Origin of the sequence: Vibrio algicola (assembly GCF_009601765.2) — a bacterium.
In the GTDB taxonomy this organism is placed as follows: Bacteria; Pseudomonadota; Gammaproteobacteria; order Enterobacterales; family Vibrionaceae; genus Vibrio; species Vibrio algicola.
Genome location: NZ_CP045699.1, coordinates 2,018,502 through 2,076,172, shown reverse-complemented (window position 1 = coordinate 2,076,172; position 57,671 = coordinate 2,018,502). Strand labels below are relative to the sequence as shown.

General features: G+C 43.3%; 39 protein-coding genes and 1 pseudogene (1 of these 40 only partly in view). 16 read left to right on the top strand and 24 right to left on the bottom strand.

The features are described from left to right. The 5 genes and pseudogenes from GFB47_RS09415 to GFB47_RS16485 all read left to right on the top strand — a co-directional run. A protein-coding gene (locus tag GFB47_RS09415) for a zinc-dependent alcohol dehydrogenase family protein (protein ID WP_153447756.1) crosses the window boundary here: on the top strand, nt 1-957 show its 3' portion. It extends 30 nt beyond the left edge of the window; 957 of the gene's 987 nt are visible here — the last part of the coding sequence; the start codon falls outside the window, past its left edge; its stop codon occupies nt 955-957. 86 nt (nt 958-1,043) lie between these two features. Further along, on the top strand, nt 1,044-2,393 hold the full coding sequence (locus GFB47_RS09410; RefSeq protein WP_153447755.1) for an MATE family efflux transporter: 1,350 nt from the start codon (nt 1,044-1,046) through the stop codon (nt 2,391-2,393). 12 nt (nt 2,394-2,405) lie between these two features. Beyond that, complete coding sequence (locus tag GFB47_RS09405) at nt 2,406-3,296, top strand: LysR family transcriptional regulator (RefSeq protein ID WP_153447754.1); 891 nt, start codon at nt 2,406-2,408, stop codon at nt 3,294-3,296. A gap of 58 nt (nt 3,297-3,354) precedes the next feature. Continuing rightward, nucleotides 3,355-3,897, top strand: a complete 543-nt coding sequence (locus tag GFB47_RS16490; RefSeq protein ID WP_218619086.1) for an AAA family ATPase — start codon at nt 3,355-3,357, stop codon at nt 3,895-3,897. Then, nucleotides 3,898-4,659 (top strand): annotated as a pseudogene (locus GFB47_RS16485) (AAA family ATPase). Nucleotides 4,660-5,628: 969 nt separating this feature from the next. On the opposite strand, the gene aphA reads toward GFB47_RS16485, so the two are convergent. Continuing rightward, nucleotides 5,629-6,345, bottom strand: coding sequence for an acid phosphatase AphA (gene aphA / locus GFB47_RS09395; RefSeq protein WP_153447753.1), 717 nt, complete (start codon nt 6,343-6,345; stop codon nt 5,629-5,631). Nucleotides 6,346-6,488: 143 nt separating this feature from the next. On the opposite strand from aphA, the gene GFB47_RS09390 reads away from it, so the two are divergent. The 7 genes from GFB47_RS09390 (at nt 6,489) to GFB47_RS09360 (ending at nt 13,328) form a co-directional block, all read left to right on the top strand. Beyond that, nucleotides 6,489-6,860, top strand: coding sequence for a YacL family protein (locus tag GFB47_RS09390; RefSeq protein WP_153447752.1), 372 nt, complete (start codon nt 6,489-6,491; stop codon nt 6,858-6,860). A gap of 225 nt (nt 6,861-7,085) precedes the next feature. Next, nucleotides 7,086-7,424, top strand: coding sequence for a P-II family nitrogen regulator (glnK, locus tag GFB47_RS09385; RefSeq protein ID WP_153447751.1), 339 nt, complete (start codon nt 7,086-7,088; stop codon nt 7,422-7,424). Between the two features lie 112 nt (nt 7,425-7,536). Continuing rightward, the gene (locus GFB47_RS09380; RefSeq protein ID WP_153447750.1) at nt 7,537-8,766 is read left to right on the top strand and encodes an ammonium transporter; all 1,230 of its coding nucleotides are present in this window, start codon (nt 7,537-7,539) and stop codon (nt 8,764-8,766) included. A gap of 256 nt (nt 8,767-9,022) precedes the next feature. Continuing rightward, on the top strand, nt 9,023-10,036 hold the full coding sequence (locus GFB47_RS09375) for a Fe(3+) ABC transporter substrate-binding protein (RefSeq protein ID WP_153447749.1): 1,014 nt from the start codon (nt 9,023-9,025) through the stop codon (nt 10,034-10,036). A 119-nt stretch (nt 10,037-10,155) separates the two neighbouring features. Beyond that, complete coding sequence (locus GFB47_RS09370; RefSeq protein ID WP_153447748.1) at nt 10,156-11,799, top strand: ABC transporter permease; 1,644 nt, start codon at nt 10,156-10,158, stop codon at nt 11,797-11,799. 2 nt (nt 11,800-11,801) lie between these two features. Then, on the top strand, nt 11,802-12,887 hold the full coding sequence (locus tag GFB47_RS09365) for an ABC transporter ATP-binding protein (RefSeq protein WP_153447747.1): 1,086 nt from the start codon (nt 11,802-11,804) through the stop codon (nt 12,885-12,887). A gap of 102 nt (nt 12,888-12,989) precedes the next feature. Beyond that, entirely contained in the window at nt 12,990-13,328 is a 339-nt protein-coding gene (locus GFB47_RS09360; RefSeq protein ID WP_153447746.1) for a HopJ type III effector protein, read from the top strand. Nucleotides 13,329-13,508: 180 nt separating this feature from the next. Here GFB47_RS09360 and emrD read toward each other — a convergent pair whose 3' ends face one another. The 15 genes from emrD to hemL form a co-directional block, all read right to left on the bottom strand. Then, complete coding sequence (gene emrD, locus GFB47_RS09355; RefSeq protein WP_153447745.1) at nt 13,509-14,714, bottom strand: multidrug efflux MFS transporter EmrD; 1,206 nt, start codon at nt 14,712-14,714, stop codon at nt 13,509-13,511. 736 nt (nt 14,715-15,450) lie between these two features. Continuing rightward, entirely contained in the window at nt 15,451-16,863 is a 1,413-nt protein-coding gene (locus GFB47_RS09350; protein WP_153447744.1) for a phosphoglucomutase/phosphomannomutase family protein, read from the bottom strand. A gap of 76 nt (nt 16,864-16,939) precedes the next feature. Continuing rightward, nucleotides 16,940-19,345 carry a GH36-type glycosyl hydrolase domain-containing protein gene (locus GFB47_RS09345; protein WP_153447743.1) on the bottom strand — a complete coding sequence of 802 codons (2,406 nt, stop codon included), beginning with the start codon at nt 19,343-19,345 and terminating at the stop codon, nt 16,940-16,942. 74 nt (nt 19,346-19,419) lie between these two features. Continuing rightward, nucleotides 19,420-21,339: a beta-N-acetylhexosaminidase gene (locus GFB47_RS09340; RefSeq protein WP_153447742.1), complete on the bottom strand. Its 1,920-nt coding sequence runs from the start codon at nt 21,337-21,339 to the stop codon at nt 19,420-19,422. 129 nt (nt 21,340-21,468) lie between these two features. Beyond that, a complete protein-coding gene (locus GFB47_RS09335) occupies nt 21,469-22,347 on the bottom strand; it encodes an N-acetylglucosamine kinase (RefSeq protein ID WP_153447741.1) in 879 nt (292 codons plus the stop codon). After that, on the bottom strand, nt 22,344-24,068 hold the full coding sequence (locus GFB47_RS09330) for a glycoside hydrolase family 9 protein (protein WP_153447740.1): 1,725 nt from the start codon (nt 24,066-24,068) through the stop codon (nt 22,344-22,346). Before GFB47_RS09330 ends, GFB47_RS09335 begins: the two co-directional genes overlap by 4 nt. 115 nt (nt 24,069-24,183) lie before the next feature. After that, on the bottom strand, nt 24,184-25,185 hold the full coding sequence (locus tag GFB47_RS09325) for an ABC transporter ATP-binding protein (protein ID WP_153447739.1): 1,002 nt from the start codon (nt 25,183-25,185) through the stop codon (nt 24,184-24,186). A gap of 71 nt (nt 25,186-25,256) precedes the next feature. Beyond that, on the bottom strand, nt 25,257-26,255 hold the full coding sequence (locus GFB47_RS09320) for an ABC transporter ATP-binding protein (protein WP_153447738.1): 999 nt from the start codon (nt 26,253-26,255) through the stop codon (nt 25,257-25,259). A gap of 1 nt (nt 26,256) precedes the next feature. After that, nucleotides 26,257-27,282, bottom strand: coding sequence for an ABC transporter permease (locus GFB47_RS09315; protein ID WP_153447737.1), 1,026 nt, complete (start codon nt 27,280-27,282; stop codon nt 26,257-26,259). Nucleotides 27,283-27,284: 2 nt separating this feature from the next. Beyond that, entirely contained in the window at nt 27,285-28,271 is a 987-nt protein-coding gene (locus GFB47_RS09310; RefSeq protein ID WP_153447736.1) for an ABC transporter permease, read from the bottom strand. Between the two features lie 163 nt (nt 28,272-28,434). Next, nucleotides 28,435-30,117, bottom strand: coding sequence for an ABC transporter substrate-binding protein (locus GFB47_RS09305; protein ID WP_153447735.1), 1,683 nt, complete (start codon nt 30,115-30,117; stop codon nt 28,435-28,437). Nucleotides 30,118-31,179: 1,062 nt separating this feature from the next. Beyond that, on the bottom strand, nt 31,180-34,572 hold the full coding sequence (locus GFB47_RS09300; protein WP_153447734.1) for a response regulator: 3,393 nt from the start codon (nt 34,570-34,572) through the stop codon (nt 31,180-31,182). A 338-nt stretch (nt 34,573-34,910) separates the two neighbouring features. Further along, nucleotides 34,911-35,942, bottom strand: a complete 1,032-nt coding sequence (rsmC, locus tag GFB47_RS09295) for a 16S rRNA (guanine(1207)-N(2))-methyltransferase RsmC (protein ID WP_153447733.1) — start codon at nt 35,940-35,942, stop codon at nt 34,911-34,913. Between the two features lie 164 nt (nt 35,943-36,106). Beyond that, nucleotides 36,107-37,192 carry an AI-2E family transporter gene (locus GFB47_RS09290; protein ID WP_153447732.1) on the bottom strand — a complete coding sequence of 362 codons (1,086 nt, stop codon included), beginning with the start codon at nt 37,190-37,192 and terminating at the stop codon, nt 36,107-36,109. A gap of 505 nt (nt 37,193-37,697) precedes the next feature. After that, on the bottom strand, nt 37,698-38,993 hold the full coding sequence (gene hemL / locus GFB47_RS09285; RefSeq protein WP_153447731.1) for a glutamate-1-semialdehyde 2,1-aminomutase: 1,296 nt from the start codon (nt 38,991-38,993) through the stop codon (nt 37,698-37,700). Nucleotides 38,994-39,385: 392 nt separating this feature from the next. Here hemL and erpA point away from each other — a divergent pair, with 392 nt between their 5' ends. After that, nucleotides 39,386-39,727 (top strand): iron-sulfur cluster insertion protein ErpA, encoded by a 342-nt coding sequence (gene erpA, locus GFB47_RS09280; protein ID WP_153447730.1) that lies wholly within the window; start codon nt 39,386-39,388, stop codon nt 39,725-39,727. Nucleotides 39,728-39,917: 190 nt separating this feature from the next. Here the strand turns inward: erpA and GFB47_RS09275 are convergent, their stop codons facing one another. After that, on the bottom strand, nt 39,918-41,210 hold the full coding sequence (locus GFB47_RS09275) for a peptidoglycan DD-metalloendopeptidase family protein (RefSeq protein ID WP_407701677.1): 1,293 nt from the start codon (nt 41,208-41,210) through the stop codon (nt 39,918-39,920). Between the two features lie 123 nt (nt 41,211-41,333). Between GFB47_RS09275 and tyrS the strand changes: the two genes are divergently transcribed. Next, a complete protein-coding gene (gene tyrS, locus GFB47_RS09270) occupies nt 41,334-42,521 on the top strand; it encodes a tyrosine--tRNA ligase (protein WP_153447729.1) in 1,188 nt (395 codons plus the stop codon). 197 nt (nt 42,522-42,718) lie between these two features. Here the strand turns inward: tyrS and GFB47_RS09265 are convergent, their stop codons facing one another. The 6 genes from GFB47_RS09265 to gltB form a co-directional block, all read right to left on the bottom strand. Further along, nucleotides 42,719-43,339: a TRIC cation channel family protein gene (locus tag GFB47_RS09265; protein ID WP_153447728.1), complete on the bottom strand. Its 621-nt coding sequence runs from the start codon at nt 43,337-43,339 to the stop codon at nt 42,719-42,721. Between the two features lie 59 nt (nt 43,340-43,398). Continuing rightward, nucleotides 43,399-44,286, bottom strand: a complete 888-nt coding sequence (btuF, locus tag GFB47_RS09260) for a vitamin B12 ABC transporter substrate-binding protein BtuF (RefSeq protein WP_153447727.1) — start codon at nt 44,284-44,286, stop codon at nt 43,399-43,401. A gap of 202 nt (nt 44,287-44,488) precedes the next feature. Further along, nucleotides 44,489-45,187 (bottom strand): 5'-methylthioadenosine/S-adenosylhomocysteine nucleosidase, encoded by a 699-nt coding sequence (gene mtnN / locus GFB47_RS09255; protein WP_153447726.1) that lies wholly within the window; start codon nt 45,185-45,187, stop codon nt 44,489-44,491. Nucleotides 45,188-45,248: 61 nt separating this feature from the next. Continuing rightward, the gene (locus tag GFB47_RS09250) at nt 45,249-45,629 is read right to left on the bottom strand and encodes a DUF1499 domain-containing protein (protein WP_225874263.1); all 381 of its coding nucleotides are present in this window, start codon (nt 45,627-45,629) and stop codon (nt 45,249-45,251) included. A gap of 229 nt (nt 45,630-45,858) precedes the next feature. Then, nucleotides 45,859-47,328, bottom strand: coding sequence for a glutamate synthase subunit beta (locus tag GFB47_RS09245; RefSeq protein WP_153447724.1), 1,470 nt, complete (start codon nt 47,326-47,328; stop codon nt 45,859-45,861). Between the two features lies 1 nt (nt 47,329). After that, nucleotides 47,330-51,871 (bottom strand): glutamate synthase large subunit, encoded by a 4,542-nt coding sequence (gltB, locus tag GFB47_RS09240; protein WP_153447723.1) that lies wholly within the window; start codon nt 51,869-51,871, stop codon nt 47,330-47,332. Nucleotides 51,872-52,587: 716 nt separating this feature from the next. Between gltB and GFB47_RS09235 the strand changes: the two genes are divergently transcribed. Both GFB47_RS09235 and arcB read left to right on the top strand, forming a co-directional pair. Then, nucleotides 52,588-54,000: a sensor domain-containing diguanylate cyclase gene (locus tag GFB47_RS09235; protein WP_153447722.1), complete on the top strand. Its 1,413-nt coding sequence runs from the start codon at nt 52,588-52,590 to the stop codon at nt 53,998-54,000. Further along, on the top strand, nt 53,987-56,380 hold the full coding sequence (gene arcB, locus GFB47_RS09230) for an aerobic respiration two-component sensor histidine kinase ArcB (RefSeq protein WP_153447721.1): 2,394 nt from the start codon (nt 53,987-53,989) through the stop codon (nt 56,378-56,380). Before GFB47_RS09235 ends, arcB begins: the two co-directional genes overlap by 14 nt. 225 nt (nt 56,381-56,605) lie before the next feature. Here the strand turns inward: arcB and arcA are convergent, their stop codons facing one another. Then, nucleotides 56,606-57,322 carry a two-component system response regulator ArcA gene (arcA, locus tag GFB47_RS09225; RefSeq protein ID WP_153447720.1) on the bottom strand — a complete coding sequence of 239 codons (717 nt, stop codon included), beginning with the start codon at nt 57,320-57,322 and terminating at the stop codon, nt 56,606-56,608. Between the last annotated feature and the right edge of the window lie 349 nt (nt 57,323-57,671).

Sequence of the window (57,671 nt, the reverse complement as noted above, 5' to 3'; positions counted from 1 at the left end):
AAGACAGACGTATTTAAAACAGTAGAACTTTCCAAGCCCGAAGTAAAGGCAGGTCATGTTGTTGTTAAAGTCGCTGCATCAAGCGTCAACACTATTGATATGATGATCCGTGACATGGGAGAAGCTTTGCCATTCCACCCACAATTGCCAGGCATTTTGGGTATGGATTTCGCAGGTATCGTTGACGCTGTTGGTGAGGGTGTGACTGATTATACTGTAGGCGATGAAGTGTATGGTTGTGCAGGTGGACTTGGTGATTTACAAGGCTCATTGGCTGAGTACATGCTGGCTGATATTAACTTAATCGCACATAAGCCCGATAATATTTCTATGCGAGAAGCGGCTGCTCTGCCTTTAGTCGGTATTACCGCTTATGAAGGTTTAGTGCGCGCTGGTATTACTGCTGGTCAAAAAGTACTCGTGCACGGCGGTGCTGGCGGTGTCGGGCATGTTGCTATACAACTGGCTCGCCATTTTGGTTCAGAGGTATTCGCAACCGGCGCTGCAGGTGAACAAACTGACTTAATCAGCAAACTCGGCGCAACTGCGATTGATTTTAAATCTGAATCTGTTGCTGACTATGTTGAAAAATACACGTCAGGTGCAGGTTTTGATGTCATTTTTGATTCTGTTGGTGGTACAAACCTAAACAATTCAATCGAAGCTGCAAAACTCAATGGTCAAATTGCCACAACACTTTCAATGCACGAACAGGACTTAACCATGTTGCACATGAAAGGTTTATCACTTCACGTTGTGTTTATGCTATTGCCGATGATTTACAACGTTGGCCGAGCAGAGCACGGTAAGATTCTAAAAGCGATGGCAAAAATTGTTGAAGCTGGTGAATTGCAACCTGTTCTAGATGCAAAAGAGTTCGCCCTTGCTGATGCGGGTAAAGCTCATGACCGACTCGCTAGCGGTCAGGCAATAGGTAAAGTCGTCGTTAGCATCTAATTTTAATACGACTCTCCCCTAGGGCCCGCTTTAAGCGGGCCTTTTTGTTGATCTATTTCCCTTAAGATAATTGTGCTGAGGTATTAATGTCTGTGGTCTCACCTACACTAAAACTCATTATTGAACGAACGTTGCCACTAACCATTGGTATGTTCGCTATTATGCTCGTTCAACTGGTGGATTCTATTTTTATTGGGATGCTAGGGCTCGATGAGCTTGCTGTACATGGCATGACCTTACCTTTTCAAGCCGCTATTATTGGTGTGCAGGTTGGTATTGGTGTCGCGGCAACCTCGATTATCTCTCACGCGTGTGGCGCACAAGATACGATGCGATCAAACGCTACCGCCACTATCACAGTGTTGCTTGGTACAATTTTTATCTCACTTATCTGTTTGGGCTTATGGCTATTTAAAACCCCCATATTCAATACCTTTGCGTCACCAGATACGACCACTGAACAATTAGGGGTACTTGCAGCCATTTTCTATGCCTATTGGCCATTTTGGTTATTAAGTGCAGTCGCGGTCGCAGCTCTCTATCTATTAACGTGTATTTACCGTGCCAACGAAGACACCAAAACGGCTGGACGGATGTTTTTGCTCGCCAGCATCATCAACCTTGTTCTAGATCCGGTTCTTATTTTTGTGCTCGACATGGGGATTATTGGTGCGGCCGTTGCTTCAACGATTGGCTATGTCTTTTGTGCAGTTTATATGTTGTTCAAAGCTACTCGTAACGGCTGGCTAAGCTCTCTATCTGTTTGCTTTAAAGCGCGTCAATGTTTAGTCAAATTAGCCCGACTAAGCTCAGCGACCATTGCCAACCAGCTGTTACCGTCAGTGAGCGCCTTTATTAGTATGGTATTCATTGCACGCATCAGTACCAGCTCCATAGCGTTTTGGAGCTTATTAGCACGATTGGAAAGCTTTTTATTGGTGTTTACCTTGGCGTTAACTATGTCTGTCCCACCCATGATTGGTCGTTACTTTGGCGAGAAAAAAGAGCATGAGATTAGTGATTTACTCGTCTGTGCAAGCAAACTTCTCGTCTTATTCAATCTTGTTATGGCGCTAGTGCTAGCACTGAACGCTTCGTGGATTATACCGCTGCTAAGCAATGAGACTGTGATTCAGAACTGGTTTACCCATGCTATGTGGATCATCCCATTTAGTTATGCACCACTTGGTTTATGTATGCTTGTCGTCTCGATATTTAACACGCTTGGTAAACCCAAAACCGCATTAAGAGTCTCTATGGCAAGATTATTTGTGTTCTATGTACCCGCAGTTTGGTTTGGGGCTTCAACAGGCGATATCATCAATGTGATTTATTCAGCATCTATTGCCAATACTCTGGCTGGCGCTTATGCTTGGTTCAAGCTTAGTAAAACCATCATAACACCAACTTCAACAGCACAATCGATTGAAGCATAAGGACGCTTGTTGATGAATATCGAACACCTTCGACTATTTGTACGTATTGCGACGACACACAACATCAGTCAGGCGGGTAAAGAGTTAGGCTTGTCTGCTCCGGTAGCTAGTATGCATATCAATAAGCTTGAAGAAAGCATTGGTGCAAGGCTGATTCATCGCACGACACGAAAAGTATCACTTACAGAGGAAGGCGAAACGCTGCTCCCCTATGCTGAAGAAATAATCAGCAGTGTCGATGCTGCTCAAGCAACCGTGGGGACTGGAAAAGCGTGCCCAAAAGGGACATTACGCATTACCGCTCCCGCCTCGTTTGGTCGCATGCACCTAATGCCCGCATTAAAAGGTTTTCTCGCCCAATACCCTGATCTTTACGTTGATATTCGATTAACCGACTCTATGGTGGATTTGGTCGAGGGGGGCTTTGATGTTGCGATTCGCAATGCTGAGTTAAAAGATTCAACACTCATTGCAAAAAAACTGGCGACCGATAAACGTATTATGGTGGCGTCAGCAGACTACATTGCCGCACACGGCATGCCGAACCATCCATCGGAGCTAAAAAAACACGCATGTATTAACCAAGCAGGCCTTGATTCTTGGGTATTTAGTACCCTTGAAGGTGTTCAACATATTAAAGTAAAAGGCAAAATTAAAGTCGATCACGGTGAAGCGGTGCGAGATGCTGCTGTTGATGGCTTGGGAATTGCCATGTGCGCCACTTGGATTGCCTATCAACACTTACGTGATGGTACCCTTGTTCAAGTGCTTGAAGATTATGACTTGATTGACCACTCGGCAATTTGGGCGGTTTACCCAAGTTCAAGATTGCTTGCGCCTAAAGTTCGCGCGTTTGTTGATTATTTTTCAGAATACTACGGTACGCCACCTTATTGGGATTAAATATTACCCACTTGGAAAGTGATGGCGAAACAAGTAAAAGACTCGCTAAAGGAAAGTTATGGACTTATTTGCAGTATCTGATTTCAGTAAGCCACTGACAGAGCGGATGAGGCCTCAACAGCTTGAAAATATTATTGGTCAAGAGCATATCCTTGCAAAAGGCAAGTTACTCTATCGAGCGGTACAAGCTGACAAACTGGGGTCGACGATTCTATGGGGGCCGCCAGGGACAGGAAAAACGACCCTTGCTCATGTGATTGCTAATGTCACCAAAGCGCACTTTGAAGAGCTAAACGCCACTGAATCAGGCAAAAGCGAAATAGCCCGTGTGGTGCGCTCAGCCAAAGATAGGCTGATGATGCATGGTCAAAAAACGATTCTGTTTATTGATGAAATACATCGGTTCAATAAAGCTCAGCAAGACACATTACTACCGCATGTTGAGCAAGGTATCATCGTCCTTATTGGTGCAACGACACAGAATCCGTACTATGAAATCAACGATGCGCTTATCTCCCGTTCACGTGTTTTTAAGCTCAATTCAATCAATGATTATCATATCCGGACACTATTACTGCGTGCCCTTGAACAAGATAGTTAGTTGAAAAGCCAGCCAATCAAACTCACCGATGACGCCCTCAAGCACTTTGCTCATGCGGCTAATGGCGATGCCCGTAATGCTCTCAATGCGCTTGAACTGGCCTATTTAACGACAGACAAAACCGACGGGAGCATCAATATTACTCTTGAGATTGCAGAAGAGAGTATTCAACAAAAAGCATTAAAGTACGATAAAGATGGCGACAATCATTACGATACCATCAGTGCTTATATTCTTAGTGTCAGAGGTAGCGATGTTGACGCGGCACTTTACTACATGGTGCAAATGCTTGAAGCAGCTGAAGACCCGAAGTATATTGCTCGCCGATTGATCGTCTGCGCTAGCGAGGAAGTTGGAATGGCCGATCCACAAGCGTTAGTGATAGCTTCACATGCTGCTCAAATAGTAGATTTTGTTGGAATGCCAGAGTGTATTTACGCCTTAGCTGAAGCAACAATTTATGTGACAAGCGTGCCTAAAAGCAACTCAGTATTTAAAGCAGTGCAATGAGTAAAAGCAGACATCCACAGTAAAAATGTCAAAGAGATACCATTGCATATCCGTGATTTCCTAAACAGTCATACGGAAAAAACTGGCAATGGTAAGGGCTACAAAAATGCCCATCATTACCCAAATCATTTTGTTGATCAGCAGCATCTTCCTGATGAACTGGTTGGTCAAGTGTACTATCAGCCAAACCAGCTAGGTAAAGAAAAGTACTTTGCACAGTGGTTAGAATATCTTAATAGAGAAAATTCCTAGCGCTTAACAATGATGAGTAAAGCTAAAGGCTTTCCATCATTAGGTTTAAAAGTAGCCTGTAGATATCAATTCAAAGCGTAAAGCAGAGCTCGTTAAGGAAATCATCGTAAGCAATGGTATGGACACCATCTCACCCTGCATATTTCGGAGCATTCCGATCGGCCATTTCCCCGCCAGAACGGAATCAGCAAAATAGGAAAAAGTACTATTTTGAGCTATCTAATGCGAGTGATTTTGCAAGAATTGAAGAGCTATTTGACGATCATTCAACGTTTTGCACGCACAATTTGGATTACTTTATTGGTGCTAAAAATATTATGTGATGCAAAGGGCGCATCATGGTTTATATCAAAAGCTTTACTGGGAAATTACAGCCGTTGAAGAGATAAAAGCGGGGCTAATGTGTATTGAGTTTGATTTTTCTGCCTTGAATAAGGCAAGTGAATCTGTTCGATTTTTAGGCATAGAGTATATCTTAATTCGTGAGGGGATTATTGGACATATTGAAGTTGCTTAGCTTAGCCGTTTGGAACCAATATACATAAATGGCATAGCGTTGTAGTGGCCAAATTAACTATGCCACTTCAGAGGTTGTAACTGATACTGAGTAATCTGCAGCTAGCTATCATTATTACCCTTGTAAATTATTGTATGAAATGAGTTAATTCTGCGTTAAAAGCTTCAATGTGGCTCGTTGTCAATGTCTTTAAGTGACACTCTTTGTTAGATTCCATTATGGTTCGCGAAAACACAAATAGATCAATCTTTATTGTTATATCAATAGATTTATCACTCGATGTGAACTTATAAAATGATCAAACTTTAGTTTTTTTATTAACAATAGTTGTGTTAGGAAAGTACATTTCCGATCAAATTTCATTGTAAGTAGATGAGTTAATTTATTGATGATAGTGAACAAAGGCAGTGAAGTCGTCGGGCTCACTGCCTTTTTTATCGGGGTAGGTAAGGTTAGTAGTTTGAGTTTTCTAGCACTTTTTCACCAAATTTTCCCGCATGTGGCATCGGGATGTTGGTGGTTTGTGCGCCTCTTAAGAAGCGGATCCCTTCAATTCCAATATGTTGCGCGGAAGTGATGTCTTGATCCGCATCACCATAAAATAATTGGATTTTAGCTTGTTTCAGTTGGGTCTCTTTTTCGAGTCCGTTCGCAAAGATCACCGGTTGGATCTGCGCTCTATATTGTTTAGGGAAAATAGAACGAATGGTGTCGGTGACGGTTTCATGTCCTTTAGTGACTGCGTTTCTGCCAGTCACAAAATAGACTGTATCACCATGTTGTAAGTGCATCGTCACTAAAGCAACCGCGCTTTTTTTCGGAATAGAAAAACGATCCAGCCCAGTACTGGCTTCATTCCAAAAATCTTGATTGTTTAAATAATCATTGCTACCTGGTGAGTATTTTTGTTGGCCGTAATAGAAAACTGGCGAAGAAAATAACATGGTATCGTCGATATCTAGGCCAATATTAATCGGATGATTGGGTAGGCTTTGTTTGATATCGGTAACACTGACCCAGTTGAGATCGGGGTAATTGCTTTGTGCTTGTTGAGTGTAACTATGAATATCAAAGCTTGGGTGTACTTCGGTACTGGCAAAAGAAGGTTGCATCGCGGATAGCGCTAATATACCCGTGATCAGGCTAGCTTTTAATTTGAAAAAAGACATATTCCACCATTATTGGACTTTAAAAATTGCATTTTGAAGCAAAGCATTACATATTTATGTGATAAGGCGCATGATTATTGTGGTTATATCCAAGTTGTTGAGGGTATATCTGCTAATAACCCATTTGATTAGTAGAGGCAATTTTGGATTTCGAATTTAAGAAAAATACCTTAGACGGCAGTTATCGGGTGGTGTTTTCATCTGGGCACGAAGCCATTGGACATTGGTTAATTGAAGAGATCGGCACCGATGTCGATAAACTCGATGCTATCGTGCAACAACTTGGTGCACAAAAAAACATCAATCAAGAATGGCGACAATTAGGCAAGGATTGGACGCTATCGATTGAACAAAATGAAATTCATATCAGTGCTAACCATTTGTTAAATATGGACTCTGATGAAGAAGAAGAGTTCGATGATTCACTTTCGGCTTACGATGAAGAAAGTGTTTCTTGGTGCGGTATTGAAGATTTTGAACAAGTTTTGCAATCTTGGCGTGCATTTGTAAGCTAATAAACCACTAAATTAATAAACCCTCTTTTCCTATCTTGCCTCCGATCGTGAGGCGCTCGCACTATCATGGTGCATTCATTATTGAGTACTTCTCCCTCTGCGCTATCATTTTCTTATTTAACAGTGACTTAAAAAGTTGGCATGTAACTTGATTATGTTTTAAGCATTAACAGCCTATACCCAGATTAAGATGGGTGTAAATGCAGAACATGACGAGGGAATGCAATGAAACAGATTAACGCAATTATCAAACCATTTAAATTAGACGATGTCCGTGAAGCGCTAGCCGATGTGGGTATTGAAGGCATGACAGTGTCTGAAGTGAAAGGTTTCGGGCGTCAAAAAGGCCACACTGAATTATATCGTGGTGCGGAATACCAAGTGGACTTCCTACCTAAAGTGAAAATCGAAATCGCAACCCAAGCAGACAATGTGGATCGCGTGATTGAAGCCATCACTAAAGCGGCGCAAACCGGAAAAATTGGTGACGGTAAAATCTTTGTTTACGACCTAACTCATGCGGTACGTATTCGTACTGGTGAGACGGATGATGAAGCACTATAAGCCTTGTTACTCGTCTTGCTTGACGTTGTAGCTTTATTGAAACGCTCGCTACAAACATCAATGACTTGAGTATAAATTGCTAGCTTAAAATAGAACGATTGGAGAATTTAAAATGGAACTTTCAACCACAGTAGTAGAACTACGATACGCACTCGATACCTTTTTCTTCCTTATTTCAGGGGCGTTGGTGATGTGGATGGCAGCCGGTTTTGCCATGTTAGAAGCGGGGTTGGTTCGCTCTAAAAATACCACCGAAATCTTAACTAAAAACTTTGTGCTTTATGCTATTGCTTGTACGGTATTCCTATTAGTGGGTTACAACATAATGTACGTCGGCAATGATGAAGGCGGCTTTATTCCTTCTATTGGCGCATTAATTGGTACTCAAGCAGAAGGTGCAGACCATTCACTCGGATCGGATTTCTTCTTCCAAGTTGTGTTTGTTGCTACCGCAATGTCGGTGGTCTCTGGTGCGGTTGCTGAGCGTATGAAACTTTTCTCTTTCTTAGTCTTTGCGGTGGTTCTTACTGGCTTTATTTACCCAATGGAAGGTTACTGGACATGGGGTGGTGGTTTCCTAGCAGAAGCAGGATTTAGTGACTTTGCGGGTTCTGGTATTGTTCACTTAGCCGGCGCGGCTGCTGCACTAGCAGGTGTGTTACTACTTGGTGCTCGTAAAGGCAAATACGGTAAAAATGGCGACATTCATCCAATTCCAGGTTCAAGCATGCCGCTTGCAACATTAGGTACGTTTATCTTATGGATGGGTTGGTTTGGTTTTAACGGTGGCTCGCAACTTGCGCTTTCTAACTTTGAAAATGCCACTGCGGTAGGTCAAATTTTCTTAAACACCAATGCGGCTGCAGCAGCTGGTGCGATTGCTGCGCTGATTGTAGTTAAATCAATCTGGGGTAAAGCGGACCTTTCGATGATTCTTAACGGTGCATTAGCTGGCTTAGTCGCTATTACTGCCGACCCTCTTTCACCATCACCAGTCGCTGCCGTTCTGGTTGGTGGTGTCGCGGGTATCTTAGTGGTATTTAGTATTCTAGCGTTTGATAAAGTGAAGATTGATGATCCAGTAGGTGCACTATCGGTACACGGTGTCTGTGGTGTCTTCGGCCTAATGGTTGTGCCAATCAGTAACGCTGATGCAAGCTTTGGCGCTCAGTTGTTCGGCGCAGTGGTTATCTTTGCTTGGGTATTTGGTGCTAGCCTTGTGGTTTGGGGTATCATCAAAGCAACAATGGGTATCCGAGTATCAGAAGAAGAAGAAGTTGAAGGTATGGACATTCACGATTGTGGTGTCGTGGCTTACCCTGAGTTTTCTTCATCTAAATAAGTAATACTCGTCGTAATTGAAGCCGCAGCTTTGTTGGTCACTATGTCAACTATGTGATTAGGGTGAATAAACGTAGCCAACAACTCTGTAGCGCCAAGGATGAAAGATATTTACATTTAATTACAAAGCCCTGCTCGTTTGAGTGGGGCTTTTTGACATTTATCTATCCTGAGATATTGAGTTATTTAACAAACTCTATACAATAATCGCATTGATAACTATTATCACTTGCGTTTAACTTATTAAAGGATTGAATATGAAAAAGCTGTTTCTTGCTTCTGCCATTGCGGTCAGTGCGTTCTCACCCAGTGTTATGGCGGCAGACGAAGTAAATGTTTACTCTTATCGTCAGCCATTTCTTGTTGAACCAATGCTGAAGGAATTCACCAAAGAAACCGGCATTAAAGTGAATGTTAAGTTTGCCAAAGAAGGTTTAGCGGAAAAACTTAAGCAAGAAGGTGAATACAGCCCCGCAGATGTCGTGCTTACCGTTGATATTAGTCGTCTGGCTGAATTAACTAAAATGGATGTAGTGCAACCGGTGGATAGCAAGATCATTAATACCAATATCCCATCTCAATACCGTGATAAAGAAGGCGAATGGTTTGGCGTAACCACTCGTGCTCGCGCGGTTTATTCATCAAAAGATCGCATTGGTAAACTACCGGCTTCATTTGATTATTTGGATCTAGCTAAGCCTGAATTTAAAGGCAAGATTTGTACTCGTTCTGGTAAACATCCTTACAATGTTTCACTTGTTTCCGCCATGATTGCTCATTATGGTGAAGCGGAAACCAAAACTTGGTTAGAAGGTGTGAAATCTAACCTTGCTCGTAAGCCCCAAGGTAGCGATCGTGCTCAAGTTCAAGCGATCAAAGAAGGTCTATGTGATGTGTCTCTCGGCAACAGTTACTACCTAGGTAAAATGCTGAACGATAAAGATCAAAAAGCTTGGGCTGATGCAGTTTACATCAACTTCCCAGGTCAAGAAGCCAAAGGTACTCATGTGAATATCAGTGGTATGGCGATGGCGAAATACGCACCCAATAAAGACAATGCCGTTAAGTTAATGGAGTTTTTGTCGGGTGATGTGGCGCAAGGTATGTATGCACAAGACAACTTTGAATCACCAGTAAAATCGGGCGTGAAACGTTCAGATTTAGTGGCGTCATGGGGGGATTATAAAGCCGATACTTTATCTCTCGATGAGATTGCAGCGCATCATGCCGCGGCAATTAAACTGCTTGATGAAGTGAAGTTTGATCTTTAATCAGTGATTGCCCCCTTGAACTCGAGTTGCAGTGGACGTAAACCATTAAATGGTTAGCCAAGCTGCAGCTTGTAATGACATCGGGATCCTATTGACTTTCGACCTTTGAGTGGTAGGGAATGAAAGAACGATTTTTATTATGGAAAACCAGCAGTTGGGGCTTAACCTTGCTGCTGGTTTTGCCGATCCTGGCGATCTTCTATACCGCGCTATTTAATACTTCGCTGGGCAAAACCGACGATTTGTTTGCTCATCTATTTGCCACTGTTCTGCCGACCTACACTTATAATACCGTGGTTTTAGTGGCTGGCACTATGTTGCTGAGTGCAATATTTGGCGTGCCTGCCGCTTGGTTTATGGCGATGTGCAAAGTACCAGGTGAAAAGGTGCTGCAATGGGCATTAGTATTACCGTTGGCGATGCCAGGTTACATCGTGGGTTATATTTATACCGATTGGTTTGATGTGGCAGGGCCGATACAAATTCTATTACGAGATCTGACCGGTTGGCAGGTTCGCGCTTATTGGTTCCCCGATTTACGCACGCTTGCTGGCGCGATCACCATTTTAGCTTTAGTGCTTTATCCTTATGTTTACCTATTGGCTCGCGCGGCGTTTATGGAACAAAGTTCATCGCTGCTTCATTCTGCTCGCCTGTTAAAATGTACCCCTTGGCAAAGTTTCCGTCGAGTCTCATTACCTCTTGCTCGCCCAGCGATTGCGGTTGGTTTATCTTTAGTGGCGATGGAAGCGCTGGGCGATTATGGAACCATGAATTACTTTGCGGTGCGCACCTTAACCACCGCCGTTTATGATACTTGGCTCGGTTATTCTAACTTGACGGCAGCCGCCAAAATCTCCGCCATTATGTTGTTGGTGGTGGTGTTGCTATTAAGCCTAGAGCGTTACAGTCGTCGCAAGCAAAAACGTTTTCAAACTCAATTTTCTAGCCATGAAGATAATCGTTATACATTAACTGGAGGCAAAAAATGGCTGGTTTCATTTTGGTGCTGGGGGTTAGTGTGTGCAGGTTTCTTATTTCCGATCATTCAATTAGGCGATTATGCCAAACGCTATTTTAGTCGCAGTTGGTCCACTGAATTCACCACTTACGCCATCAATAGCTTATATGTTTCCTTTAGCGTTGCGATAACCGCTGTGTGCGTAGCTTTGGTGGTTAATTTTTATCGCCGCTTATCCAATGATTCGAATAACAGCGCTTTGCCGATGCGATTAGCCTCACTGGGTTATGCGGTTCCGGGCACGGTGCTGGCGATTGGTATTATGGTGGCAGTATTAACCTTAGATCATAGCGTGAATGATATTGCAAAATTGATGGACTGGAGACGACCTGGCTTGATTTTCTCCGGCACTATGTTCGCGTTAGTATTTGCATTAACCGTGCGTTTTTCGGCGGTGGCGATTGGCAGTATTGAAAGCGGATTAAGCAAAGTATCACCAAGCTTGGATATGGCGGCGCGCACTATGGGATGCAACACCAATCAAATGTTACGCCGAGTTCATCTGCCGTTGGTGTCGCGCGGCGCACTGATCGCCGGTTTACTGGTATTTATTGAGTCGATGAAAGAGCTCAACGCCTCTTTGCTGTTACGGCCTTTTAATTTTGAAACTTTAGCCACTTATGTTTATAACTTTGCTTCTGATGAGCAATTAGAAATGGCGGCACTGCCTGCTATTTTATTGATCTTAGTGGGATTGATCCCGTTAATCTTAGTTAACCGTTCATTGGAAAAGGCGCATTAATAATGTCAGGTAATGCTCAATACTCAAACCAAAACCAACACACAGCCTCTCAAGCGGCATTAACCATTCGCAATCTTACTTGCTGTTACGATGATCAATCAAGTACTCAAGCGGTACTTGAAGATCTCAACTTAACGGTAGAAAAAGGCGAGATCGTCTGTCTCCTTGGTGCTAGCGGTTGTGGCAAAACCACGCTACTAAAAGCGATTGCCGGATTGCTGCCATTATCAAAAGGCAACATGACCTTGGCCAATACCGTGATCGACAATGGTGACACTTGGTTGCCGCCAGAGTCTCGTAATATCGGCTTGATCTTCCAAGACTATGCGCTGTTTCCACATTTAACCGTGAGTGAAAATGTGGCGTTTGGCTTAACCGATTTGAATAAAATAGAGCAAGCTGAGGTGGTAGAAAGCATGCTCGAATTGGTGCATTTATCCGGTTTAAATGATCGCTATCCGCATCAATTATCCGGTGGACAGCAACAACGTGTCGCCATCGCTCGCTCGCTGGCTTATAAACCGGATTTATTATTATTGGATGAGCCGTTCTCCAATATCGATACTCAAGTTCGCCATGATCTTATTCGTGATATTCGCTCGATTTTTAAGAAGCAGGGCGTGACCGCAATTTTTGTGACTCACAGTCGTGAAGAGGCGTTTGCCTTTTCCGATAAAATGGCGGTCATGAATCACGGCGTGATCGAGCAATTTGGTAGCGCGGCGCAGCTTTACTACCAACCGTCGAGTCAGTTTGTGGCTAATTTCTTAGGTGGCGGTGCTTATTTACCCGCAATCAAAGGAGTCGAAAACCGTTTTGATAGCGTATTAGGCATACTTGAAGTTATGGGTTCTAATGTGCGAGAAGGACAGGCCTGTGAGATTTTATTGCGCCCACAACAAGTGATGATCCACGCTGATGCCGAGGGGGATATTCAAGTGATTGAGCAACAATTTATGGGTGATCATTGCCGCTATATGATCGATGTGCAAGGGGTGAAATTACTCGCTCAAGCCAATCAACTACTCGATGTTGGCCAAAGTGTCAGTGTGGCGGTTGATACTAGCTCCGCAGTGGTGTTTGGCTAGTTCTTTATTTGAAATGATGAGTTACAGTGATTTCTCGAACTCTGTTTTATCTAATGTTAAGCTTGAGATATTAATTCAATGCTTATAAAAGGAATGCAGTAGATGGAATTAACCGAATTTGTACACCAAGTAACGACCGAACCTTTATCGGTTGAATTTGAACAGACCATTAGTGTGATTGATGGAAACTTTACCTTTACGCCAACGGCATTTAAAAATGGTGAAGTGGAGAATGATGCGGGGCAGAATAATGGCTCTTGCAAGATCTTTGCTTTTGCGCAAATGCATAACCTGACTGAAGCGCAAACCTTGGCATGTTTTGGCAAGTTTTATCGTCAAGATGTATTGGAACATCCAGAAAATGAAGATCATCAAAATATTCGTAATTTCATCACACATGGTTGGGCGGGGATCGAGTTTGCAGCGCCGGCTTTAAAGTAGATTTGAATTTTGGGCGATAAATAATACCCATTCCATTTAATTTTTGATCAATTTGAATACGCCGAAAAGACGCGGCTCCATCCTTGGTCGCTGATTAAATTGTTGGAATTGACATAACAAAGCCACACTCGATTGCTCGAGTGCGGCTTTGTTGTTTGAATGGATATACTCAAATCACGATTAAACCGCAGATCCCAAAGAATCGGGTGAGATTGGGGTTTTGTTGACTCGATGCAAACCAATCACAGCTAATAAAGACATGGTTAACATCAATGCCCCTAATGGCAGTTGATTTTGCGCCGGGATCATCGCGGCAACCAATGTGGCAAGCCCCGCGCCAAAATTTTGAAAACCGCCTAATATCGCACCAGCAGTACCCGCGTGATGTGGAAATGGAGAGATAGCACCAGTGGTCGCCGCCGGGAATAACACCCCAGCGCCTAAGAAATAAATGGTTGCGCCGCCAACTAGCGTTAATGCATTGGTGTAACCAAATACGCCTGGAATAAAGATCACCAAAGAACCAATCGCAATGGCGACTAAGCCAAAATTAAGCGCTCGTTTTTCTGAATGACGAGAGGCAACCCAACTCGACATTGCCGCGCCTAATAAATAACCAGGGATCGGCACAATAAATAATAAACTCACTGTGGTGGCGGCAAGTTTCAATTTGCCCGCTAATAGTACGCCCGCCGCCGCTTCAAATAATGCTACACCAGCAAAGGTTGCGACTAAACATAACAGGTAACCTTGAAACTGACGACTACTGAGCACATAACGATAGCTTGTGCTAACCGAATCATAACGACGAGATTCTTTTGGTAGCGTTTCTTTCATGTGAGTAAACATGATGATAGTCACGCCAATACTAAATAGAGCTAAGAATAAGTAACTACCACGCCAGTTAAACGCTTCGGTTAAGTAGCCACCTAATAAAGGCGCAACTAAAGGCGAGAACATTAAACACATGCTAATTAAGCTGTTAACCTTATGCAGTTGCGCACCAGAAAAACAATCACGGGTTAAGGTGCGAGCCATTGCGCCGCCACAACCAATTCCCATGCCTTGGATAAAGCTGCCAACTAGAAATAAACTAAAGTTATGCGAAAAAAGGGCAATAACTGAGCCGGTAATATAAATGCTCAGGCCGACTAAAATAATCGGGCGACGACCAAAGCGATCAGATAATGGGCCGTAGATAAATTGTGATAAGCCATAAGGGATCAAGTAACACGCCATAACCGCTTGCATTGAGGCTGCCGATACATGGAATTCATGCGCCATATAGCCCATTGATGGGACATACATGGTTTGCGTCATTTGTCCGACCGCCGCTAAAATGGCGATCAAAAAGGTTAGTTTGATAAAACTAAGCGGCGCAGACATGCAATCTCTCCTGGGTTAATAACAATAATTTAAGCAAAATAGGGTGAAATAAAGCCGGTTGAAAAGTGACCTTATTGATGGCGAGAATAGTAGTGTTAATACACAATTTCGGCAATCTAAATGTGACTAAGTTTGCAAGATCAAAATCGAGGTAATGGATTAGTTATTCTAATGCCTTATTCCCTTCCTTTAGCCAATATATTGATGTTTAGTGTCGAGCTCACCGCTAAGGGAGGGTTGTTGTATTGATAATACTCGTTTCGGAGTCATCTTCTTATTACATTTAACCTCACTTTGTTTGTTCATCGGCTAGCCTTCGGCGACCAACCTTTTTTCAACAGCCAAAAAAGGTGGCAAAAAGGCCGCCGCTAAAAATTTTGTTATCTTGGATGGACTTGGTCTTTTTGTTAACGGCTTCAAGAGGACATCCATGCCCTCAAGAAGCCTAATCGTCATCCATGACGATTTACACAAAAAAACCAGCGCCCAACCAAGCAAAATTTAGGCGGAATTATCCCAATCCTAATTAATTTTAATACGCTGAAAAAATGCGGTCCCATCCTTGGTCGCTTGAGAAAAGGCCGTCCATTGCCTTTTACACTTCTATCTGTATTCAATTTTGATCGGTAAGTAAATTGTTAAAATGGGGGTAAACTCGCTTTCTGTTAGTTAAAACAAAAAAAAGAGATCGCAGCTTTCACTGTGATCTTTTTTAGAAGTAAGTTTGCTGGCTATTTTATAGCGCTAAAAATGCTTTCATCTGGGCGACGATTTTTTCTGCGGTTGGCTTGTCTTCCATTTCCGAGAAAATACGCAGTAGTGGTTCAGTGCCAGAGAAGCGGGCAATGACCCAGCCGCCATTTTTGAAGTAGACTTTAGCGCCATCTTCATAACTGACTTTCTCTACTTCATATTCAAATTCAGGTAGAATTTTTTCCACATAAATTTTGTTGTATAACGTGTCTTTTTGCGCAGGCTTAAAGGTGCAATCGCCTTCCGCTGTGTAGGCATAACCATAACGAGCGTAAATCTCATCCAGCATCTCAGATAACTTCTTGCCAGTTACACTGATAAGCTCGACCAATAAGCTAGAGGCAAATACGCCATCTTTGCCTTTAATGTGGCCGCGAATGGTTAAGCCGCCCGAGCTTTCACCACCAATCAGTGAATCGTCGGCTTCCATTTGGCTACTGATGTGCTTAAAGCCTACTGGAACCTCAAAGCTCTTTTCGCCATGATCGGCTGCGATTTTATCCAACAGGTGGGTGGTAGCAATGTTCCGTACTACCGAGCCTTTCCAGCCTTTGTACTCAAGTAAGTAGTAATACAGCAGCATTAGCACTTCATTTGGGTGGATAAAGTTGCCTTTCTCATCGATGATGCCTAAGCGATCCGCATCGCCATCGGTACCAATACCAATGTCATAACCTTCCGCTGCCACTAAGTGCTTTAAACGGTATAAGGTTGCAGCATTGGGTGATGGCATTAAACCGCCGAAAGAAGGGTTTTCGCCATCGTTGATCACATCCACATCACAACGACCATTGATCAATACCGTTTGCAGCGCATTTTTCGCCACCCCAAACATAGGATCAATCAGTACGCGTAAGTTGGCTTTTTTAATCGCTTCAATATCAATAAAGTTGATCACTGAATCAACAAAATCGTTCATTGGATTAATGATGACCACTTTGCCTGTTCCGATCGCGTCTTCAAATTCGACCCGTTTGACATCGCTTGCGGTTAAGCCAGCAATTTGAGTTTCAATTTTTTCGGTGATGATTTCATCGGCATCACGCCCGCCTTCGATAAACACTTTAATGCCGTTATAGTCGGCTGGGTTATGGGACGCGGTAATACAAGCTGAATAAATACAGCCCATTTTGTTGCATTGAAACATCACAATCGGGGTTGGGACAAAGCGATTAATAAAGCTCACCGTAATGCCATTAGCGGCTAATACTTCGGCGAACCATGTTGCAGCTTTATCGGATAAAAAGCGGCGGTCATAGCCAATAACAAAGCCTTTATCGACCGCATTTTCATTGATCATGATGTTGGCAACAGCTTGAGCGACGAGGCGAACATTGGCTTGGGTAAATTCTTCCCCAATAAATGAGCGCCAGCCGCCAGTTCCAAATTTGATCATAACGATATCCTTAAAATGTAATTGTTCAGCGTCATCCCAAAAATGCTAATGATCGGGATGACGATGTTTTTTAGCTCTAGCCCATTACCACCACAACGTCATGCACGCTGCCATCCGCTTGAGTTGGGATCGCGCCTTCGATTGCTACGCCATTCAAAGTGATGGATTTCACCCCTTTGCTGACATTATCTGGGTTTTGTACTGTGATGTTGAAAGTCGCACCACGCCATTGACGAGTCACTTCAAATCCAGGCCAATCGGTTGGAATACATGGGTCAATGTTTAAGCCTTCAAAACCTAAGCTCACGCCTAAGATAAAGTTGGTTACCGCAAAGTAAGCCCAGCCAGAAGTACCGGTTAACCACGGGTGGTTTGCTCGGCCATGATCTTGATGATCGCGTCCCATCACGAATTGAACGTATGAATACGGTTCAGCAATGCGTTTTTCGATCATTTCATTTTGGTTGTAAGGATTAAGCGCGTCGTAGAACTTCATCGCTTTATCGCCACGGCCTAATTTGGCTTCTGCTACCCATGCCCAAGGGTTTGGATGAGAGAAGATCGCGCCGTTTTCTTTTACGCCCTGATACACACGAGTGACAAAACCAATGTCATCATTTGGAGTAGAGAAAGACGGAGAGTTTAAGTGCAAGCCGTAAGGAGAGTATAAGTGCTCATCGACCGAATCCATCGCACGCTCGCCACGTTCTTGCGATACGGCGCCCGACAAGACAGCGAGCGTGTTTGACTCTAAGTGAATACGACCTTCGGTTTGTTGCGCCGTGCCGATTTTGTCGCCATCTTTGGTTAGGCCGCGAATGTACCAACCACCTTCGTCATCCCACAGGTGAGTTTCACATGCTTGGCGTACGCCTTCTGCCATGGTGGTGTAAGTATCGACATCGTCGTTTTTGCCTAGGTATTTAGCGAGGTCGATGAATTCTTGTAGCGCCCAGTAATGCAGGAAAGACACCATAGAAGACTCGCCGCCACCTAAGTTTAAGCAGTCGTTCCAATCGGCGCGTAGGCCTTTACAAATACCGGTGTTGCCGACATATTGAGCCGAGAAATCCAGCGCCGCTTTCATGTGATCGTAAACGCTAGCGTTGCCACCATCCGCGTAAGGAATTTGCTCATCAAAGAATGACTCTTCGCCGGTTTCCATCACATATTTACAGATGGTTGGGACGATCCATAAATGATCATCTGAACAAGTATCTTCAATGCCGTGGATCTTATCTTCATCACTTGGGGTCGGAACCACAGTTGGAGATTTAGACGGTTTAACATCAGCTTTTTCCGGATCAAACCAATCAGGATCAAATAAGTGCAGACCATAACCAGCTTTCACTTGGCCGCGCAGTAAGTCAACCAAACGCTTACGAGTCATTTCAGGATTGGAATGCGGAACTGAAATTGCATCTTGGGCGGTATCACGGTAACCCAGACCAGTACGACCACCGACTTCGATAAAGGAAGCAAAACGCGACCACACCACACAAGTTTCTGCTTGGTATAGAGTCCAAGTGTTGATCATGGTATCTAAGCCTTGGTTTGGCGATTTCACTTGGAACTTGTTACAACGCTCATCCCAGTGGGCTTTAATGCCAGCGAAAGCCGCATCGACATTTGCCAGATCTTGGTATTTAGTACGCAATTTCTCGCCGTTACCTTTACCAATACCTAAGATATACGCAAAGCGAACTTCTTCATCCGGTTGGATAACAAATTGCTTATGCAACGAGCCACAATGGTTGTAACAGGTTTGGGCTGAATTTGAACACTTGCCTTGTTCTACCGCGATTGGGTTGGCTTCATCGCGGTATAAACCTAAGAAATTATCACGTTGACCATCGTATGAATCTGGGTCGAACGTAGAAGCGAGGTAGTAAAAACCTTCCTGCTCATTGGTGTTGTAATAAAGGTCATATTCCAACACGCCGTCTTTGTATTCAGTACCGGCTGAGTACAATGACATTTGATGGTTTTGGTTGTCGGATTGAATGTGGCTAAAGGAGAATTCAACAAACGAGAACGTACTGATGGTGCGTGGTTTGTCGCTGGTGTTTTTGATCACCACATCCCACACTTCTGCGTCTTCACCTTTTGGTACAAACAAGGTTTTAGTGGCGGTGATGCCGTTGTACTCACACTTAAATTTAGAGTAAGACAAGCCGTGACGCACTTCGTAGCTTGCTTCATCGAGGCTTTTTGCTACTGGCTGCCATGAGATTGACCAGTAATCTCCGGTTTCATCATCGCGTAAATAGACATAATGTCCAGGGCGATCAAATGACGCGTTAGGGCGAAACTTAGTGACACGATTATGCTCTGGTGAGTTATAGAAAGAGTAACCACCTGCATTGTGAGAAATAACCGTACAGAACTTTTCTGTGCCTAAATAATTGGTCCATGGTGCAGGCACGTCTGGACGAGTGATGACATATTCACGATTGTCATTGTCGAAAAAGCCGTATTTCATTTTCTCTTCCTTAATCAAAATTCTTACTTAAAATTAAAAATATCCCCCGTATTACCTAGGGGATAAACAGCTGATCAGTTTAGTGATTTAAATTTTACCCCTTGGCGCGATAACGTTGGTGTATGGCCATGTAAACGCGCTAAAAAGTCTTGCCAATTACGGTTTTGTTTTTCGGTCCAACACGCTTCCGCTATGGCCAGAAGTCGTGGGAAAAGCATGTACTCCATGCGCTCTGGGGTGTCGATGATCTCGCACCATAAACCGCATTGAATACCGAAAATGTGTTGGCGGACAGGGTCATGACTGTCTAGCTGAGATAAAGGCTCATAGCTGTATGATTTCTCAAGCGGTGTCACCCCAGCCCAATCGACGCCCATTTCTTCTGCGCCATGGTCTTGTACGATGTCGAGGTAGGTAAATTGCGCGGGTTGCAAAATGACATCGAAGCCATTGCTGGCACAATGCAAACCGGCGTCTTCACTTAACCAAGAGCAAATAATGGTGTCTTTGCTAACTTTATCGCCATGCTGAACTTCTTCCCAACCGAGCATGCGCTTGCCTAGTGATTTGAGTTTATTTTCCGCGTGGCGTAATAAGTGTCCTTGCAACTCTTTAGGGTCGGTATAGCCTTGCGAAGCCATTAACGCTTGGCATTTCGGGCTTTGAGTCCATACCCCTTCTGGTACTTCATCGCCACCAATGTGAACCAAAGGCGATGGGAATAAATCGGCGATCTCTTCTAATACGGTGTCGATAAAGGTGTAGGTGCCTTGTAGGGCAGGGGATAACACGTTATCGGTGTAGTATTGAATGCTGCGATATTGCGATTGATCTTCGGCATCAACTAATAAATGCGGCAATGATTTAATCGCGGCGCGGCAGTGACCTGGAATGTCGATCTCAGGGATCACTGTGATATTGCGCTCAGCGGCATAACGGATAACCTCGCGGATTTGGTCTTGGCTGTAAAAGCCGCCATAGGTCTCGCTTAAGTGAGAATACTGCGGCTCGATTGGCGTTTTTAGTCCGCGCCATGCCCCAATGTCGGTGAGCTGTGGCAACGCTTTGATCTCCACTCGCCAACCTTCATCATCGGTTAAGTGCCAATGAAAGGCGTTAAACTTGTATTTGGCCAATTGATTGATCAAGCGCTTAACTTGCTCGACGGTGTGGAAATGACGAGCACAGTCGAGCATCATGCCTCGGTGCTCAAAGCGCGGTTTATCTTGAATTAAAGTGCAAGGCAATTGCTGGCTGTTGGCATCAAATTGGTTGCTGATCAATTGCAGTAAGCTGGTGGCAGCATACATAAAACCACTGCTTGAGTTGGCTTCAAGTAATATTTGCTGAGCTTGAATTTCTAATTTGTATTCACCTTCGGCAAGGGTTGGCGTAGTCACAAAACAGACGTTGCCTTGGCTGCTTTTTTTTATCGGAAAGTCAGTAACTTGGCTGAGTTCATCGGCGAGCCATACCAAAGCGGACTGAGCGTAACTGCTGTGTGCTTGAAAGGTGATTGGCGTTTCTAAATTAAAGTATCCGGTTTGCGCTTCAATAAACTGAGGGGCTGGGATCACGCCATTTAAGTTGGCAGTAACCACAGGAAGCGAAATGCGTCTCTTTGGACTGGATGAAAGGGCGATCGGGGTGACCACCACATTAAGTGTTTGGGTGATGCCATCTTTGACCATTTGAATAAAGGCATCATCAAACCCGTCATCAAGTAATTGGAAAGGCGCAGTATTGGTACCAAATTCAACATAATACGAATTATTAGCTTGTAAGGTTACGCCTTGTGGTGGGGTAAAAACACAATAACCTCCCACTTGCTTAATCTGACCTTGAGTTAACGTTTGTGGCTGAATATAGCGTCGAAAACTGACATGAATACTCCAATCATGTAGATCATGATCACTTAGATTATGCAGCGTTAAACCAAAACGAGAGTAGTTGGTTTGTTGTTCGATAACAGCAAGATCAATTCGGTAATTCATATTCCCACCTTTTGCGGTGTTATTTTTAGTTATATTCGCCATCGCGTAAAAATCAACGCTTTAAAGCAAGTGCTTTTCAATAAGCATTGTAAATAACGGTTTTAAAGCAATGTCCTTAAAACAAAGACCTTAAAATAAATTGTGCTCTGGTTTACTGGCCATCATTAGCCCACCATCAATGGCATCTTTTTGCGGCTTGACTAACCATTGCTGGCTTTGCGGTTTGAGCCAAGGCCCGATACGCACCCCAATGCCACCCATTAAGGCAATCTTGCTAGCGCCTCGTTGATGAAGTGCCTCTAGATACATATCAAGATCGGCCGCAGTTTGTTGTAAAAGATTGTTGGCAACCTCATCCCCATTGGCGGCACATTGAAATATTTGTGGCGAAAATTGGCCGTAATCACAAGGGCGCGCTCTTTTCGACCATTCAACAATGGCATCAACATCTTGATTAAAATGCTGCATCACAATTTGCGTAATATCGGAATGGGGTTTGATGCCATCTTGAGCGAGTAAAGTGTATTGGATTAAATGCAAACCCATGATCGCGCCACTGCCTTGATCGGAAATCGGGAATTCACGACCACCAACCACATGTTGCTGACCTTGTTTGATCAATAGCCCGCACGATCCTGTTCCTGCGATCATGATTGCGCCATCTTGACCATTGTGTGCGCCCAAACACGCGCCATAAGCATCGGTATTTAATACGATGCTGGCAAAAGGGTGATCCAGTTGCATAAAGCCTTGCCACGTTTTTCTTTGTTCCGCTGCCGCTAATGCCAAGCCTAAGTGCATCGAATGAAAATCGGCTTCGCTGAGACCGGCTTGTTTAGCGGCTTTTCTTACGGCATGAATAATTGAAGCCATTGCGACTTCCACGCCTAATAAAATATTGGCGCTGCCGCTTTTTCCTTCGCCTAAAATGTTGCCTTGCGGATCGGTTAAACGAGCACGGCAAGAGGTTCCGCCACCATCAATACCGACTAAATAATATGAGTTCATAATGACTCCTTCATGGCGTAATCAAGATGATGTTGTTGGGCAATGATTGCCAATAAATACCAACCACCATGTGGGATCCATTGCTCACCCCAACGCCAGTTTTGCAGCATGTCATCTTTTTGCCCATCGGGATTAAACGCAATATCTTGCTCATCTTCAAAGCCGGCCGTCACGCCATTACATACGCCGCCTTTAGCATTAAAAAAGCCAAGCTCGGGTAGATAGTCTGGGTTGTTGTGACCATGGCCATCGAGCATGCACATGTCATACGGATTCAAGCCGACAATCCAATCTAACGCCGATTGTGAAAAACGCTGTAAATCGCAGATAAGGGCGGCATCTTGTAGGTGAGTTTGCGCAATATTGGCCATGCAGGATAACGAGGCTAAACGGGCATTTTCACCTTGCCACCAGTAACCAGACTCATTGTTGTGAGCGACAAAAAAGGCTTCTCGTTTGGCTTCATCGACCCCTTTAACGTATTGACGCGGGTAACCAAATGGGTTGTTGACTTTACCTGTGATGATTAATTCAAAACGAAGCGCATTTTCAATCACTTGTCGCGTAACTTGTTTGGCATTAGGGTCGGTTTCAATTGCTAAATATTCACATAGTGCGATCACGGGCAAACCGGCTTCTGCGGCATGGAAATAAGGACGAGAACCATCATCATTAGCCGACCAAAAGTGAGTCATATTCTCATCACTCATTTGGCGTTGAGCTAAACGTTGTGCCCAGATCTGTGCTTGATTGGCAAATTCTTGTTCTTGAGTGCAGTGGAAAAGTTCGACTGCCGCTAATAACGCGCAGTATTCATCAATGATGTTTTCAGTGCTGTCATTGAGGTATTGAGTATTGTGCTCAACCAAATGTTGATAAGCCTTGATCGCCGCTTCTAAATATTGATTTGAATTAAATTCACCGTGTTCTTCTAAGCGAGAAGCGCGGGCGAGGGCGGCGATGGCAATGCCGCCACCTTGACGAAATCCAGCTTGATAATCTTCGCCTTTATGCCCATCTTGAGTTTCATAAGCGCAGATCTCGCGCTGATTAATATCTTTACTCCACTTATCAAAAACAGTGGTGTAGAAATAGCCTTCAGGTGACAACATACGCACTAAAAAGTCAGCGCCAAATAAGGCTTCTTCGGTTAATCGAACCGTCGAAAAACGGGCAAAACTGTTCATCTCGGCTGTCAGTTCTAAACCTTTCAACATATTCCACACAACCATTGGAATTTGTTGTGGGTTGAGGAAATTGGCATAAGAAAGGTGACTGAGGTATTTACTCACATCCCCAGAGGCATCATACCAACCGCCATGCACATCGACGGTATTTTCACTATTAAGAACAGGGGTTTTGCGGTCGCGTTGATCGAAGATCCCGCCACAACGTTGAGATTTTAAATAGTGCAAACAATCGGAAAAAGTGCGCTTCATTAGCACATTTTGACCGATCTCAAAAGCATGAGAATGATCGCTGCCAATCGCAAGGTAATAGTGGCCGGCTTGGGTGAAGTCTGAAAAGTCGATTTGATAGAAGTCGCCAAAATGCCAGTTATCGACTGATTTTTTGCCAGAGATGAGGAGATTTTTCACCACTTGATGAGTATTCGCATCGACCAATTTAGCGGTCAGATGTTGGTCCAGTGTTGAGGCAAGTACCACAGCATTTTTGCTACTAAAGCAAGGGTAACCAATATGGTTAGTAAAAATTTGCATCGAATGCTCCTAGCCTCTTTTAAAATAGGCTCTGACACCGATTAAGAGTCAGAGCCAATCTGTTGTAACTTGAAGCGACAAGCTTGCCGCTTCAATGTTCTTAGGTAATGCGTGTTTATTTTTCAAATAAGTAACAGCGAACAAAATGGTTAGTCGAAAGTTGCGTTACTTCCGGCATTTTTTCGCGGCACTTATCTGACACATGCAGACAACGACCGGCAAATGGACAACCGACAGACTCTGGCGTCCAAAGTGGAATATCACCTTTATTGCCTTTTAGCTTTTCGTGGATCGATTTCTTAGGATCCGGAACCGCTGATACCAATAATTGAGTGTATGGGTGCTGAGGATCATGAATGATCTCATCGGTGTCGCCCCATTCCACCATGTGTCCGACGTACATGACTGAAAGGTCTTCAGCAATATAACGAGCGGTAGCGATATCATGGGTGATATAAAGTAGAGACATTTTCTTTTCAAACTTCATCTCTTCCATTAGGTTCAAAACACCGGCGCGAATCGAAACATCCAACATTGATGTTGGTTCATCGGCAAGTACCACTTCAGCGCCGACTGCAATGTTACGCGCCAAGTTGACACGTTGACGTTGACCGCCAGATAACTGATGCGGGAATTTCACTGAGGTTTCTTTGGCTGGGTTTAGGCCCACTTGCTCAAGCAGTTCATAAACACGCTCTTGTAGCTCTTTTTTATTGCTGCTTTTTACTTTGTTATGAATGATCAAAGGGCGAGCAATGTGGTGAAAAATGTTATGGGTTGGATTTAACGACCCAAACGGGTCTTGCCATACCATTTGCACCCCTTCACGATATTGCATTAGATCGTGTTTCTTTTTGATCTCTTGAATATCACGACCTTTGTACTCAATGTGGCCACCGCTTGGAGCGTACATTTTGGCGATCATTTTGGCGGTGGTCGATTTACCTGAACCCGATTCACCGACCACAGCAAGACCACGGCTTTTGTACATCTTAAATGACACGTCATTGATAGCGCGCATTTTGGTTTGCTTCATTGAATTGCTGTTAAGCGGGAAATCTTTAATCAGATTCTTCCCTTCAATCAACAATTTTCCATATACTTCTGATGAGCTCATAATTGTCTCCAGCTTTACGCTAATTCTTTGTTAACTGGCTGTTATCGCCGTTTTTTCTATGCGTTGGTTCGCTATACTGTCGCGACTGAAATTGGCTCGCCATATAAATGACAGTTAGACAATCGACCCGGCTCAATTTGACGCAATTGGGTTGGAACTTGGCGACAAGTGTCATGAACACGTTCACAACGAGCTTGGAAACGACAGCCTTGTGGGATGTCTAGCAAGTTCAAAGGGTTACCCGGAATACCCGTTAGCTTGGTTTTTGGCCCAGTTAACGGTGGGAAAGAAGACCCCAGCCCTTTGGTGTACGGATGGTAAGGCGACTCTAAAATTTCTTTTGAAGGTGCGACTTCAATTAATTCACCTGAGTACATGATGCCGATGCGGTCAGAGAACTCGACCATCAGTGACAAATCATGGGTAATGAATAAAATTGAGAAACCAAACTCTTCTTTTAGCGCATAAATCTTTTGCAGAATTTCACGTTGTACCACTACATCGAGTGCGGTGGTTGGCTCATCCATAATGATCATTTTAGGATTAAGCGCTAACGCAATTGCAATAACTAAACGTTGACGCATACCACCAGAGAACTGGTGCGGGTAATCGTTTAAGCGATCGGGGTGAATATCCACGATTTCCAATAGACCTTGAGCGCGAATCACCGCTTGATCACGAGTCATATTGGTATGACGCATGATCACATCACAAAATTGCTCTTCTAGAGGTAATACTGGGTTCAAGGCGTTCATGGCACTTTGAAATACCATCGACATTTGGCTCCAGCGGAAAGACTGCATACGGTCTTCGCTGTACTTCAAAATATCTTCACCGTTAAAAATCACTTCACCGCCGGTAATAAAGGCTGGCGGCTTATGCAGACGCATTAGCGAGAATGCGACGGTTGATTTACCACAACCAGACTCACCGGCCAGACCAAATACTTCGCCTGGCGCTAGGTCAAAACTTACATTGTTCACCGCGCGGACATCGCCCGCGTCAGTGATGTAATCAACACATAAGTTACGAACTGAGATGAGCGGCTCATTTTTATTGATATCTGTCATATTATTTATCTCCGCTCCAAAGTGCATTTTGAGGAGGCATTTCTGGTGTCCGTTCTTTTACGTCTTGCTCGGCAATCTTCTTCCAACGCTTCATGCCTTTATGTGAACGTAATTGCGGGTTAGCAACTTCATCAACTGCGAAGTTAAGCAGTGCGAGACCAACAGCCAATACAGTCAATGCCATACATGGTGCAATCAGTTCCCACCATGCGCCAACCAAGATGGCGGATGAGGTTTGTACGTTGTATAACATGATGCCCCAGCTGATGGTGCTTGGGTCGCCAAGACCTAGGAACGAAATAGTCGCTTCCATCATGATGGCATACATCACAGAACCGATGAAACTTGCGCCTACAATCGAGATAAGGTTTGGCAGAATTTCAACAAAAATAATGCGGAATGAAGATTCACCCAATACTTCTGCTGCTTTGACGAACTCTTTTTCACGTAGAGCTAAAGTTTGTGAACGTACCACACGAGCGCCCCATGCCCAGGAGGTACAACCTATTATCAAGGCGATGGTTAATGGCCCTGCCTCACCAATAAAGGCAGCCAGAACAAACAGTAGTGGGTACTGCGGTATTACCAACATAATATTCATGGCGGCGGTGAGTACATCATCGGTTTTGCCACCAAAGTAGCCAGCCGAAACACCAATCACTGTGGCTAAGAAACACACCACAATACCAGCACCAAAACCCACACCTAGCGATACACGAGCACCGTAAGCAAGTTGAGACCAAACATCACGCCCCATACGAGTGGTACCCAGTGTGTGATCGGCTTTTTTCGACATCGCCATAGTGCGGCGGTCGTTAGCAAGATTGGTTGCGACCCATCCGTCTGGCGTGCTTTGTGCCATTTTTACGATAGCACTTGGGTATTCATGTGGATTACCGGTACGTTTATCGGGTGCATGTTTAGTGATAAACGGAGCAAATACTGCGATAAAAATGAATAACATTAAGATAATCATGCCGGTTAAAGCTTTAGGATTACCGACTATTAATTTAAGGAAACCTTTCATGATTATTTGCCTCCCTTACGTAGGCGAGGGTCAAGTACGACATACAACATGTCGGCCAGTAAGTTAAAGAACAGCATAAATAAGGTCATGATAAGCAGTTGACCTTGGAGAACTTGATAGTCACGAGAGTTGATGGCGTTAAATAACACCGAACCTAGGCCTGGGTAGTTAAAGATGATTTCAACAATCAACTGACCACCAATTGCCATACCTAACGACATCGACAGCGCGGTCACACTTGGTAGCATGGCGTTACGTGCCGCGTAGTTAAACACCACTCGGTTTTCGCTTAAGCCCTTCCCCTTTGCCATGGTGATGTAATCTTCACCTAACAAGTTAATCATGTTGTTACGCATGTTAATTAAGAAGCCACCAATCTGAACCACAGAGGCACAGAACAAAGGTAGAACGGCGTGATAGGCGACATCTTTAATAAATGTCCAGCTAGTCCAATCAGGTAGGTTACCTGCGGTGTAAGCGTAACCGGTTGGGAACCAACGCAAGCCAACCGCAAAGGTAAACATGGCTAACATCGCAATAACCACTTGTGGTACCGCTTGCACCACTAACATTCCTGGCGAAATAAAAGTGTCGAATTTGCTGCCACGTTTCCATGCAGCGAAAATGCCAAGAATGGAACCTAAAGAAAAAGAGAAAGCAACCGCAGTACCGGCTAAAAATAATGACCATCCAAATGCACGACCTAATAAGTCAGACACTGGTAATGGAAAGAACTGAATTGAGGTGCCCAAATTCCATTGGAAAATGTTTTTAATGTAGGCAAAATATTGTATAAAAATATTACCGTCGACAAAGCCTAATAGCTCTTTCATTGCCGCGATACGTTCTGGAGTAACCTGCACAGTAGCGTGAGCAAACATCATGGTAACTGGGTCACCAGGCATGGCACGCGGAATCGCAAAGTTAATCGTTGCAGCGACGACTAAAGCGATAAAATAAAAACCTAAACGTCTTAAGAAAAATCCCATAACTTACACCTTAACTATCCCAGATTTTTTGGCCTGACTCTGGTTTCAGGACGCCTATTTCAGACAAAGAAATCCCCTGACGACGAGCGCCATACTTTTATCAGTAGGAGGGAGATTTAAATGGCGGCGCATTAGGCATGCGCCGCACGAGTGAACGACTTGCTTATTTAACTGGTTTTAGGTCCAGTACTTGCAATAGACGCTCAGGAATACCAGCCCAGATGCTTGGACGGCCCTTTGGATTTTTCTCATTCCACCAACCAGTGAAGCGCTTCGTGTTGTACTGGAAGAATTGCGCGCCAGACATAACAGGAATCGTTACTTGGTTTTCAGCAATGATTTGTTGGATTTGGTGAGCAATGTTCATTTGCTCTTGCTTGTCAGCCGTTTTGTAGAAGCTGTTTAGCAATGAATCTAACTTATCATTTTTGAAGAAATGCATCGCGAAACGAGGCATACCCTGACCGCTTTGCAACGCTGAGTTGTAAGCCGAGTTCCAGTAAGTGTATGGATCCGCACCGTGGAAGTAGTTAGTGAACGCAACATCGTAGTTCGCATCAAGCATTGCTTGGTTGTAAACCGCAAACTCAGGGGTACGTGCTTTGGCTTTAATGCCTACTTCTTCCAGCTGCTCAACCGCAAGCTGTACTGTGTTGTTAAAGTCAGTCCAACCGTTTGGTGATTGAATCAATAACTCAAATGGCTTACCAGATGGAGTATCAACAAATCCATCGTTGTTTACGTCTTTAAAGCCCGCTTTAGCAAGCAGCTTCTTCGCGCCGTCAACGTTGTAAGTGTTGTAGCCTTTGTATTTATTGTGAACTTTTTCGTCAGACCATGCTTCGAATGCGTAGCCTAGGCCCGATGCGAAGTCATTGACTGTACCGCCGCCGTAGAATGCGATATCAATGATAGTTTGACGGTCAAGAGCCATTGAGAATGCGCGACGGAAGTCAACGTTAGTCAATGCTTCTTTCTTAGCTGGATCTTTTTCAGCAAAGTTCACCATAAAGCCTTGTGTACCTGCTGCAGGGTACCAGTAATGGTGATCCTTGCTGACAGATGCGTAGGTTTTATCAATGTCTGGTACGAACGAAGACGTCCAATCTAACTCAGAGTTAATGATCTTACTTAATAGTTGGTCATTGTTGGCGATTTGTGGCACGCGTAAACAATCAACATTTAGGTCTTTCGCATCCCAGTAATTTGGGTTTTCACACTGAATGTAAAGTTGTGGTGTAAAGGTGTCGATCTCAGTAAATGGACCAGTACCTACAGGGTTTTCATTGGTGAAAGTGGTTGGATCTTTTACGTCTTTCCAGATGTGCTCTGCAACAACAGGCACTTTGGCAATCTCGTAAGGGACATTTGAATTAGCTTCGTTTAGGTGGAAGATAATTTGGTAGTCGCCTTTGATCTCAACGCTTTTAAGTTGCTTGTTAATACCAGATTGGTCAAGTGCTGGGAATTTTTTCACAAGGTTAAACGAGTAAAGCACATCGTGTGCTGTGAACGGCTTACCATCAGACCATTTAACACCTTTACGGATATCAAAAGTTACCGTCATTAGGTCATCAGACATTTTGAAATCTTTTGCAAGACGCATCACTGGCGTATTGCCGTGCATTTCGTTAAAGATAACTAGTGGCTCGTAAATGAAATCCGTCGTTGTTTTTAAGTTAGTAGCACCTAAGTACGGGTTAAAGTTACGTACAAATGTAGGGTAGAAATCCGGTACGATAGTCAATTCACTGCGCTCTGCAGCTGTTGCTACTGTAGAGAAACCAGTAGCGGCAACAGAGATAACTGCTGCAGCGATTGCTGTTTTTTTTATTTTGTTAAGCATAGCTGTTCCTTACTTTTGCTTTTGATTTAGCTTATTAAAAGGAATGTCATCAATTGATAAACACTCGCTTAAGACCTACCCCTGAATAATCTTCTATTGTGGATGTGATGTTCAAACATTCACTAATCATTCCAGAGTGGCCTGTAGGCCCTTTGCCAGTACAGAAAACACCTTATCGTTGAAATCGTCAATTTGTATTCCCGTTAAAAACGTCAAAGTTATGGCTTGTGACGTTAATAACGTAAAAATAAAATTAAATTTGTCGTTTTATTGCGCAGTTTGAAATGTGATTCATATCACGATTACGTTTATTTGGTCAGTATAAGTAAGTAATCACTACGTTTAAGTGCTTTTAAATAAGGTGGTATTTGTTATTGCTTTTGATCTTGCGATCTGGATCACTTACAGTGAGTGAGCTTACTTTTTTACTGAAAAATAGTATTGCCAATTTGTTGTGACTGACTTCGCATTACCTACAAAAGTTACGCTTTTGGGGTCAACAAAAATCCAAATTAGTGCTTTTTTGTTACTGTTTATCAGTCGGTACTGGCTGTTATTTATTAGTGTAAAATAAGTATTGGTGCGGTTTTGTTAGCTTGTTAGTGTGGTGCTTATCTTGGCTATAATGGTGAGTTGATCGTACAGCCTTAGGCGCCCCACCTTTTTTCAACCGCCAAAAAAGGTGGCAAAAAGGCCGCAGCAAAGCAGGGTTATCGAAGTTATACCCATTCCATCAATGTCATGATCGTTCAACATTGAGTGCAGAGAAGTGTGTCAAAGGCCATGATGACCTTTTCTCAAGCGGCCAAGGACAGATCCGCGTCTTTTTGGTGTATTCAAACTGATCAAATATTAAATGGAATTGGTATTGCTTCCTGCAGTGAACAAAAAAATGCCGTTAAGATGCTCAGATCTTAACGGCGTGATTATTATTAACAATCGCTATCTTACTTAACTCATCAACATGGTTCTAACTTACCCATATTGCTCTCACTCACCAACATAGCTGAACTCTCCAATGCTGCTTTAACTTAGCAAGATTGCTGAACTCATCAATATAGTTTAACTCACCAACAATAGTTGCAGCTTTTCACGACACTCAATCAAATGCTGGCGCTGTGGGGTATTGGCGTTGCTGTGTTCTAGGATGTAATCAATGGTATTGAGTACGGTGCGCCAACGTGGTGTTTTAGGCAGGGTTTCAATCCGTAGATATTTATCTAAGGTGCGGGTTTGTAGGGTGCTACGGTCGAGATAGACGCGCCACAAGCCACTTTCCTCGGCTAAGGTGTATTTAGTTTGGCCCGTTGCCGATTCCCAATAATCGAGCGCGGTAGTCATTGTATCGACTAAAATATCACGCATAATTTGCTGTTTATCTTCGCTCTTATGCGACACTTTATCGGCTAAGCGAGTAAATTCACCGCCCAGCTCTTTAAGTTGCTGTAGTTTGTTTTTATCGCCTTCAAACGCATAACTCGACAGTGCTTCGATGGCGGTTTCTAAGTTATCAATTCGCTGCGCATTAACGCCGCCGCCAATATTAAAGATATACATAGATTGTAGGCCTGAAGCTTGCGGTAGCGTTAACACGTCACTTTGGATGTGCACTCGCTTATCTTCAATGAAAATATCCGCATCGCCACAAAAATGCTCTTGGGTTAAATTCAGGTATTTCGGTGCGATAATCTCATCGGCGGTAGAGCGCTTGAGTTGCTCGGGGCTGCGCTTAAATAATTTAGCCGCCGAATCATTGGCAAAACGAATTCGACCATCTTCACGCACGCAAACAATCGCTTCTGGCGCCGACTCTAATTGCTCTAATAAGCGACCTTGAGTTTCCAGTAGGCTGGCTTCAACTTGTTCTCTAATGCGTAGCTCTTGTTGTAATTTGCTATTTTCTATCCGGCGTTGTTCGGCCTTACTGGCGGTTAAGTGAGCTTTAATCCGCGCCGCCAGTTCTTGTTTATTAAATGGTTTAGTTAAGTAGTCGTTCGCCCCCGCTTCAAAGCCTCGTACCCGATCTTTGCTTTGGCTTAGTGCTGTCAGTAAGATAACCGGCAGTTCACCATGATCATATTGTTGGCGGATTTCTTCACAGGCTTCATAACCACTCATGCCTGGCATCATTACATCCAGTAAGGCTAATTCTGGTTTCTCTTTCTCAATTAATTGCAGCGCACTTAAACCATCGGCTGCGGTTTTCACTCGGTAGCCTTCTAAACGTAAGAAACTGTCTAAAATGCGTAAGTTCACCGGTTCATCATCAGCTACCACCAATAATGGACCATCGCTATTTACTGGCAATGATGAGGAATCAAGATCAGTGAGCGGGGCATTACTTTCTGGAGCTTGAAAATGCTCATTTGGCGCTTGGTATTTATGCTCAGCGATTTGTTGCTCACTGGCTATTGGTAATGAGAAGCTAAACGTGGTGCCGACCAGCGGCTGACTACTGACATACAGCGATCCCCCCATCAGTTCAATTAATTGGCGACTAATTGACAAGCCTAAACCTGCCCCTTGACGATAACGACTCGAATCTTGTCCAGCTTGGATAAGCGGCTCGAAGATGTGGTCAAGTTGATCGGCGGGGATCCCTTGGCCGGTATCCACCACTTGCATGCGAATATTATTATCTAGCACCGTGGCCGAGATAATGATCTTGCCTTCACTGGTGTATTTGATCGCATTACCAATTAAGTTATACAGCACTTGCTCTAAGCGTTGAGCATCGGCGGCGATTAACGGCAGCTCTAATGGAATTTGGTTAATAATGCGGATCGGTTTACTGCCAAGTAGATGTTGAGATAATTCCAATACTAAGCGAGTGGCCGACGCAACGTCCACTGTAGTGGTTTGAATGTCTAAATTGCCATAACGCATTTTATGGTAGTCGAGTAGGTCATCGACCAAAGTGGTTAGGCGTTGACCGCTATTAATGATAATATCGAGTTGATGCCTTTGATTGGCTGGCAATGGGCCATTCGCACCAGAGATCAACGATTCCGCAATGCCGACCATACCGTGCAATGGGGTTCTTAATTCATGAGAAGTCGTGGCCAAAAACTCATCTTTCAGCTTATTGGCCAGTTCCAAATCATCATTTTTTTGCTTGATGGTTTGAATATTATTTTCGAGAATTTTATTTTGATCGCCGATCAATAAGATCTTTTCTCTGATCGAGCGTTGCATACGGATAAAACTAACCGATAAGCGGCCAATTTCATCTTTGCGTTTTAATACTTCAAGCTCTTGATCGAGATCGCCGGCGGACACTCGCTCTGCTGCCCACGCAAGTTTTAATAATGGTGCGGTAATAAAGTTAGATAAATAATGAGAGCACACCACCACTAAAATAATGCCTATTACCATCACAATTGCGAAGATATTTTTTAATTGGTGAACTCGGGCATAAGCTTGTTTTTCAGGTAATTGAACTACTAGCGCCCAAGTTTTATCTTTTATATGAATAGGGGTGTAAGCGGCTAGAAGTTTTTCACCATTGGTATCGGTAAATGATTCAACCGCAGAATGACCGGCTAATGCTTTATCGATAACCAAGCTACTGGCATCGATACTTTTTTGAGATAAATCGAGTACTTTTGAATGTTTATGCTGGCCGACTAATAATTTGGTTAACGATTCTTTTTTACTATGCGCGTTGATCATATTTGATAAAGCGGTATTGGGCAGTTTAAACATTGCATAACTGTGTAAGTACCCTTGCTGAATGATAGGCGCCCCTAACCACAAAGTTTGCTTGGATTTGTCTTTATTAAAATCAGAGAAAATAACGGGGGTGTAATCTTCATTATTTTTACGTGAGGCTTTGACGGTATTTCTTAACTTAGCGAAAGTTTGGCCGAGCGGAGTTTTTTGATAAGGGCCGCTTAATAAGTTGGTGCCATAATCCGCGTCTTTTTTGACTGAGTAAGCTACGTTACCATTGCGATCAACTAATAATATATCGCTGAAATCAGAGCGTTTAAGCAGTTCGACAAATGCCCAATGGTAGCGTTTATGCAGCAGACGATAGCGCTCGCTGCCGATAAAATTAGGCGACTCTGGGAGGACCGCAGTTTTGATTTTATTGCCTGAACCTAAAATATAACGTTGTTGAGCATTTTTTCTAGCTTGCTCTATATTGTCACCGAGCATGGTGAAACCGTTGATTAAGCCATAAAAACGTCCGCCACTTGAATAGGCTAATTCAGAGCGAACCACCCCCATCACTTCCGATTCTTTCGCTTTGAGATAACTATTAACCTGTTGCTTTTTAGTATCACGAACGGAGAGCAAATAAGAGGTACTTTGTTCTTGCAAATCTTGGGTGTGAGAGTGTAAGAAAAAAACCGCAATAATAGTAAAAGGCGTAATACTTAGCACCAGAAACGCGACCATCAAGGTGTGCTGAAGCTTTTGGAATTTATTGGATTTTTTTGATTTAAACATAAGTGACTACTTGCTATTGAAATAAAGGGTGGCCGAAATGAAGAAAGTACTCATCTTTTAACTTTTTAGGCAAACGATTAAGCAAAGCCTTTTTACTACGTTATTTGTCGATAGGGAAGATAACTTTATTTTTGATATAAAAAAAGGTGATCGAGAACCAGTATTGTGAGTTTTAAAGTTTCAATATATCGTTGCTTATATTAAAAATCCTAACCCATCTGTTTTGTGAATAAATCTTGGCAGAGGGAATAAAGTAAACGAGATCGCAGATTGATAAGGGCAATATTGGCAGGAAATAATGGATCTTGAAAATAGAAAAAATTCAAGATCCACAAAGATTAGTGCTGAGTTTTATTGGCGTGGTAAATAGCAAATTTAGTATTTTTAGCCGCCACAATACAATGACCAAATGCTTGCTCAATGATCGGTTGGTATTTTAAAAAACTATTGGCGACGATAAACATTTGCCCTCGGGCAGAGAGATGCTGTGGTGCTTGCGATAACAAGGTTTCAGCCGCGCTGTATTGGGTATCTAAACCAGAATGAAACGGTGGATTACTGATTAAAAAATCATAACTTTTACCCACATCGGAATAAATATCTGAGGCAAAAACCTCACCGTCTAAACCATTAATGGCTAAAGTTGCTTTGCTTGATTCAATCGCAAGAGCGCTGATATCACACATCGCTACGTTGGCCTTAGGGTAACGAGTGGCAAGCACACAGCCAATCACGCCAGCGCCACAACCAAAATCAAGCACTTTTCCTTTCAGCCTTGGTAGGGTTTCAAGCAGTAGCTCGGTACCTTTATCAAATTCGCCATGACTAAATACCCCAGGCAGACTTTTTATTTGCAGAGTGTCATTACCAATGGTTAGCGGGTAAGTTTTATACCATTCATTTAAATCAAAAGCAGGCGCTTGGGTATGAGATTGACCCCAATAAAAAGAACAACGACGAGCGGAATCGTATTTCTTAACCGTGCCATATTGAGTAAACATTTTCTCAATACTCTTTACTCCTGAGCGGTTTTCGCCCACTACGCAGATTTCAGTATTCGGCCCTATTTTTGCCATCAACATAGCGAGTAAATATTGGGCCTCTGCCTTAGCTTTTGGCCAATATAGCAGCAACATATCCGCATCGATAGTGTCGGTCAGGTGCGCGCCAAAATAGGATTGAATCTGCTCATGCTGCTTAAATTGCTGATGATAGCCATAGTGAGTGGTAAAAACGGCTACCGACTGACAGTGTTTGGCTAATTCAAGACAAAACAGATCTTCGGCTTCACCGGCGATTAAGACGCGTTTATCTGAAAAGTACTCAATGTTACGTTGAGCGATTTGACTTGGAGCGGTATAGCTAGACATGGATGGGAAACTCTCAGTGAACAATGAGCAGATTTTCGCATAATATGGCCTTGATACCAATCATCTTACGAGTTACCAGCGGATTTAACCGGCAAGTGGTTGAAGTAGTGACGTATTGCAGCCGCGATTTATTAGGCGGTTACAATACGTCAATCGGGTAATATTTAGTTATTATCTTGCATATTGAGGAAATGTTTGAATTCTTCTTCATACATTTTAAATAGCACCATAGTGATAGCAAAAATCAATGGGCCATAAATTAAACCGATTAAACCGAATAATTGAATACCGCCTAATAAAGAGAAGAAGATCAATAAAGTATCCATGCCTGCGCTGCCTTGCATTAGCAGAGGACGAATGATGTTATCAATTGATCCAATGATGGTGACCCCCCATATAACCAAGAAAATCCCCCAACCAATATCACCAGTTAAGAATAAGTACGCCGCAGCGGGTACCCAAATTAATGCGGTTCCTACCACTGGAATAAACGAAGCTGCACCAATCATGGTTCCCCAGAACAATCCGGGTAACCCAACCAACCACAAGGAAAAACCACCAGCAATCGCTTGAGCAATCGCGGTTAAAAAGGAACCAAGCACTGCTGATTTAGATACCTGCTCAACTTCAGTGAGTAAGCGGTCTTCTTGGCTACGAGAGAGCGGTAGGATATGACGCATGCCATTAACCAGCTTATCGCGGTCGCGTAACAAGAAGAACAACACAAATAACATTAAAAAGAAATTAGCGAGAAATCCAGTCGCATCGCCTAAAATTTTGGCACTAAATGAGACCAAAACTGATCCAAATTGCGAGATAAAGCGTGCTGCTCGTTGGGCTATTTGTTGTGGGTCGAGGTTATCGAACGGTAAGTATTGATTGGCAATGTGCAGTGCTTTAGCAATATAAGGATGGCTAAGTAGCTCTTGAATACCGCCATCACTGGCCCAGGCATAAACGGTTTGGGAGAAGTGCGCTCCTTGCTGAATAATGGCGGCGAATACGGCTAATAATGGAATAACAATAATAAAAGTGAGCAGTAAACAAGAGATAAAAGCAATGCTATTAGGGCAACTTGACCAACGGTTTTCAAGCTTCTCATGTAATGGGTAAATAAGCAGTGAAATGATAAATGCCATCACAATTGAGTTGAGATAAGGGGATATCAATAAAAAACAAGCATAGGCAGCAAACAGTAATGCCACAATTAATACCCAATGTGTGGGGCCCATTCGAAACCTGTTAGTCATGTGTCGTCCTTGTTAAGGTCATATTGAAGCTATGGCTTCTTGAAATGAGTAGAATATAAGCGTATATAATGACGGTAAAGCTAATCGTTATCAATTAATGTTTAATCGCATTTGGAGGCAATATGGCATGTTGTGGTAAAAAAGAAGGTTGTGCGAGTAACAAGCGCAGAAAGCCTATTCCATGGTTCAGTGTTTTAGTTGCGGTTGTGGTATTGCTCGTGATTATTAATTGGCAATAATTATACCCTTCGTACTTGAAGCTACAGCTTTGTTGGCTACGTTCACTCACCCCAATCATTTAGGCAAGCTAAACTCATGGGGCTAAGCGATCTTGCCGCCTCACTGTAACCTCAATTACTTTGGGTATAAATAGCATCTTCGTACTTGAAGCTACAGCTTTGTTGGCTACGTTCACTCACCCCAATCACTTAGATGAGCCTTCTGTTTATAAAAGAAGGCTCATGGGGCTGAGTGATGTTGGGGGTAAATAATTCCCTCTAAAATATTATTTAGACTCTGTGGCCATGATTGCAAAACAACGATCAGCGGCTTCAAGGGTTGCTTCTATCTCACGAGGTGAGTGAGCAAGTGACATAAAGCTGGCCTCAAATGCTGATGGTGCTAAGTTAACACCATGCTCAAGCATTAAGTGGAAGAAGCGCTTAAAGCGTTCTGTGTCACATTTAGTCACGTCTTCATAGCAAGTAACGGTTTTTTGCTCAGTAAAGAAGAAACCGAACATACCACCCACATAGTTAATCGCCATTGGAATGCCGTGCTCTGCAGCGGATTTTTTTAGCCCTTTAGCCAATAGTTTAGTGTGTTTAGCTAGGCGCGCTTCGTTTTCTTCACCTTCTAATTCGTTCAAACAAGCTAGACCTGCCGCCATCGCGATAGGGTTACCAGAGAGTGTACCTGCTTGGTAAACCGGACCGGTAGGGGCAACAAATTGCATTACATCGCGACGACCACCAAATGCGCCGACTGGCATGCCGCCACCAATCACCTTACCCAGTGTGGTTAAGTCTGGCTTGATGTCGTAGTACGCTTGTGCGCCGCCTTGGGCCACCCGAAAACCTGTCATCACTTCATCAAAAATCAGCAATGCGCCGGATGCATCACAAATCTCACGTAAGCCTTCAAGAAAACCTTCAACCGGAGGAATGCAGTTCATGTTGCCCGCTACAGGCTCCACAATAATACAAGCAATCTCACCTTGGTTAGCATCAAACAACTCTTGCACTGAGGTTAAATCATTAAAGGTGGCGGTTAATGTGTATTTAGCAAAATCAGCGGGTACGCCAGGAGAGCTTGGTTGGCCTAAGGTTAATGCACCAGAACCGGCTTTAACTAATAAGCTATCAGCGTGGCCGTGGTAACAACCTTCAAATTTAAGGATCTTATCGCGACCGGTAAAACCACGCGCTAAACGAATGGCACTCATGGTCGCTTCAGTGCCTGAATTCACCATGCGCAGTTGTTCCATTGATGGCACTAACTCAGAGACTTTTTCAGCCATTTTGATTTCAGATTGAGTTGGCGCGCCAAAACTAAGACCTCGTTCTGCCGCTTTAATCACCGCGTTACGAACTGCAGTATTGTTATGGCCTAAAATCATTGGTCCCCAAGAACCCACATAATCAATATAAGCTTTACCATCGGCATCAAAGATTAATGGACCATCTGCACGTTTGATGAAAAGAGGGGTGCCACCGACACCATTAAATGCACGTACAGGTGAATTGACACCACCGGGAATAGTCTGCTGTGCTTGTTGGTACAGTTCAGAAGATTTGCTCATGGGGTTTCCTTTATTTTTCTCTTAGTCGCTACGCGCTTCTTGTCGCAGCCAGAAGTCTTATGCGGAAAGTACAACACCGCTATTCATTTAGCATGCTTGTTGATTTAGGCATGACTGGAATACCTGAGCATTGTATAACTAAGATGGTAGATATTGCACTGATTTAGACGTTAAAATTTGTTAAAGCCGCGCCAATGGTGTTAAATCAGAGGCACTTTATTTTGTCAAAACAAGATCAATACTTGAACGATAAGGTCAGGTATTAGATAATCACTATAATTCAAGTTTGATTGCATAACATAGATGGTAAGACATTCTTAATGCAGTTGTATCTTACGCTAAGCCTGATTAAATGAATGGGTTTGGTATTTACGCTAATGTGAGAGGCTGTCATGAGCGATGAGCAACTACCTTTATCTTTTTCTGAAACCGCTGCGGCGCGAGTAAAAATCTTGATTGAGGAAGAAGAAAATCCAGAATTAAAACTACGTGTTTATATCACCGGCGGTGGTTGCAGTGGTTTTCAATACGGCTTTACTTTTGATGAGAAGGTAAACGAAGGCGATACCACTATTATCAAACAAGGTGTGACCTTAGTGGTTGATCCTATGAGCTTACAATATTTGCTGGGTGGTGTAGTTGATTACACCGAGGGCCTTGAAGGATCTCGTTTCTTCGTCAATAACCCTAATGCCACCACAACTTGTGGCTGTGGTGCGTCGTTTAGCGTGTAATGCCGACGCCATTTCAAGTTGAATACGCCGAAAAGACGCTGTCCCGTCCTAGGCGCTTGAGAAAAGGCCATTCATGGCCTTTTGCACTTTTCTCTGTATCCAATTTTGAACGGTCATAAAATGACTGAAATTTGTGTAACGTTAATTAAATCGATTAAAAATGCCTATCTTATTGAGATAGGCATTTTTTTTACTCTTTTGCGATCAACAAATGGTTATAGCGCTTGAGCTGATCTAAATTTTGTTTCGCCAGTTTGATAAAGTCATTTTTCTTTTTACCTATCAATGATTTAGATTGCGGTAAATTGACTGTTCTTGGGTTTTTATGTACCCCATGAACTAAGAATTCATAATGCAGATGAGGGCCTGTCACTCGCCCTGTGCCGCCTAGTGTGCCGACCGTATCACCTTGTTTAACTCGTTGGCCGGTTTTTACCGAACGCTTCTTCATGTGTAAATACTTGGTAATGTAAGTATTACTATGACGAATAAACACATAGTTACCGTTAAATTGGTTATAGCCTGATTTTGCCACAATGCCATCACCAGCCGCCCAAATTGGCGTGCCGACGGGTGCAGCATAATCGGTGCCACGGTGCGCGACGACCTGTCCGGTTACTGGATGACGACGAGTAGGGTTGAAATTTGAGGTGACACGACGAAAATCAATCGGTGAGCGTAAAAAGGCTTTTTTCATCGCACGACCTTGATCATCATAGTAATTACCATCTTCAGGATTATAAATGGCTTTAAAGCTTGATCCTTGGTTAGTGAACACTGCCGCAATAATGTTACCTTGACCGATATTACGTCCTTCGACAAAACGATCTTCATACAGTACTTCAAAGTGATCGCCGGCGCGTAAATCTAATGCAAAATCAATATCCCAACCAAAAATACCAGCTAATGCCATAATTTGATTGGCTGATAACCCTGAGCTTACGGCGGCATTCCAAAAGTTAGAACTGATGGTGGCTTCGGTGTAATTGTATTGGGCATCAATCTCTTTTGTTTCAACTTTTGAGGTAAAAGTATCGCCTTGTTTATAAACCCGAAAAGATTGATGAGCGGAGAGTGGTCGCACTAATTCAACGAGTTGGTTACTTTTATCAAACCCAAAATTAAGCGTATCGCCTGGACGTAGGCGCGACAGTTGTTTTTCAATATCATTATTGCTGCTAATTAATTGATGCAGCAATTTGGCAGAAAGCCCAATACGACTAAATAATAGCGAAGCACTTTCGCCCGATTGCACCGTATAAGGTTGCCAATGGAGCCAATTCTTTTCGATAGGATTGGAGCTTAATGCTTCGGTTGGGATCTCTAGCGGGTAAGATTTCCCGATTTTAAACTTGGGTTGATGCTGAGTGAGATCGTCCATATCCGGTAAAATCAATACCGCCAGAGTAATGAACACCACAATAGAGGCGATCAAGATTTTATGTAACTTTGGCAGTCGGGATGATTGGGTGCGTATGTTCATTGAGATTGATATAAATATAGTGATAAAAATAAGATGAGTCAGTCTAACTGGTTTCCAAAAAGGGCGCTATTGAGTATCATGTCTTGATACACTTTTTATGCCTAATTTTCGGAGTAAATCTAAATGGCGAGTATTGAAGCAGCACTGGCTGAGATTAAGCGCGGTGTCGAAGAATTGATCCCTGAAGCTGAATTGATTGAGAAATTAAAACTTAACCGCCCTTTACGTATTAAATTAGGCGCCGATCCAACCGCACCTGATATCCATTTAGGTCATACGGTTATCCTTAACAAATTACGCGCATTCCAAGAATTGGGTCATGATGTGACGTTTTTGATTGGTGACTTTACCGGTATGGTTGGCGATCCAAGTGGCAAAAATACCACTCGTCCACCCCTGACGCGTGAAGATGTGCTGGCCAATGCGGAAACGTACAAGCAACAAGTGTTTAAAATTCTTGATCCAGCCAAAACCAAAATTCAATTTAATTCTGAATGGCTAAATGAATTAGGCGCAGCCGGTATGATCCGTTTAGCATCGAACCAAACCGTGGCTCGCATGCTTGAGCGTGATGACTTTAAAAAGCGTTATGCTGGCAATCAACCTATTGCTATCCACGAATTTATGTATCCTTTATTGCAAGGCTACGATTCAGTTGCGATGGAAACCGATGTGGAACTAGGCGGGGCGGATCAAAAATTCAACTTGCTAATGGGCCGTGAATTGCAAAAAGCGCACGGACAAAAACCTCAAGTTGTACTAATGATGCCTTTGCTGGTGGGTTTAGACGGTGAGAAGAAAATGTCTAAATCTTCTCATAACTACATTGGTGTTAGTGAAGCGCCAAGTGAGATGTTTGGTAAGATCATGTCGATCTCTGATGTGTTGATGTGGAGCTACTACGAGTTGCTTTCATTCCGTCCATTAGACGAAATCGCCCAATTTAAAGCTGATGTTGAAGCGGGTAAAAACCCACGCGATGTTAAGATTCTTTTAGCCAAAGAAATCATTGCACGTTTCCATACTCAAGCCGACGCTGATGCCGCTGAGCAAGAATTCATTAACCGTTTCCAAAAAGGTGCGATGCCTGACGAAATGCCAGAATTTGAATTTGAAGCCGGTATTGCCATTGCCAACTTATTAAAAGAAGCGAGCCTAGTGGGTTCTACTTCAGATGCAATGCGTATGATCCGTCAAGGCGCAGCAAAATTAGATGGTAATAAGATTGAAGATACTAAGCTGGTACCGGAAGTTGGTACGGCGGTATACCAAGTGGGTAAGCGTAAGTTTGCCCGTATTACGATTAAGTAATTGAATAAGTTAACGAGCGACTAAATTCTAGCGACTCGTTATGCTTGTTATCAATAAAAGCGAGATTCCCTGTCTATTCGCCTAGGCTCACGCATGGAATGACGAACTTTTTGCTCGTCATCCCAGAAATGAGGCACGAATTATCTGGGATCTCGCTTTTTGCTTTATTTAATTATGTTAGAGACTTGAGCCTATCACTAACCTTTTAGCTGAAAAGTCGGCAACGATAAATGCCAACGAATGGCCGCTAAACGAATGCTTAGTGTTACCACCACGCCAAGTAAAAAGGCTGGTGAACTATCAATGCCAAAATACAGCGCACTGGTATGAACAATACCGCCGGCAATACAGGCCACCGCATAGATCTCGCTACGCAATACCATTGGAATTTCACGTGCTAAAATATCGCGAATGATCCCACCACCACAACCGGTTAATACCCCCATTAAAACCGCGATCATCATTGAATCTTGCAAGCGTAATGACTTCTCCACCCCAATGCCGACAAACACCGCCAGACCAATGGCGTCACAAACGGGAAGTATATACCAAGGCAGTTTTGTTGGGCGTCTTACCAAAATGAGAGTGGTTAAACAGGTAAGTAAGATAACCCACAAGTAATTATTATCAATGATCCAAAAAATCGGTGTCGCACCCAGCATCATATCGCGGATCGAACCACCACCAATGGCGGTTACTGCTGCTAATACCACCACTCCAAAAGGGTCCATTTTTAATCGTCCAGCGAGTAATACGCCGGAAATGGCAAAAATGGCGGTGCCAAATAAATCGAAAAAATAAAGTAAAGATATATCCATGGTAATAAGGTCTGCGATTGGGTTAACAATATTGCGGCAGATTCTACTGTGGTTCGGCCTTAATGCAAAACCTTATTCGAGTGGCGAGCTTGATCAAAATCATCACACACTTGCTTAATTGCTTTCAAGCTACGCATAGTAGGGCGATTTAACCAATCGGGGTTTAATGTCCAAATAAACTGATGCTTAACGGCGGGGATTTGCGGCCAGTCTTGCCACAATTTGGTCGTAATGTTTTGTTGATTAGAGGTGAAAATAACCTGTGGTTTGGCATTGATCACTTGTTCACGACCCACTTGAGGATAGGGGGCGGAACTGTTGGCAAAGATATTGTGACCATGGCAAATATCAAAAATAGCGCTCGGCCAGTAAGGATCGGACATGGTGATGATCGTTGAGTCACCCATTTGGAAGAAGTAATTTACTCGCGCTTTATTTTTGTTTTCGGTTCTAATTGCGGTGAGTTGCTGGCGAAAAAGCTGCGCCTGTTGCTGGCCAATAGTGGGATCAGGTGCCCATCGGCTGAGATCTTCTAAGCTATCGGCAATATCATCAAGGGTATTGATGGAGGAGTAGTAAACCGGAATACCAAATTGTTTGAGTTTTTCAACTTCGCGTGGGCTAGAGTTTTTCGACCAAGCGATGACTAAATCAGGCTTAAGCGCAATAATACGCTCTAATTTAATGCCTTGATAATTAGATACTCTTTCCAGTTTTAATGCTTGAGGAGGGTAATCGCTGCTTTCACTGACACCAACTAAGCTATCGCCTAAACCGGCAGAAAATGCCAACTCGGTGGCATGAGGGGTTAGCGTGATCACTCTTTTCGCTACTGGGTGTGCAGGCGTATTAGCGATACTGCTATTTGCCGTACTGCTATTTGCGATACAGCTTGCTGAGATCAATAGCAGAATAAGAAAGAGGTAAAAAGAGCGTAGTGCCGACATGTCAGGATCCATTGCGTGTCAGTGATGAAATTTCTGTAAAAGCCTTTTTCACGAACAATATTGCCGCATCAGCTATCAATATTGAGCATAGAGAAAGTGTTAAAGACTATAGGTGGTCTTTTTCAAGCACCCATAGATGGGGCCGCGTCTTTTCGATATGTTCAAATTGATAGCTTAGCTTATCGCGTGAATAGGATAAATATTAAGCTTTAATAAGCGTCAACATTGCCATCACCATCGCCGAAGAACTCTTGGCCGCTAATGGTAAAAATTCATCAAAGCTCATTGGTGATTCTTTATCGGCTACATCTGAGATTGCACGCACGACCACAAATGGCTTGGCAAATTGATGACAGGTTTGAGCAATCGCTGCCGCTTCCATTTCAACCGCAACCGCAGTTGGGAAGTGTTGACGAATAAAGGCTTGTTTTTCAGGGGTACAGACAAATACATCACCAGTACAAATAAGACCGCGAACTGCGTAAGTATCGTTCATGGTTGCCAGTGCTTGTTCGGTCAGTTGGATCAGTTTTTCATCGGCAATAAAAGCGGCAGGTTGTTGCGCCATTTGACCAATTTCATAACCAAAAGCGGTAACATCAGCATCGTGATGACGAACTTCAGACGAAATCACCACATCACCAAGATTTAAGCTTGAATCAAAACCACCAGCAGAACCGGTATTAATCACCACATCCGGTTGGAAGCATTCAATTAGTAGCGCAGTACCAACACTGGCTGCCACTTTACCTATTCCTGATTGCAGCAACACAACATCGACACCATTGATGCTACCGGTGTAAAAAGTACAGCCACCTTTGGTTTGTGATTCGCTATTGCTTAATGCGTCTTTTAGGATCGCAACTTCTTGTTCCATTGCGCCAATAATGCCAACTTTCATAATGTTCTCTGCTTCAATCTAGGTCAATAATGGCGCGATTGTATCATATTAAATGCGAGGGTTAAGGCTGGATAAGATTTTGTTCGAGTAACTTGGTGCGCAGTTTTTGTAGGCGCTCACGATTGACGCCAAAATCTGAATGGCCGACACGAGACTTAGAGCGAATGTGTAAATGGATACCCTCTTTAACGATCTCTACATCATCGGTAAAGCGCAACACTAAACTGGTAAAAGTTAAATGCAGATAATCATCGTTTTTTTCTATCGTTTCAGTGCGAGGAAAGCTTAATGCCACCGTTTCGATTTGGCTTAGACTAATATCGCTGGAAGTCAAAACAAACGGCGCAACTTGATAATCTTTGCGCGTTTCTTGAGTGGATACACAGTTGGGTTTTGAACTGCATAGCATTGGCGCATGAGGTGATGTTTGATTAGATTCCATACTTTTACTCTGGCTGCTGCAACTGGTTAATAGTATAACCATAGCGAATGAGATGAATTTTTGCATATAAACCCTAAGAAAATAGTGATGTTAATCGAATTATTTATATCTAAAAATCTAACCAATATGGATTGATAGTATTAGACTAAATTTACCTTTTAAAGCGTAAAAATAAAGCCCTACACAGTGAACTATGTAGGGCTTAAAGCGTGACTCAGATTCAATGAGCTTATGCAGATTTCATTAATGAATCGGCGCGAGCTTCAAGGTTTGAACTGCCCATTAAGTAACTGTCGATAGCGCGAGAACACTCACGACCTTCGTTGATACAACGCACCACTAAAGATTGTCCAGTACGCATATCACCGGCAGCAAACACACCTTTTTGGTTGGTTTGATAATCTTGGCTGGCCACATTACCGCGATCATCCAATTTAATATCAAGCTGTGCTAGTACGCCTGTTGGTTCTGGGTGTAGAAAGCCCATTGCCAAGAAAGCTTTGGTACATGGGATCACTCGCTCAGAGCCTGCTACTTCATCAAAGCCTGGGCGCTCACCGGGTTTCGCATCTTGCCATACGATATCGGCGATACGTAAACCGGTCACATTACCTTGCTCATCACCAATAAACTCTTTGGTCAGAATATTCCAATGACGCTCACAACCTTCTTCATGTGAAGAGGTGGTTTTCATGATCATTGGATATTGTGGCCAAGGTTGGTTAGCTGGGCGCTCACCTGGTGGAATTGGCATGATCTCAACTTGCGTAATGCTGGTTGCACCATGACGGTTGGAAGTCCCCACACAGTCAGAGCCCGTATCACCACCACCAATCACCACCACATGAGCATCTTTGGCGTGAATTTCTTCCGTTTTAAGATCCATATTATTGGCACGGCGGTTATTTTGGCCAAGGAATTCCATGGCAAAATGCACCCCTTTAAACTCACGTCCAGGGATCGGAAGATCACGCGGAACGGTTGAGCCACCTGTGAGCAAGAGCACATCAAAATCTTGACGCAGTTGCTGAGCGTTAATATCGACACCGATATGCGCATTGACTTCAAACTTAACCCCAGCTTCACGCATCAAATCGATTTTACGATCGATAACGTCCATGCTGAGTTTGAAGTCAGGAATACCAAAGCGCAGTAGGCCGCCGATTTTCTCGTCACGTTCATAAACGGTAACCGAGTGACCCGCCGCATTTAATTGCTCAGCTGCCGCCAGTCCTGCAGGGCCAGAGCCGACAATCGCAATGGTTTTTCCGGTACGTGAACGTGGTTTACGCGGCTTGGCATAGCCTTCTTGGTAAGCGCGCTCAACGATGTTTTTCTCGATATTACAAATCGTGATTGGATCTTGGTTAATCCCAAGCACACAAGCGGTTTCACAAGGTGCAGGGCAGACGCGACCGGTAAACTCCGGGAAGTTATTGGTGCTGCTTAAGATATTCCATGCTTCTTCCCAACTATCACGATAAACCGCATCGTTAAATTCAGGAATGATATTGCCGATAGGGCAACCGCTATGACAAAACGGCACCCCACAATCCATACAACGAGACGCTTGAGTGTTAATTTTTTCACCAAACTCTTGGTCGAGTACGAATTCTTTATTGTCTTGTATACGAACACTCGGATCGACCTTTTTAGGTAGTTCACGACCGTGCTCTAAAAATCCAGTAGGCTTACCCATTTTATACTGCCTCCAACTGTTCCGTGTTTTTAACCGCTGCCTTACGTTTTAACATGACCGCTTTATAATCGCGTGGCATTACTTTCACCATCTGCGCTAAATTGGCGTCAAAATCATTAAGGAAACCTTCTGCTACACTACTTCCGGTGTAGTCAACATGCTTGGTGAGCATATCGCGTAGCAAGGCTTTATCTTCTGCTTCTAGTGGATCCAGATCGACCAGTTCAGCGTTGAGTTTGGTTTCGAAATCACCATCTTTGTCCCAAACATAAGCGACACCGCCACTCATGCCGGCAGCAAAGTTACGTCCGGTAGAACCGAGGATAATGGCACTTCCGCCGGTCATGTATTCACAACCGTGGTCACCAATGCCTTCAACTACCACATGCGCGCCAGAGTTACGAACACAGAAGCGCTCGCCAGCCATGCCGCGAATGAAAGATTGACCAGAGGTGGCGCCGTAGAAACATACGTTACCGACCACAATATTATCTTGTGCTACTATGGTCGATTTTGTATCTGGGTAGAGTACGATAGTACCGCCAGATAAGCCTTTACCCCAGTAATCGTTGGCATCGCCTTCGACTTCAAACTTGACGCCTTTAGCTAAGAATGCGCCAAAAGATTGACCAGCAGAGCCTTTGAACTTAACGTTCATAGGTTGTGGTAAGCCCTGATCTTTATACACTTTCGATATTTCATTCGATAGCATAGTACCAGTACTACGGTCGGTGTTAATGATAGGGAACTCAGCCTCTACCGCTTCACCTTTAGTTAAAGCCGGTTGCGCCGCTTCAATTAACTTGCGATCAAGCACCGCTTCAAGGCCATGATTTTGTTGCTTCTGATTGTAAATACCATCTTCAGCACGCGGTTTCTCAATAAACAGAACAGGGCTTAAATCGAGATTTTTGTATTTCCAATGTTGGATATCATCACGCACTTTTAGCTTGTGAGATTGACCGACCATTTCTTGAATAGTGCGGAAACCAAGCTCAGCCATGATTTCTCGTAGACCTTCCGCCAAGTATTGGAAGAAAGTGACCACATCTTCTACACGGCCATCAAAGCGTTCACGCAATGATTTATTTTGAGTTGCGATACCAACAGGGCAGGTGTTTTTATGACACTTACGCATCATGATACAACCTTCAACGACGAGCGCTGCGGTTGCTACACCCCATTCTTCTGCGCCAAGTAATGTTGCCATGGCTAAATCGCGCGGCGTTTTCATTTGGCCGTCAGACTGAACCACGATGCGGTTACGCAAGCCGTTTTTCAGTAGAGTTTGGTGGGTTTCGGCTAGGCCTAGCTCCCACGGCAAACCGGTATGACGAATAGAAGACATTGGTGATGCGCCTGTACCGCCATCAAAACCGGCGATAAGTACCACATCTGCTTTGGCTTTTGCAACGCCTGAGGCAATGGTCCCGACACCTGCTTCCGACACTAACTTAACGTTAACGCGGCTATCACGGTTGGCATTTTTCAAATCATAAATCAGCTGGGCTAAATCTTCGATTGAATAAATATCGTGATGCGGTGGCGGTGAAATTAGACCAACACCTGGGGTGGAGTGACGGGTTGCACCAATCCAATCATCGACTTTGTCACCTGGCAATTGACCACCTTCACCCGGTTTCGCGCCTTGTGCCATTTTGATCTGTAGCTCGGCTGCGTTGGTGAGGTAGTAAGAGGTGACACCGAAACGACCCGAAGCCACTTGTTTAATTGCCGAGCGCTCCCAATCGCCGTTGTCTTTTTTCTCAAAACGAATAGGGTCTTCACCACCTTCGCCTGAGTTAGATTTTGCGCCAATACGGTTCATCGCAACCGCAAGAGTTGAGTGTGCTTCGTACGAAATCGAACCAAAGCTCATTGCGCCAGTGGCAAAGCGTTTTAAGATGCTTTCAATCGGTTCTACTTCCGCTAAAGGAATCGAACCGGCTGGGTTTTTAATGAAATCTAATTGGCTGCGTAGTGTCGCTGCATTATCACCTTGGTCGTCAACGGTTTTCGTGTATTGCTTAAACTGACTGTAATCTTTATTACGGGTTGATTGTTGCAATAAAGCAATGGTTTCAGGGTTAAACAAGTGTTTTTCACCACGTTGTTTCCACTGATAAACGCCGCCTACATCCAGCATTTGCAATGGCACTTCACGAGTCGGGTAACCAACACGGTGACGAACCAAAACTTCTCGTGCGATATCATCAATGGTTAAACCTTGAATGCGCGAGACAGTACCGGTGAAGTATTTATCTACCACAGATTTGTTGATACCAAGCGCTTCAAAGATTTGCGCGCCATGATAAGACTGTAGCGTTGAAATCCCCATCTTAGAGAAGATCTTCAATAGACCGGCGTTAATGCCTTTACGGTAGTTATTGAAAAGATCATCCGATGGCGTTTCAGGATCCAGCTTTTTCTTCTTCTGAAGATCAACAATGGTTTCCATTACTAGGTATGGGTTAACCGCATTAGCGCCATAACCAATTAAGGTCGCAAAGTGGTGAGTTTCACGTGCATCACCGGTTTCAACCACGATGTCACATTTAGCGCGTAGACCTTTGCGGATCAAGTGGTGATGAACTGCGCCCACTGCCAGCATGGCTGGAATCGCAGCATGGTTGGAGTTGGCCGCGCGGTCAGTCAGTAGAATGATAGAGTAACCATCGACCACAGCATCTTCAGCGTACTGAGAGATTCGTTTTAGTGCGCGCTCTAACTTGCCTTTTTCTTCGGTAGCACGGAAGACGATATCCAGTGTTTTTGCTTGTAAGTGCTCGTTATCAATCGCGCGTAATTTTTCCAATTCGGCATTGGATAATACTGGCGATTCTAACTCTACTTTTTGGCAATGCTCTGGCGTTTCGGTTAGCAGGTTATGATCACGACCTAAATAGGTATTGAGTGACATCACCATACGCTCACGGATCGGATCGATCGGTGGGTTAGTTACCTGAGCAAAAAGCTGTTTAAAGTAATGAGACAGATGTTGTGATTGATGCGATAAAATTGCCAGCGGCCAGTCAGCACCCATCGACATTAATGGCTCATAACCGGTTTCAGCCAACACTTGAATGATATCTTTCACTTCTTCAGAAGTAATACCAAACGCTTGTTGATGTTGCAGTAAACGTGCGGTTGACGGCTGATGGTGCATATTATCGGCTTCAGGTAAGCGTTTAAGGATTAACAGATTATCGTTGACCCATTGTTCATAAGGTTTTGAATTGGCAATGCCATCTTTCACTTCTTCATCAGAAATGATGCGGCCTTGCTCAAGGTCAGCGACAAAAATACGCCCTGGTTGTAAGCGGCCACGATATTCGATGTTCTCTGGGGCAATTTCAACTGCGCCAGATTCAGATGCCATAACCAAGAAGTCATCTTTGGTCACAGTATAGCGAGACGGACGTAGACCATTACGGTCTAATGTAGCACCGACTTGAACACCATCGGTGAAACAGACTGATGCCGGGCCATCCCATGGTTCCATAATATTGGCGTGGTACTGATAGAAAGCACGACGAGCTGGGTCCATGTTTTTGTTTTCTTGCCATGCTTCAGGGATCAGCATCATTAACGCATGTGGCAAAGTACGGCCAGAAAGAACCAGCAGTTCTAGTGCCATATCAAAGTTAGAGGAATCAGAACTGTTTTCTGAACAAATCGGCAATAGCATGTCGATTTCAGCTTGAGTGAATAGGTCGGATTCTAAAATAGCTTCGCGTGCTTTCATCCAGTTTAAGTTACCGCGCACGGTGTTAATCTCACCATTATGTGCAATATAACGGAATGGTTGCGCTAAGCGCCATCTTGGGAAAGTATTGGTAGAAAAGCGAGAGTGAACCAAAGCCAGTGCAGTGACCATGCTTGGGTTTTGTAAGTCTAAGAAATACTGAGGAACTTGATCTGTGGTTAATTGCCCTTTATAAACCAAAGTCTTGTAAGACATTGAGTTAATATAAAAATCATCACCAATATTAGAAACTGACTCTAAACATACTCGAACGGTGTAGTTACGCAGAACATAAAGTTTACGTTCCAGTTCTGCAGGAGTGGTACTCGGGCCACCTGAAATAAACACATGTTCAAATTGAGGTTCGGTGCTGAGGGGATCTTCACCGATCATGGAATTATCAACCGGCAATACACGGTAGCCAATAATTTCGAGATCAAGACGAGCCGCATTGCGCTCTAGAATATCGCGACACTGTTGACGCTTGTATTCATCTTTAGGAAATAGAACCACACCGACGCCATATTTTTCAAATGACGGTAGGCGAATGCCGAGCTTAACAGTTTCTTCTAATAAAAATTCATGCGGTTTTTGCAGTAAAATACCCGCGCCATCACCACTGCATGGGTCGCAGCCTTGACCTCCACGGTGTTCCATACGAGCCAACATATCGAGGGCTTGTGTGACCACGGCATGAGATTTTCGGTTTTTTAAGTGGGCAACAAAACCGATTCCACAGGCGTCATGCTCCAATTCCGGAGTGTACAATCCCTGTGTACTTTGCTCTCTACTTACCATAGATACATCCTTCCAAGTTAATGGCAGAACTAGGCTGGGCATCATGCCCCACAACTAGTACTACTTGTCCTTTATATATTTATAATCTTTTGCTGATCTCACTCAAACTTGGGAAATCAACCCGATTCCTTTCCATTATTCGCAGAAAAATATGTGCGAAAAAAATGATTCCATAGGTGTTTCGTTTGCTATTTTAGTAAATCGACAGGGATTTCTATTGCCAATATGGCGAAATCTAGCGATTTATATTTTCCTTTTAGCGTGATAATTATCACGAAAAAAGCAGTTTCGTATAAACATCCTACATTTTTGTACTATGTAATTCCAACGAAACTTTACTCGATAGATACATTTTTTTGACATTTGTTGAATATTAAATACTTAAAAGCGTGGATTAATGATTTTTTATGCCAATTAGTTGAATTTATATTGCCATTATTGGTTTGTTGATAACTTGCTTTTTTGTTATGTGATACGCATAAATTTAAGCGTTAATCTTTGTGTTTAGTCTCGATATGATGTGATCAAACACTTAGTTTTGATTGGTGGATTAAGAACAAGAGTTCTAGATATATGCCCACATTAGAAGGGAGTGAATATTGGCTTGCGAATATGTGAAGGTAGATAAGAATAAATACCTCTTTATGGTAGATTTCCTTGTATTATGTAGGTGGCAATTTTAATAAAGTATTTAATGTAATTTAAATGGGTGAAAAATGAATGAACTCGCCGCTGTCAATCATGCGCTACCTGTAAGCAATAATATAGCGCCCTCTTCGGAAGGATATATCAAAGATTATTTAGCTAAGTTTGCGCTAGATTCGATATCGGAACTGGTGTTTTTTAAAGATGCAAATGGTCAAGTATCAGGCACCAATCGAGCGTATGACCGTTTTTGGCTCGAGCGAGAAGCAGAAAGTTGTGCCAAATTAAGTTGGGATGATCAAACTTCGCGCGCCACTGTTAAACGTTGGACCACGTTACCAACCGGTGAAAGTTGTTTACTTGAAACCCATATTAGCGCTTTGATGGGAGATGCAGGGATACCTATTGGAACCATTGGCATTACTCACGATGTGACCGAGTGGTATAACACCGAACAATCTTTTCTTTATGAAATGGAACGTCGTCAAAATATGGAAATTGAACTTGCTCAGCGTGACACTATGTTGCAATCATTGATGAATGCTTCTCCAGATCCGATCGCTATCTTCAACCAAAATCGAGTTCATGAGGCATGTAATCAACCGTATGCCGACTCTTTAGGGATAGCCAATCCCGACATGCTGATCGGTCAGCGTTTAGAGAATTTATTGCCAATCGAATTAGTCGAACGTTTTAAACAGTCGGATTTGGAGGTTTTAAAAGAAGGGAAAACCATACGTTTTGTTGATACCACTGAAAATACAGCGGGAGAATTAAATTGGTATGACATCGTCAAAGCGCCGTATACCGATCCACTCTCTAATACCACTGGTTGTTTATTGATGGCGCGTGATATTACCGCTCGTATGCATGCAGAGCAACAACTTGCGCAAGCCAATGCGGAACTGGAGCAGTTAAGCTTTTTCGATGAGCTAACTAAAGTGGCTAACCGTCGTCGCTTTGAAGTGGAGTTAAAAGCGATTTGGGCATTGCACTTACGTCAAAGCAGTCCGTTTACCATTATTATCTGTGATATCGATTACTTTAAAAAATACAACCAATTATATGGTAGAGAGCAAGGCGATATCACCTTAACTAAAGTCGCTCAAGCACTAAAATCTGTACCATTACGTGGTGCGGATTTAGTCGCCCGTTATCTCGATGGCCAGTTTGTGTTCTTACTCCCCGAAACCAAAATGCCAGGCTGTTTACATATTGCTGACAAAATCCATCAAGTGATTGCGGATCTTAATATTGAGCATGCGAAATCACCGATTTCAGATAAATTAACCGTTAGTCTAGGTGTATCATCCTTGATCCCAAGGCGCAGTATGCTAGAAAGTGAATTTATCGCTCTGGCGGAAGATGCCCTAGCTCAAGCTAAAGAAAAAGGCCGGATGCAAACTCAAGTGCAATTACTCAATGATGATTACACCCCAACCATACATGCTTCACGTAGGGGAGGCGTCGATGAGTCCAATTAAAAACCTCGCTCAATATTATGTCGACTTATTGGTTAAGCTTGGTTTGGTTAAATTTTCCATGTTGTTGGCGGCGGCGCTAGTCTCATTTTCGGTATTGATCCAAGCTTGTGTCAGTTTGGTATTACGCGGTGATATTGAAAATGTGGTAATTATACGCTCAGTTTTTTTTGGCTTATTAGTGACACCATGGGCAGTGTATTTTATGACCGTGGTGGTGGAGCAATTAGAAGACTCTCGCCAACGGTTAAGCCAATTAGTTGAAAAGCTAAAACAGATGCGCGCACGCGATGTTGAGTTGCATTTAAAGCTCCAGCAAAATATTGAAGAGCTGAATCAACAAATAGAAGAGAGAGAAAAAGCCGAAGAAGCGCGTGAAGAAGCGATGCAAGATCTCGAAAACGAAGTGTTTGAACGGGAAAAAACCCAAGTAGAATTAGCGGAACGAACCGCGCTATTACGTTCATTTATCGATGCTTCTCCCGATTTAATTTACTACCGTAATACCCATGGTGAGTTTTCGGGCTGCAATAAAGCGTTTGAAGATTTAGTCGGTTTAACCTTGAATCAATTAGTCGGTTTATCTATTTATGATGTGTATTCCGATCAAACTACTCGCCAACAAGTTGAAGCCACCGATGCCAAAGTATTTGCCGACAATAAAGAGCTGACTTATGAGATCTGGCTTAGTTATCCCGATGGTAAAAAGGCTTGTTTTGAATTTCGTAAATTGCCATTTTACAGCAAAAGTGGCGAGTTATTAGGCTTGGTCGGCTTTGGACGTGATATTACTGAGCGTCAGCAATACCAAGATGCGTTAGTCAAAGCCAGCCAAGATAAAACCAAATTTATCTCCACCATTAGTCATGAGCTAAGAACTCCGCTAAATGGTATTGTAGGGTTAAGTCGTATTTTGTTAGATTCCAAGCTGGATACTGAGCAGCATCAATATATGCAAACCATTAATGTCAGTGCCATTACTTTAGGCCATATTTTTAATGATGTTATTGATTTAGATAAGTTAGATCGTAGTGAATTAGAACTGCTGCCGGTGGATACCGACTTTCCGAGTTTTATCACCGATATTGAAACTATTTCTCATCTTATGGCAGAGCAAAAAGGCTTGCGCTTTGATATGGAGCGCCTGACCTCACTGCCGAGCGGGGTCAGTATTGATGCCTCACGTCTGCGCCAAGTATTGTGGAACTTAGTCAGCAACGCGATGAAGTTCACTAAAGAAGGTGGGGTAACGGTTAATATTAGCGCCGACTATGATGAGCAATATGCCAATATTGAATTTGAAATTGAAGATACTGGCATTGGGATCCCAGAATCTGAAATTGACAGTATTTTTGGCATGTATTATCAAGTGAAATCGGGCAAAGATAACTTACACGCGGTCGGAACCGGTATTGGTTTAGCGGTGTCGCAAGAGATCATTCATCGCATGGATGGCGAGATCTCGGTATCGAGTGAACTGGGCTTTGGTAGTACCTTTAATGTCTCGATTCGTGTGCCTGTCGCTCAAGTGGCCGCGATGCCATCTAGCCATTATCAATCACAGTCGAGTTTGCGTATTTTTATGGTGGAAGACATCGAACTCAACGTGACCGTCGCCCGATCAGTGCTAGAAAACTTAGGTCATACAGTTGAAGTAGCAATGAGCGGAGAAGAGGCTCTACAACGCTTTAATCCAGAAAATTTTGATTTGGTATTATTGGATATTCAATTGCCGGATATGACCGGTTTTGATATTGCGCAAATCCTGCGTCAGCGTTATGCACACTTGCCGCCATTAGTGGCATTAACCGCTAATTCGATGACAGATAAAAGTGAATACTTAGCCAATGGTATGGATGATGCGATCAGCAAGCCATTATCCGTCAAAGCCATTTATCGAGTTATCGAAGACTGTATTGAACATCATCTGAAAGAGAATAAATCAGTGGCAACTAGCTTTGAAACTGAGCTCACTATATCTGACCCTGTGGACTCCATGATAGTAGCAGAAGCTCCGATTGTGGGTGACTTATCGTCTGAGTTGTTTGATATTGAAATGCTAGAATCTTATATCGAGATTGTTGGGGTCAAACCTATGCTGGAGGGCTTGGATATGTTTGCCCAAGCACTGCCTGAATACCTAGCCGATCTTGATGGTTATATCGAGCGTTGGGATAAGCATAATATGGAATCAGAAGCGCATAAAATCAAAGGCGCAGCAGGATCGGTTGGATTAAAACGCTTGCAGCAATTGGCTCAAAAAGCGCAATCTCCCGAACGAGAAGATTGGCAGCAAAGTGTGGTGTCGTGGATTGATGCAATCAAACAAAATTATCAAGCCGATATTGAACAACTGAAGCAGCATTTAGCTAAATCATACTAGGAAGGGGATTAGAGACTTATTCCGATGACAGTCACTACCGGTGATTTTCCAGTGACCTGATGATCGAGTTACTCTCATTAATATTAAATGAGTCTTGAATATAAAAAAACCTCGCATTGTAATAATGCGAGGTTTTTTATTTGAGGCGATAAATAAATCATTCTTAATATTGAATAAAGTTAAGCCGGTTATTAACGCTTAACTTAGCAATACAAGTTAATTTAGTTACTCTGCTAACTCACCACAAAAGCGGTAGCCTTCGCCGTGAATGGTCGCAATGATTTCTGGGGTATCTGCTACCGATTCAAAATGCTTGCGGATGCGACGAATTGTAACATCTACAGTACGATCATGTGGTTTAAGCTCACGACCGGTCATTTTCTTCAGTAAGTCTGCACGAGTTTGGATTTTGCCTGGGTTTTCACAAAAGTGAAGTAGGGCGCGAAACTCAGAGCGAGGTAACTTGTAGCTTTCACCTGCTGGGTTAACCAAAGAACGGCTATTAATATCGAGCGTCCAATCGTTAAATTCATATTTTTCGACACTGCGTTTTTCTTCTTGAGCTTCACCTTGATTCATTGAGCGTTGTAGCAAGTTACGCGCACGAATAGTCAGTTCACGAGGGTTAAACGGTTTAGTGATGTAATCATCAGCGCCGATCTCAAGACCAAGGATCTTGTCGACTTCATTGTCGCGACCGGTTAAGAACATAAGAGCAACGTTTGCTTGCTCTCGCAATTCACGAGCGAGTAATAAGCCATTTTTACCTGGTAAGTTAATGTCCATGATGACCAGGTTAATTTGATTATCCGTTAGGATTTGGTGCATGTTGTCACCATTGATGGCTTCAAAGACAGTATATCCTTCTGCTTCAAAAATAGTCTTGAGCGTATTGCGTGTGACTTGCTCATCTTCAACGATAAGAATTTGTGGGGTATGCATAGGAGTACCTAAATCGTGAATAATATAAGTAATTTTAGTTTAAAAAATAACATTTTGTTAGCTTGATTATGAGTTGGTTAAGTCATTGTTATATAAAGCAACCAATTATGAATTACCTTTAATATCAATACTTGTACCAAATAGACCAAACCAACATTCTATCATTTGGAATGTCGACTGATGAAAGAGAGTTTACAGTCTTAACAGGCTGCTAACAATATCCGATTGTTAACTAATATTAACTTTGTTGATTTGCATCAATGGAATCAAGCTAGACAAGGTAACTTAATACTGAATACAAGCAAGATAAGTGAATTTGAACGATGTTAAATAAGTAAAATTACCACAT

Excerpts from the sequence above, each read along its gene's own strand:
- GFB47_RS09310 (WP_153447736.1), bottom strand. The coding sequence starts at position 28,271 with ATGGGATTTTTCTTAAGACGTTTAGGTTTTTATTTTATCGCTTTAGTC.
- GFB47_RS09370 (WP_153447748.1), top strand. The coding sequence starts at position 10,156 with ATGAAAGAACGATTTTTATTATGGAAAACCAGCAGTTGGGGCTTAACC.
- mtnN (WP_153447726.1), bottom strand. The coding sequence starts at position 45,187 with ATGAAAGTTGGCATTATTGGCGCAATGGAACAAGAAGTTGCGATCCTA.
- GFB47_RS09250 (WP_225874263.1), bottom strand. The coding sequence starts at position 45,629 with ATGGAATCTAATCAAACATCACCTCATGCGCCAATGCTATGCAGTTCA.
- GFB47_RS09360 (WP_153447746.1), top strand. The coding sequence starts at position 12,990 with ATGGAATTAACCGAATTTGTACACCAAGTAACGACCGAACCTTTATCG.
- GFB47_RS09350 (WP_153447744.1), bottom strand. The coding sequence starts at position 16,863 with ATGATCAAATTTGGAACTGGCGGCTGGCGCTCATTTATTGGGGAAGAA.
- GFB47_RS09300 (WP_153447734.1), bottom strand. The coding sequence starts at position 34,572 with ATGTTTAAATCAAAAAAATCCAATAAATTCCAAAAGCTTCAGCACACC.
- GFB47_RS09345 (WP_153447743.1), bottom strand. The coding sequence starts at position 19,345 with ATGAAATACGGCTTTTTCGACAATGACAATCGTGAATATGTCATCACT.
- GFB47_RS09335 (WP_153447741.1), bottom strand. The coding sequence starts at position 22,347 with ATGAACTCATATTATTTAGTCGGTATTGATGGTGGCGGAACCTCTTGC.
- GFB47_RS09380 (WP_153447750.1), top strand. The coding sequence starts at position 7,537 with ATGGAACTTTCAACCACAGTAGTAGAACTACGATACGCACTCGATACC.
- arcB (WP_153447721.1), top strand. The coding sequence starts at position 53,987 with ATGAGTCCAATTAAAAACCTCGCTCAATATTATGTCGACTTATTGGTT.
- glnK (WP_153447751.1), top strand. The coding sequence starts at position 7,086 with ATGAAACAGATTAACGCAATTATCAAACCATTTAAATTAGACGATGTC.
- GFB47_RS09290 (WP_153447732.1), bottom strand. The coding sequence starts at position 37,192 with ATGACTAACAGGTTTCGAATGGGCCCCACACATTGGGTATTAATTGTG.
- GFB47_RS09365 (WP_153447747.1), top strand. The coding sequence starts at position 11,802 with ATGTCAGGTAATGCTCAATACTCAAACCAAAACCAACACACAGCCTCT.
- GFB47_RS09245 (WP_153447724.1), bottom strand. The coding sequence starts at position 47,328 with ATGGGTAAGCCTACTGGATTTTTAGAGCACGGTCGTGAACTACCTAAA.
- arcA (WP_153447720.1), bottom strand. The coding sequence starts at position 57,322 with ATGCATACCCCACAAATTCTTATCGTTGAAGATGAGCAAGTCACACGC.
- hemL (WP_153447731.1), bottom strand. The coding sequence starts at position 38,993 with ATGAGCAAATCTTCTGAACTGTACCAACAAGCACAGCAGACTATTCCC.
- aphA (WP_153447753.1), bottom strand. The coding sequence starts at position 6,345 with ATGTCTTTTTTCAAATTAAAAGCTAGCCTGATCACGGGTATATTAGCG.
- emrD (WP_153447745.1), bottom strand. The coding sequence starts at position 14,714 with ATGTCTGCGCCGCTTAGTTTTATCAAACTAACCTTTTTGATCGCCATT.
- GFB47_RS09315 (WP_153447737.1), bottom strand. The coding sequence starts at position 27,282 with ATGAAAGGTTTCCTTAAATTAATAGTCGGTAATCCTAAAGCTTTAACC.
- GFB47_RS09275 (WP_407701677.1), bottom strand. The coding sequence starts at position 41,210 with ATGAACATACGCACCCAATCATCCCGACTGCCAAAGTTACATAAAATC.
- btuF (WP_153447727.1), bottom strand. The coding sequence starts at position 44,286 with ATGTCGGCACTACGCTCTTTTTACCTCTTTCTTATTCTGCTATTGATC.
- GFB47_RS16490 (WP_218619086.1), top strand. The coding sequence starts at position 3,355 with ATGGACTTATTTGCAGTATCTGATTTCAGTAAGCCACTGACAGAGCGG.
- tyrS (WP_153447729.1), top strand. The coding sequence starts at position 41,334 with ATGGCGAGTATTGAAGCAGCACTGGCTGAGATTAAGCGCGGTGTCGAA.
- GFB47_RS09265 (WP_153447728.1), bottom strand. The coding sequence starts at position 43,339 with ATGGATATATCTTTACTTTATTTTTTCGATTTATTTGGCACCGCCATT.
- erpA (WP_153447730.1), top strand. The coding sequence starts at position 39,386 with ATGAGCGATGAGCAACTACCTTTATCTTTTTCTGAAACCGCTGCGGCG.
- GFB47_RS09320 (WP_153447738.1), bottom strand. The coding sequence starts at position 26,255 with ATGACAGATATCAATAAAAATGAGCCGCTCATCTCAGTTCGTAACTTA.
- rsmC (WP_153447733.1), bottom strand. The coding sequence starts at position 35,942 with ATGTCTAGCTATACCGCTCCAAGTCAAATCGCTCAACGTAACATTGAG.
- GFB47_RS09340 (WP_153447742.1), bottom strand. The coding sequence starts at position 21,339 with ATGAATTACCGAATTGATCTTGCTGTTATCGAACAACAAACCAACTAC.
- gltB (WP_153447723.1), bottom strand. The coding sequence starts at position 51,871 with ATGGTAAGTAGAGAGCAAAGTACACAGGGATTGTACACTCCGGAATTG.
- GFB47_RS09375 (WP_153447749.1), top strand. The coding sequence starts at position 9,023 with ATGAAAAAGCTGTTTCTTGCTTCTGCCATTGCGGTCAGTGCGTTCTCA.
- GFB47_RS09305 (WP_153447735.1), bottom strand. The coding sequence starts at position 30,117 with ATGCTTAACAAAATAAAAAAAACAGCAATCGCTGCAGCAGTTATCTCT.
- GFB47_RS09325 (WP_153447739.1), bottom strand. The coding sequence starts at position 25,185 with ATGAGCTCATCAGAAGTATATGGAAAATTGTTGATTGAAGGGAAGAAT.
- GFB47_RS09235 (WP_153447722.1), top strand. The coding sequence starts at position 52,588 with ATGAATGAACTCGCCGCTGTCAATCATGCGCTACCTGTAAGCAATAAT.
- GFB47_RS09330 (WP_153447740.1), bottom strand. The coding sequence starts at position 24,068 with ATGCAAATTTTTACTAACCATATTGGTTACCCTTGCTTTAGTAGCAAA.
- GFB47_RS09405 (WP_153447754.1), top strand. The coding sequence starts at position 2,406 with ATGAATATCGAACACCTTCGACTATTTGTACGTATTGCGACGACACAC.
- GFB47_RS09410 (WP_153447755.1), top strand. The coding sequence starts at position 1,044 with ATGTCTGTGGTCTCACCTACACTAAAACTCATTATTGAACGAACGTTG.